Origin of the sequence: Streptomyces sp. NPDC012769, assembly GCF_042901205.1 — a bacterium.
Classification (GTDB): Bacteria; Actinomycetota; Actinomycetes; order Streptomycetales; family Streptomycetaceae; genus Streptomyces.
Genome location: NZ_JBIBCP010000005.1, coordinates 308,105 through 365,334, shown reverse-complemented (window position 1 = coordinate 365,334; position 57,230 = coordinate 308,105). Strand labels below are relative to the sequence as shown.

Below are 57,230 nucleotides of genomic sequence, written 5' to 3'. Positions count from 1 at the left end.
GCCTTCTCGGCGAAGGGGTACGCCTTCCAGACCGCGGCCATCACGCCGGTGATCCTGCTCCTGTCCGACCTGCTCAACCACCAGGGCTTCCACCTGGTCCTGCCGCGCCTGTACGACTCGCTGATCGGCTGCGGCATCGCGCTGGTCGCCGGCTATCTGCTGTGGCCGGAGTCCTGGCACACCCGGGTCGCGGACCGGCTCGCCGACGCGGTCGCGGACACCGCCGCGTACGTCCGTCTCGCCTTCGCCCCGGAAGCGGGCGACGGCAACGGCAACGGCAACGGCGAGCCGGCCCGCGACCCGGCCGTCCGGCACCGGGCCCGCCGCAAGCTGTACCGGGACATGTCGACCGTGCGGTCGGAGTTCCAGCGGGCCCTGACCGAGCCGCCGCCCGCCGGCGACCTGGCCGCCGCCTGGTGGCCGCTGGCCATCGCCGTGGAGCGGATCGTGGACGCGACGACCGCCGCCCGGATCCGCGTCGACCACGGCGCCCCGCCGCCCGACCCGGCCGAGGTCGCCGCCGTGGAGCGCCAGTTGCGGGAGCTCGCCGAGGGGCTGCGCTCCAGCGACGTCCTGGTGGAGGTGCGGGCGGACCTCGGCGGGGACGAGGAGGGAGTGCTCGCCGCCCTGCGCCAGGAGGTACGGGCGGCACGCGCCATCGCGACCCCCGGCCACGACCGGGACCCGAGCCACCAGGACCCCGCCACGGGCCAGGGCCGGGACCAGGGCCGGGACCGGGGCGGGGACCGGGGCCAGGACCCCGCCCCGGAACGGCGACCGGAGCCGTAAACCTCTCCAAAGGGGCGTACCGGAGCCCTTACCGGCGGTTGCGGAACCCAACCCTCCCACCGCCGTTACCGGATCCCACGTGTACGACTACGATGCGCTCGAATTCACCGTGATCCACGCCCCTCCCCCTGGCCACAAACGGCCTGGTGGCACGGTCACTTCACCCTGCGTCGTCCCTCCCCCCTCCTCCCCCGCCTCCTCGCCCTCCCCACACCCCCCACCCCTCCCGCGCCCCGAGGACACCGCCATGCGCACTACCCCCGGCAGAGGTCTCCAGCCCAACGCCCTCGGCACCTTCGACACCATCGTGATGGCCGTGGCGGGCAGCGCTCCCGCGTACTCGCTCGCCGCCACCACCGCCGTCCTCTTCGGCGCGGTCGGACTCGCCGGACCCGCGGCGCTGCTGTACTGCGCGATACCGATGCTCGGCATCGTCCTCGCCTACGCCCGCCTCGGGCGCATCGACGTCAACGCCGGCGCCGGCTACTCCTGGGTGGGCCGCACCCTCCACCCGTTCCTCGGCTTCCTCTCCGGCTGGGCCCTGGTCTTCGCCGCCACCGTCTTCATGGTCGCGGGCTCGCTGCCCGCCGGCTCCCTCACGCTCTCCCTCTTCGACCCGGAGCTCGCCGAGAACACGGCGCTGGCCTGCGCGGTCGGCGCCGGCTGGTTCCTGATGATGCTGCTCGTCGTCCTCGGCGGCGCGCGCCTCACCGTACGGGCCCAACTCCTCATGTCGGGCGTGGAGATGGTCATCCTGGTCGTCTTCGTGCTGGCCGCGCTGCTGCACCGCGGGCACGCCACCGCCTTCGACTGGTCGTGGTTCGGCCTCGGCCACTTCGGCGGCGCGCCCGGCTTCGCGTCCGGCGCGCTGATCGCCGCCTTCTACTACTGGGGCTGGGACGTCACCAGCAACCTCAGCGAGGAGACCCGCGACAGCCGCCGCACCGCCGGGCTCGCCGCCCTCGTCGGCATCGGCGTGGTCTTCCTCCTCTTCGAGGCGTTCACCGTCGCCGTCAACGTGCTGCTGACCGCCGAGCAGATCGAGCGGGGCGGCGCGAACGTGCTCGCCGTGCTCGGGCAGGAGATCTGGCCGGGCGCCGGCGGCAAGCTGCTGGTCCTGGCGGTGCTGCTGTCGACCGTCGCCACTCTGGAGACCACCCTCATCCAGGTCACCCGCTCGCTCTTCGCCATGGGCCGTGACCGCACCCTGCCGGCCGCGCTCGGCACCGTCCACCGCCGCTGGAACACCCCGTGGGTGGCGGTCGTGGTCGTCGGCGCCGCCGCCCTCGTCATGTTCGCGGCCTCCGCCGCCGCCGGCTCGGTCGAGCAGGTCCTCGGCGACGCGGTGAGCGCGATCGGGCTGCAGATCGCGTTCTACTACGCCCTCGCGGGGATCGCCGCCGTCGTCGCGTACAAGGGTCTGCTGCTGTCCTCCGTACGGGACTTCGTCCTGGGCGGGGTGTGGCCGCTGCTCGGCTCGGCGTTCATGCTGTGGGCGTTCGTCGAGTCGCTCGGCGAGCTCACCACGGCCTCGCTGGCGATCGGTCTGGGCGGGCTGGCCGCCGGGGTCGTCCCGATGCTCGTGTACTGGCGCAAGGGCAGCGCCTACTACCGGCCGGCCCGGCTCGACGCGGCCCGGGTGCTGGCCGCCGCGGAGTCCTTCGCCTCACCCGACTCGCCGCGCGCGCGGCGGGTGGACCAGTCACCGGCGACCGACTTCTGACTCCGCCCCTTGGACTTTTCGCTCACCCCCGACCCTCCGCTCACCCCCGCACTCACACCGCACCCGAGGGAGGTACCCGGATGGCCGCGCTGCGCCGCCCGTCCCGCCCGACTCGTTCCACCCGCTCCACCCGCTCCACCCGTGCCACCCGACAGGGCCGGTTCACGCCGGACTTCGACCCGGACTTCGGCGACCGGGCGCTCACCGAGGCCCGGCACGACATGGTCATCGGCCGCTGGCAGGGCGTACGGGACCTGCTGGAGGCGACCGGCGACGACTGGCGGCTCCGCACCCACCGGCTGCGGCTGCTCTCGCACGCCGCCGCGGGCAGCTCCACCGTCGAGGCGTGGCGGGCGGCCGAGCCGGGCAACCCGGACGCGGCGGTGCTGCGGGCGGCGACCGAGGTGGTACGGGTCTTCGACGCGGCCATCGCGGCCGGCCGGGGCGCCGCGCTCGACCGGGGCAGGATCGACGCCTCCGTCGACGCCTGTCTCGCCGCGGCCGCCGCCGCGCCCGCCGACCCCATGCCGTGGGTGTCCCTGCTGTCGGTCGCCCGGCTGTACGAGGGCGGGGTGCCGCGCCGCCAACTGCGGCACTGGTTCGACGAGTTGCGGCGCCGCGACCCGTACAACACCGAAGGTCACACGCAGGTGCTGCGCTACTGGTCGGCCCGGTGGCACGGCACCCACGGGGCGATGTACGACTTCGCGCGCGACGCGGCGGGCGTGGCGCCGCCCGGCTCCGCGCTGCCGATCCTGGTGCAGATCGCACGGGTCGAGGAATACCGCTACATCGCGGACGGCGCGCTGGGCCGGGGCCCGGTGCGCGGCTTCGACCAGCACTGGAAGCACGAGCTCGCGGTGACCGAGCTGCGCCGCACCCACGCCCGCTGGATCGGCGGCCGGGAGGCGGGTTCGCCGGTGCGCCCGGAGGAGGTGGCGGAGCTCAACTACCTCGCCCACGCAGCCTGCTACGCCGGACAGGCGGAAGTGGCGCGGGAGGTGCTGGGTCTGCTCGGGGCGCGGGCGGCGTGGGTGCCGTGGGTGTACACGGGGGCGCCGGAGGAGCAGTTCACCCGGTTCAGGGAGGGACTGGGAGGGGGGCTGGACTGACGGCCACCCCCGCTCACCGTGATCGGGGGTGGCCGTCGGGTCAGGGGACGGGAGTGGGGGCGGGGCTGACGCACCCACCCCCAGTCCCGGCATCCGCGTCAGACGCCGATGTCGCGGCCGTCGGCGCGCCAGACCGACACGACGGCGGGACGGACGATCTTCCCCGGCCCGTCGGGCCAGACGGAGGCAGGCTTCTCGACGGAGGCGCCGTCGAGCTCGCCCGGGTGCTGGACGGCGACGACGACCCGACGGTCCTGGATGATCGGTCCGCAGGTCTCGGCGCCGCGCGGCACGGTCAGGAACTGCTTGAGCTCACCGCGACGCTCGCCGTGGGTGGCGACGCCGAACAGGCCGTCGTGCGAGCCGAGCTGGTTGCCGTCGGTGGAGATCCACAGGTTGCCGTGCGGGTCGAAGGCCACGTTGTCCGGGCAGGAGATGGGGCTGACCTTCTCCTTCGGGAAGCCGGCGAAGTAGGTGGCCGGGTCGTTCGGGTCACCGGCGACGAGGAAGAGGCGCCAGGCGAAGCCGTCGCTCGCCGGGTCGTCCCAGTGCTCGGCGAGCTCCAGGACCTGGCCGTGCTTGTTCAGGTTGCGCGGGTTGGCCTCGTCGGCGCCCGGGTTGGTGCCCTTGCCGCGGTTGGAGTTGTTGGTGAGGGCGACGTAGACGCGGCCGGTGCGCGGGGACGGCTCGACGTCCTCGGGGCGGTCCATCTTGGTGGCGCCGACCTTGTCACCGGCGAGACGGGTGAAGACGAACACCTCCTCGGCGGTCATGCCGGGCACGTGCGAGACGGCCTCGTCCGGGCCGGCCGTGGCGAGCGGGATCCAGCTGCCGGAGCCGTCGAACTCGGCGTCGTTCGGGAGCTTGCCGGTGCCGTCGATGTCGGCCGGGGAGTCGCCGGTGAGCTTGGCGACGTACAGGGTGCCCTCGTCGAGGAGGGTGAGGTTGTGCTCCCGGGCCTTGCGGGAGGCGCCCTTCATCATCCGCTTCGAGGAGACGAACTTGTAGAAGTAGTCGAAGCGCTCGTCGTCGCCCATGTAGACGACGGGGCGGCCGTCGGCGGTCAGGCGCGGCTGCGCGGCCTCGTGCTTGAAGCGGCCGAGCGCGGTGCGCTTCCTGGGCGTGGAGTCGGGGTCGTACGGGTCGAGCTCGACGACCCAGCCGAAGCGGTGGACCTCGTTGGGCTCCTGCTTCAGGTCGAAGCGCTTGTCGAACCGCTCCCACTTGCGCTCGGAGGCACCGGTGCCGACGCCGTACCGCTTGTCGGTCGCGCTCGAGCCGTTGGCGAAGTACTGGTTGAAGTTCTCCTCGCCGTGGAGGGTGGTGCCCCACGGGGTGGTGCCGCCGGCGCAGTTGTTGAGCGTGCCGAGGACGGTACGCCCGGCCGGGTCGGCGGAGGTCTTCACGAGCGCGCCGCCGGCGGCCGGGCCGGTCAGCTCGAACTCGCTGGTGGTGTGCAGGCGCCGGTTGAGGTGGTGGCGGGTGACGGGCGTGAGGCGGCCGCTGCGGTGCTCCTCCTGGACCACCACGACGGACAGGCCGTGCGCGGCCCAGGCGATCTCGACCTGCTCGCGGGTCGGGTTCTCGGCGTCGTAGCCGCGGAACATCAGGACCTCGTCGGTGTACTCGTGGTTGGCCACGAGCACCTGACGGTGCGGCTCGCCGCGCAGCGGGAGCAGGGAGAGGAAGTCGTTGTTGTAGCCGAACTGCCCGGCCTGGGCGCGCGCGGTCTGGTTCTCCGCGTCGAAGGCCGGCGCGCCGCGCAGGATGGGCTCGCCCCAGCGGATGACGACGTTCTGGGAGTAACCGGCGGGCACGGTGACCTGGTCGGCGGTGTTGGGCGCGACGGCCTCGAAGCGGAGGCCGCGGGCGCCGGAGGCCTTGGACGCGGGCTTCGTCCCGGTCCCGGGCCGGTGCGCGCCGTGCGCCTCGGCGGCGGGCGCGTTGCCGAGCACGACGGCCCCGCCCGCGGCGGAGGCGACGGTCACGACGGCGGCGGCCCGCATGACGGAACGGCGCGAGAGCGCCCCGGCTATGACGTCGCCGACGTACTCGTTGTCACTGGTGTTGGGCACCTCCTGGAAACAGGCGTCCCCGCACCGGAACCGGCAGGTCATGGCGGAACGACCGCCTCCGTGTGAGTGGTTGCTCAGCATCGGCAGCAGTTTGCGCACTTCGTCCTCCATGGCTTCGGCTTTCGTCCGGCGGCGACGTTATGTGCGCACATCTGCACGGTGGCGGCGATGGAGTGAACGCGCGATGAATGCACGGCGTCCGGGGGCGCCCGGGTCGTAGGGCGGAGGGAGGGTGGCCGCTAACCTTACGTGTCCGCCCTGGCCAGGGATGAAGGACGCATACGCACCCAACTCATGCGAAGGGGTTCTCCCGTGGGTATTCGGAGTTTGCTGCGCAAGGTATTCGGCCGCGACCGCGCGAACATCGCCGAACCGGACGTTCCGGCAACCTCCGTCCCGCCCCAGGCAGATGCCCCGGCGCCGGAATCCAGGGCGACCGAGACGGTCACGGCCGGGGCGACGGCGGGAACGGCGGGAGCGGCGGGAGCGGCGTCTACGGAGTCGCCGGAGGCCCCGGCGGAGACCCGCGCCGGGACGGCCCCGAAGACCGCGGCGCCCACCGCGCCCACCGCGCCCACCACCGAGTCGTCCGAGGCGTCCGAGACGGCAGCCGAGCGCGCGGCGGCGGACCTGGTGGCGGCGGCCTTCGACAACCCGAAGATCCCGCCGGCCCGACGGGCGTCGTCGCCGGCGGAGCCGGGCGAGGCGGCCGAGGACGCAGAGGCAGGGACGGCCCCTGCGGCTGCGGCGAAGACCGAGGCCAAGCCCGCCGACAAGCAGACGACCGTCGCAGGCGACGCGGCGGAGGCCGAGACGGCCCCGGTGGCTGTGACGAAGGGCGAGGCCAAGCCCGCCGACGAGCAGACGACCGTCCCGGGCGGCGCGGCGGAGGCAGCAGAGACGGACCCCGCGGGTGCGGCGAAGGCCGAGGAGGCGGAGGAGGCGGAGGCGGAGCCGACGTCCGCCGCTGCGACGGAGACCAGCGCCGTGGCCGAGGAGCCGGCGGCCGCCACCGCTGACAAGGAGACCGCGTCGGCCGAGGCGCCCCGCGCGGCGCAGGAGGTGGCCCCGACCACCACCGCAGACGACGAGCCCGCGAGTGCGGCGAAGGCCGAGGAGGCGGAGGAGGCGGAGCCGACGTCCGCCGCTGCGACGGAGACCAGCGCCGTGCCCGAGGAGCCGGAGGCCAGCGGCGCGGCCAGGGAACCGGCGACCGCTACCGCCGACGAGGAGACCGCGCCGGCGACCCCCCAGAGCGCCGTCGTAGAGGCAGACGCCGACGCGTCCCCGGAGGACGCCGGTGACACGCCGCAGGCAGCCGCGGACGCCACCGCGCCGGAGGGCACCGCCCCGGCGCAGCCGGCAGCTGAGACGCCCGCGCAGGCGGAGGCGGCCCGCGACGCCGCCACGACCCCCGACGACACCTCCACGCAGGCCACCGCTGCCGTTACGGCCGACGACACCGCGGCGGCGCCGGAGGCGGAGCCCGTCGAGGCGAGCGCCGACGAGTCGGCCACGCAGCCGGAGGCGGAGGCGGAGTCCGCCCCGCAGGCCGTACCGGCCGAGACCGAGACCAAGACCCCGGAGGGGGACGCGGACGCGGTCGTCGCCGACGAGCCGGCCGCCCAGGCCCCCGCGGAGGCCACGGAGCCGGAGTCGACCGAGGCCGAACAGCCGGCCGCCGAGGCGCCGGTCGCCGTCGAGGCCGACGCGAACACCCCGGCGGAGCCGTCGGCCCACGCCGAGCCCGGGCCGGAGGCCGAGGCCACGGACTCCGCCCGCCCCGCGCTGACCCTCGCCCGGCTGAAGGCCGACGCGCCGCACCTCACCGACGCCTACAAGGCGGCCGGCACCGTACTCAAGAAGCAGGGGCTCACGGGGGCGCGGGCGGCCGTGTACCTCGTGGTCGACCGGTCGGGGTCGATGCGGCCGTACTTCAAGGACGGTTCCGTGCAGCGGCTCGCCGAGCAGACCGTGGCGCTCGCCGCGCACCTGTCGGAGGACGCCGCCGTGACCGCCGTCTTCTTCTCCACGGACATCGACGGCACCGCCGAGCTCCGGCCCGCCACCACCACCCCCGACCGCGTCGAGACGATCAACGCGACCCTCGGCCGGATGGGCCGCACCAACTACCACCGCGCGGTCGAGGAGGTCCTCGCCCTGCACGAGAAGTCCGCGGACCCGGCCCTCCCCGCCCTCGTCGTCTTCCAGACGGACGGCGCTCCGGAGTCGAAGACGGCCGCGACGCAGGCGCTGACGGAGGCCGCGGACCGCCCGTACGCGACGCACTGGCGCTTCACGGTGTGGGGCGAGGAGGACACCAAGGCCTTCGACTACCTCCGTAAGCTCGCCACTCCTCGTACGGGTGTCCACTTCGCGGGCCCGGCCCCGGTCGAGACCCCGCACGCCGCGTTCTACCGGGGCCTGCTCGCCGACTGGTCCCTCTGACCGCACCGGGCGACCACGCCCGGCCGAACCCGGGCCTCGGCGGGCAGACCGCCGGGGCCCGGGTTTTAACCGTGTGAGGACAGCTCTCCCCGGCCGTTAAAATTCGCACCATGGCGGCCACTGGATCAGAGAAGCAGGGAACGACGGCGTACTACGTCTCGACCCCCATCTACTACGTCAACGACGCTCCTCACCTGGGCCACGCCTACACGACCGTCGCAGGCGACGTGCTCACCCGCTGGCACCGCCAGCGGGGCGAGAAGGTGTGGTACCTCACCGGCACGGACGAGCACGGTCAGAAGATCATGCGCACCGCGGAGGCGAACGGCGTCACTCCGCAGGAGTGGTGCGACAAGCTCGTCGAGGAGGCCTGGAAGCCCCTCTGGGAGCACCTGAACATCGCGAACGACGACTTCATCCGCACCACCCAGAAGCGTCACACCGACCGCGTCCAGGAGTTCGTGCAGGACCTGTACGACAAGGGCGAGATCTACAAGGGCGGCTACGAGGGCCCGTACTGCGTGGGCTGCGAGGAGTACAAGCTCCCCGGCGACCTCATCGAGGCGGAGGACGGCACGAAGCTGTGCGCCGTCCACAAGAAGCCGGTGGAGATCCTCAAGGAGGAGAACTACTTCTTCAAGCTCTCCGCCTACGGCCCGAAGCTGCTGGAGTTCTACGAGGCGAACCCGGGCTTCATCCAGCCGGAGTCGGCCCGCAACGAGGTCGTGAACTTCGTCAAGCAGGGCCTCGACGACCTGTCGATCTCCCGCTCGACCTTCGACTGGGGCGTCCCGGTCCCGTGGGACGACAAGCACGTCATCTACGTGTGGATCGACGCGCTCCTGAACTACGCGACGGCGGTCGGCTACGGCTCGGACCAGGCGAAGTTCGACGAGACCTTCCCGGCGAACGTCCACCTCATCGGCAAGGACATCCTCCGCTTCCACGCGGTGATCTGGCCGGCGATGCTGATGGCGCAGGGCCTGCCGGTCCCCGGCCGGGTCGCGGCGAACGGCTGGCTGATGGTCGGCGGCGAGAAGATGTCGAAGTCGAACCTGACCGGCATCAAGCCGCAGGACCTGACCTCGCACTTCGGCGTGGACGCGTACCGCTGGTACTTCCTGCGGGCGATCGCGTTCGGCCAGGACGGCTCCTTCTCGTGGGAGGACTTCTCCGCCCGCTACACCTCCGAGCTGGCCAACGACTACGGCAACCTCGCCTCCCGCGTGGCGGCGATGGTCGGCAAGTACTTCGGCGGCGAGCTGCCGGCGTCGACGGCCGACGGCGACGCGGAGAAGGCGATCCAGGAGGGCCTGGCGAAGGCCGTCGCGGTCGCCGACCAGAAGATCGGCGAGGAGCTGGACTTCCAGGCCGGCATCCTGGCGATCTTCGACTTCGTGAAGCAGGTCAACGGCTACATCACGGAGCAGGAGCCCTGGAAGGTCGCGAAGGACGAGTCGGAGGAGGGCCGGGCCCGCCTGGCGACCATCCTCTACACGGCCGCCGAGTCCCTCCGCGCGGTCGCGGTCCTGCTGAACCCGGTCATGCCGGAGACCTCCCAGAAGCTCTGGGACTCCCTGGGCGCCGAGCCCGCCCTGGGCGCCCTCGCCACCCAGCCCGTCCAGTCCGCCGCCACCTGGGGCAAGCTCCCCGCCGGCGCCACGATCACCAAGGGCGCGGTCCTCTTCCCGCGCCTGGAGGACCCGAAGAAGGACTGACGCCGGGGCCCTCCCGCACGCACGAAACGAAGGCCGCCGCTCCGCCCGGGGACGGCGGCCTTCGCCGTCCCCGGCGACATGACAGACAAGCGACCCGTCGTTGCGACCGGAAACTCCGCCCTGCCAGCATCGTCAGTTCACGCATCCGCGGGGGAGCGGGGGGACGTGCGTGGGGGGTGGGTGAGCGATGAGTGGGAACGATCCGGATCTCCAGGCGTCCGACGACGCACTGGCAAAGATCGCGAAGGGTATCGACAAGGCGCACGCGGAGCTCAAGGACCTGTCGACCGGCCAGTCGGCCGTCACGGGCCGGGGCTTCTCGAAGCTGTCACTGACCGGGGTGCAGCTGGGACATCAGGGGCTGGCCGAACAGCTGCAGACGTTCTGCGAGCGGTGGGGCTGGGGAGTGCGCGACCTCATGCAGAAGGCGAACGCCTTCACGGCGGCGCTGGGGCTGTCCGCCGGCGCCTTCGGCGAGCAGGAACGCTACGTCAAGGACACGTTCAAGATCGTCATGAACGCGGGCAACGGCAACCCCCACCTCTCCGAGGACGAGGTCAAGGGCAAGAGCTGGGACGAGCTCGAGCGGCAGTCCCCGTTCGACGGCGCCGACTGGAGTCCGGAGTCCTTCTCGCAGGCGCAGGGCGAGGTGGAACAGACCTGGCGCGACACCGCGTACGACGTCCGGGACGGAGCGCTCGGAACGTTCCGCCTCGCACAGGAGCCGAACCAGGGGGATCGCTGACCCATGCCGGACTGGGGAGGGCTGTTCGACAAGGGCGCCGACGCCGTCGGCGACGGCATCGACTGGGGCAAGCGCAGGATCGGCGAAGGCGTCGACGCGGCGACGGACGTGGCCGGCGACGGCCTGGAACGCGTGGGCGCCGAGGGCTGGGCGGACAAGGTCGAGGACTGGGGTGACGGGGCCGCGTCCTCCCTCGGGGCGGGGGTGAGCGAGGCCCGGCTCGGGCAGACCGACGACCCGGACGAGCTGATCCACGGCAAGCCCGGGGACATCACCGCCACGGTGACGGACCTCCGTGACTTCCAGTCGGCCTTCGACAGCGTCGGCAAGGGCCTGAAGGGGCTGGACTCCGACCGCTGGAAGGGCGAGGCCGCACGGGCCTTCCAGGAAGAGTTCGGGGCGCTGCCGCCCGACTGGCTGCGCGCGGCGGACGCCTTCGGCGCCGCGGCCGCTGCCCTGGAGGCGTACGCGCACACGGTGACCTGGGCCCAGGGCAAGGCACGCGAGGCGATCGAGCTCTACAGGGAGGGCGACGACGCGTCGCGGGCGGCCGCCGCCGCGTACGAGAAGCAGTACGACGCCTACCGGGCCGCCTTCCACAGCGACCGTCCGCTTCCGGAACCCGCTCCCTCCACCGACCCGGGTGACGCCCACCGCGCCCGTGCCCGCGACCTGCTCGCCGACGCCCGGCGTCAGCGCGACGAGGCCGCCGAACGCGCGCATGCGGCCCTCGCCTCCGCTCTGGCCCACGCCCCGTCGGAGCCGTCCGCCGCGGACCGCCTCGGCATGGGCCTCAAGGACCACGCACTAGGCACGGGCACGGAGCTGCTCCATGTCGCGGGCGGCGTCACGAAGGGCGTCGTCGGCCTCTCGAACTACCTCCGCGCGACCAACCCGCTGGACCCGTACAACGTGACGCACCCGGCCGAGTTCTACCAGAACGTCACCATGACACTGGCCGGTCTCGCCTCCAGTGCGGCCCACCCGGACCGTGCCCTGAAGAACGCGTGGGAGACGGCGAAGGGCGACCCGAGCGAGTTCGTGGGCCGCCTGATACCGGAGCTTCTCGGCACGAAGGGCGCGGGCGGTCTCAAGAGCCTCACCCGGCTGAACAACGCCGACGGGCCTCCCGCCGGCGGCGGCAAGGGGACGGCCCGCGCCCAGCAGTCGGAGGCCCCGGACCCCACCTCGCGTCAGGGGAACGACAAGAAGGAGTGCAACGACCCCGTCGACATGGCCACCGGCCGGGTCACCCTCCCCCAGACGGACCTGGCTCTGCCCGGGGCCCTGCCGCTGGTCCTCGGCCGGTACTTCGAGTCGTCCTTCCGCGCGGGCCGCTGGTTCGGTCCCCGGTGGGCGAGCACGCTCGACCAGCGCCTGGAGATCGACGCCCAGGGCGTGGTGCAGCTGTGCGAGGACGGCAGCATCCTGGCCTACCCGCATCCGGCACCCGGTGTGCCGGTGCGCCCGACGCACGGCATCCGCCGCTGGGCACTGGACCGCAGCCCCGCAGGCGACACGTACACCGTGACCGACCCGGAGACGGGCGTCGTCCGCCGTTTCGCGACCACCGCCGAGGGGGACGAGGCCGTCCTCGTCCAGATCGACGACCGCAACGGCAACTGGATCACCTTCGGTTACGACGCGGAGGGCGCCCCCACGGAGGTCGTCCACCACGGCGGGTACCGGCTCCGCCTGACCACGGACGGATCCCGGGTCACGGCCCTGTACCTGGCCACGGAAGGGTCCCGGGGCACGCCGCTGCACCCGGACGAGCAGGAGATCCGCCGCTACGACTACACCGACGGCCACCTGACCTCCGTCGCCGACTCCGCCGGCCGGCCGCTGTGCTTCGGCTACGACGAGCAGGGCCGGATCACGTCGTGGACCGACAGCAACGGCCACCGCTACGACTACGTCTACGACGAGCGCGACCGCTGTGTCTTCCAGTCGGGCCGGGACGGCGTCCTGGCCGGCCGCTTCACCTGGGGCGACGGCGAGACGACCTTCACGGACGCCCTCGGCCGCACGACCCGCTTCCAGGTGGACGACCGCGCCAGGATCACCGCCGAGACCGGCCCCGACGGAGCGGTCACCCGCTTCACGCACGACGCCCGGGGCCGGCTGCTCTCCCGCACGGACCCGCTGGGCCACACCACCGTGTTCGCCTATGACGAGGAGGGCCGGCTCACCTCCGTCACCCGCCCCGACGGCCGGACCATGTCGGCGGAGTACGACGCCCTCGGCCTTCCGGTCCGGGTGCGGCGGGCGGACGGCACGACGATCCGGCAGACGTACGACGAGCGGGGCAACCGGACGTCGGTGACGTCTCCCTCGGGCGGGCGCACCGTGTTCTCGTACGACGACCGGGGACGCCTCACGGCCGTCACGGACCCGCTGGGCGCCGTCACCCGCGTCCGCACGGACGAGCGGGGCCTGCCGGTCGCGGTCACCGACCCGCTGGGAGCGACGACGACGTACGAGCGCGACGCCTTCGGCCGTACGGTCCGGATCAGGGACGCGGTGGGCGCGGAGACCCGGCTGGAGTGGACGCCCGAGGGCCGCCTCACCCGCCGGACCCACCCGGACGGGGCCGTCGAGTCCTGGACGTACGACGGCGAGGGCAACTGCCTCACCCACACGGACCCCGTCGGCGGCACCACGGCCTACACGTACGGGGCTTTCGACGTCCTCGCCTCCCGCACCGACCCGGACGGGACCCACTACTCCTTCGACCACGACGCGGCGCTGCAACTGACCCGGGTCACCAACCCGCAGGGACTCACGTGGGAGTACACCTACGACCCCGCGGGCCGCCTGGCCGCCGAGACGGACTTCGACGCGCGGACACTGACCTACGCGTACGACGCGGCGGGCCGTCTGGTGAGTCGTACGAACGCGCTCGGCCGGCCGGTGACCTTCGAGCGGAACGAGCTCGGTCAGGTCGTCCGCAAGGACGTGGACGGCACGGCCACGACGTACGAGTACGACGTCTTCGACGAGCTGGCGGCCGCGGTGAGCCCGGACGTGACGCTCACCCGACTGCGCGACCGCTACGGCCGGCTCCTCACGGAGACCGTCAACGGCCGCGCCCTTACCTTCTCTTACGACTCTGTGGGGCGCCGGACGGGTCGTACGACGCCGGGCGGCGCGGTCAGCGCGTGGTCGTACGACGCGGCCGGCCGCCGCACCGAGCTCACCACATCAGGCCGGACGCTGTCGTTCACCCACGATGCCGTGGGCCGCGAAACCGCCCGCGTCGTCGGCGACTTCGCCACCCTCACGTCCGCCTTCGACGAGGTGGGCCGGCTGACCGCGCACGAGGTCACGAGCTGGGGCCGCCGCGTCCAGCACCGCGCGTACCACTACCGGGCCGACGGGAACCTGACCGGCATCGACGACCAGCTCGCCGGCCCGCGCCGCTTCGACCTGGACGCGGCGGGCCGGGTGACCGCCGTGCACGCCGGCCGCTGGACGGAGCGGTACGCGTACGACGAGGCCGGCAACCAGACGCGGGCCGAGTGGCCCCGCGAACCGGAAGCGACGGGCCCCCGCTCGTACACCGGCACCCGCATCACCCGGGCGGGCTCGATCCGCTACGAGCACGACGCGCAGGGCCGGGTCACCCTCCGCCGGAAGCCCCGCCTGTCGAAGAAGCCGGACACATGGCGCTACACCTGGGACGCGGAAGACCGCCTGACGTCGGTCACCACTCCCGACGGCACGGAGTGGCGGTACGTCTACGACCCCTTGGGCCGCCGCATCGCCAAGCACTCTGAGACGGAGACCGTCCACTTCACCTGGGACGGCACCACGCTGTGCGAGCAGTCCACCGAGACCCTCACCCTCACCTGGGACCACGACGGCCTGCGCCCCCTGACCCAGACGGAGCACCGCCGCGACACCGACGAGACCCGCTTCTTCGCCATCGTCACCGACCTGATCGGCACCCCCACCGAACTCGTCGACGAGTCGGGCACCCTGGCCTGGCGCGCCCGCAGCACCCTCTGGGGCACCACGGCCTGGACCCGCGACGCCACGGCCTACACCCCGCTGCGCTTCCCGGGCCAGTACTTCGACCCGGAGTCCGGCCTCCACTACAACTACTTCCGCTACTACGACCCGGCGTCGGCGCGGTACCTGAGCCAGGACCCCCTGGGCCTGACCCCGGCCCCGAACCCCACGACGTACGTCGACAATCCGCACACGTGGGCGGACCCTCTGGGGTTGTCGCCCGAGGGATGCCCGAACAGACGCGGCCCTTTCGACTTCAGGCAACCCAACCCCGCCTTCCCGCCGGACGAAGCAGCAACGGAGGCCATGCGCCGCGCCCCCAGAGGCGGGAGCATAGACTGTTCAGAAATCGCCGAAAGGGTACTCGAAGGCTCCTCAGGAAACGGCAAGATAATCAATTTCACAACCCACGGTGACGGTTGGGTAAGAATTCCACAGGCAATGGGATCCAGGGTCGAAGAATACCGATACCATGACGTATACACAGACGGCAGATATGTCTACGATCCCGAAATGAGCGACAACCCGATTCCCTACGGGGACTATGATCGGGCCATCAGGCTCATGAACCCCGGAAAGAAATTGATCGTCACTGACGGCGGCTACGCTGGACCGCTCTGGTGACGAGGAGGTCGGCTCAACCCATGTCAGAACGCAGCCGTCTGATCGGCGAGACCCTGAACCGTCTGGGAACCCTTCAATGGATTCGTCTCAGCGGCGGAAAGCACCCGGTCTACGGTTACTACCAGGTTCCCTTTCTCGGGGTCAGGTTCGAGATCGCTCGCCGGGAGCACCTTCGACTCATCGAGCGAGCCGTGCGCGACACACCGACCAGTGAGGGCTGGATAATCGATGCGTCGCGCCGGAATTGGCTCCTGGCCCCCTCGGCCATTCTCGAGGGAGGCGACAACCCCGCCGCATCTCCCGGCTTCGACGAGAGCGTCGAGTCGGCCATGCTGGACCAGGATTTCTGTATCCGGGCGTTGGCCGACTTCGATGCGATTATCCGAACGCTGCGGGACCTCATCGCAGAATCGGAGAACTCCGGCGGCTGAGCACGACCACCATGCCGGGCAAACACACCCCTGCTGGAGCAGGACTGATGCCCCGCACCTCCGCTCTACGCTCGGCGCGCTCGGCGCCACCCACGACGAGGCGCTGCTCGACGAAACCCTTGCCGCCCTCGGCGGACCAGGCTCTGCGTGGGGAGCTGGCGGCGCTGCTGCCCGTGTCCGAGGCGGAGTTGGGGGTCGTGCGGCCGGCCGACCGGGTCGCCGTGGCGCTCAGCAGGGACCGGCTGCTCTCCGCCGTCGGTGATCTCTGGTACCCGGGGGCGGACGACCTCGTCATCGTCCACCGCAGTGGCGACCACACGCTCGTGGTCGTCCTCGACCACGAGGAGCGCCTGATGGCCGCCCGCCTCGCCCCGCCCCCGCCCGCGTGACCTCGCTCCTCGTCGACGCCGAAGGCATCCACCGGGTCTACGGCGGGCGTCCGCCCGCGCTCGCGTCCGTCCGGCTGCACGCGGTGTCGATGGACGGCTTCGGGGTCGACCCGGTCCTCCTCGGTCGGGCCGGCTCCGGGGTGGAGCTGGACGTCCGGTCGGACGTGGTGCGACTGCGTGCGGTCGCGGAGATCGCGCACCTCACACGGATCTCCGCCTACGCGTCCGTCGGGTGAAGCAGCACGGCGAGGGGCCCGGAACCGTACGGGTACGGTTCCGGGCCCCTCGAGCAGACGTCAGGCGGGTCAGCCGCGCGCCGCGTCCGGGTGGACGGACTCGGTCACCGGGCGGGCGCCCTCGACGACCTTGGTCTCGGCCGGCTTGCGCAGGGCGATGTGGAGCTCCTTCAGGCGGGACTCGTCCAGCTCCGTCGGCGCGCCCATCATCAGGTCCTGGGCGTTGCCGTTGAGCGGGAAGGCGATGGTCTCGCGGATGTTGGGCTCGTCGGCGAGGAGCATCACGATGCGGTCGACGCCCGGGGCGATGCCGCCGTGCGGGGGGGCGCCGAAGCGGAAGGCGCGGAGCATGCCCGCGAACTCCTGCTCCACGGTGTCGCGGTCGTAACCGGCGATCTCGAAGGCCCGCAGCATGATCTCGGGCTCGTGGTTCCGGATCGCGCCGGAGGACAGCTCCACGCCGTTGCAGACGATGTCGTACTGCCAGGCGAGGATGTCCAGCGGGTCCTTCTCCTCCAGGTCCTTCATGCCGCCCTGCGGCATCGAGAAGGGGTTGTGGGAGAAGTCGATCTTGCCGGTCTCCTCGTCCTTCTCGTACATCGGGAAGTCGACGATCCAGCAGAAGCGGAACACGCCCTCCTCGAAGTGGCCGGCCCGCTTGGCGGCCTCCACGCGGACGGCGCCCATGATCTTGGAGACCTCGTCGAAGTCGCCCGCGCCGAAGAAGATGGCGTGGCCGGGCTTCAGGCCGAGGCGCTCGACGAGGGCCTTGACGTTGTCCTCGGTGAGGAACTTGGCGATCGGGCCGGTGAGCGCGTTCTCCTCGCCGACGCGGACCCAGGCCAGGCCCTTCGCGCCCTGCTCGACCGCGAAGTCGCCCATCGAGTCGAAGAACTTGCGCGGCTGGTCGCCCGTGTCCGGCACCGCGAGGGCGCGCACGTGCTTGCCGGCGAAGGCCTTGAACTCGGAGCCCTCGAAGACGTCGGTGACGTCGACGAGCTCCAGCTTGGCGCGCAGGTCCGGCTTGTCGGAGCCGTACTTGAGCATCGCCTCGCGGAACGGGATCCGCGGGAAGGGGGAGGTGACCTCGCGGCCGCCGCCGAACTCGGTGAAGAGTTCGGTCATCAGCTTCTCGATCGGCTGGAAGACGTCCTCCTGCTCGACGAAGCTCATCTCGACGTCGAGCTGGTAGAACTCGCCCGGCGAGCGGTCGGCGCGGGCGTCCTCGTCGCGGAAGCAGGGCGCGATCTGGAAGTAGCGGTCGAAGCCCGAGATCATCAGCAGCTGCTTGAACTGCTGCGGGGCCTGCGGCAGCGCGTAGAACTTGCCCGGGTTGAGGCGGGACGGGACGACGAAGTCACGGGCGCCCTCGGGGGAGGTCGCGGTGAGGATCGGGGTCGCCATCTCGTTGAAGCCGAGGGCCACCATCTTCTCGCGGATCGCGGCGATCACGGCCGAGCGCAGCATGATGTTGCGGTGCATGCGCTCGCGGCGCAGGTCGAGGAAGCGGTACTCGAGCCGCCGCTCCTCGTTGACGCCGTCGTCGGTGTTGATGGTGAAGGGGATCTGCTGGGCCGCGCCGAGCACCTCGACCTCGGCGGCCTCGATCTCGATCTCGCCGGTGGCGAGGTCGGGGTTGACGTTCTCGGCGCCACGGGAGACGACCTTGCCGTCGACGCGGACGACGGTCTCCTTGGTCAGCTTGTCGAGGACCTCGGCCGCCGGCGTGCCGGGGCGGGCGACGAGCTGGGTGATGCCGTAGTGGTCGCGCAGATCGATGAAGAGGATGCCGCCCAGGTCGCGCCGATTGTGCAGCCAGCCGCTCAGCCGGACGTCGGTGCCGACGTCAGAGGCGCGGAGCTCGCCGCAGGTGTGGGACCTGTACCGATGCATCGTCGTTCATCCAGTCTTCGGGATCAGGGGTGGGGCTGGATGTATCCAGCCGCCCCAGCCTACCGGGACACCCAAGATCGCGATTCGAATACTCTCGGTGGCGACCTGCTGTCCGATATTCATAAAGTGGGGCAATGCGCACCGAGGACGTCCTGGCCGCGATCGCGACCGGCCTGTGGCGCTGGGACAACGCGTCCGGGATCGTCACGCTCGACGCCGAGGCGGCCCGGCTCCTCGGGCTGCCCGCCGAACCCGTGCGGCTCACCGAGGCGGCGGTGCGGTCCCGCTTTCATCCCGTCGACTGGAACGAGATCGACGGCGTGGTCAACCTCGCCGTCGCCGAGGGCACCCTCGCCGAGGCCCGGCTGCGGATCATGGACGGCCAGGGCCGGGTGATCCGAACCGTACGAAGCAGATCGAAGCCGCTGATCGAGGGCAACGACTACCAGCTCGTCGGCACCCTCCAGGAGGTCGCCGAGCCGCAGCCCGGCACCGCCGCCCGCACCCCCATCACGGGCGACTGGCGCCGCTCCCGCGAGGCGTTCCTCCTCGACGCCGGCCGGGCGCTCGCCGAGGCGCGGTCGACGGCGGAGGTGCTGCGGGTCGCGGCGTCGCTGTCGATGCCGGGGTTCTCGCCGGACGGGCTCGCCGTCTTCGGGATGTCGGGCGACCGGCTCACGGTCATCGGTCACCACGGGCACGGCGACGGCGACGAGGGCCCGTTCACGTCGATGACCCTGGACACCGACTACCCGGCGGCCGAGGTGGTGCGGACCGGGCGGGCGCTCTATCTGCCGACCCCGGAGGAGTACGCCCGCCGCTTCCCGATGACCTGGCCGCTGGCGCAGCGCTTCGGCCGCCGCTCCTGGGCCTTCGTCCCGCTGGTCGTCGCCGGCCGGACGATGGGCGCGTGGATGGCCGCGTTCAAGCATCCGGTGGCGTTCACGCCCGACGAGCGGTCGGTCCTGACGACGGTGGCGCGGATGCTGGCGCAGGCGTTGGCCCGCGCCGGGGTCGCGGAGTCGGAGCGGGAGCTGTCGCTGGGGCTCCAGCGCACGATGATGCCGGTGCTCGGCCCCGGCATCCCGGGGATCCGGGTGGCCGCGCGGTACGTCCCCACGGGCGGCGGTCTCCAGGTGGGCGGCGACTGGTACGACATGATCCGGCTGCCCGGCGGTGCGGGCGCCGGCCGGATCGCCCTGGTCATCGGCGATGTGCAGGGGCACGACGTCCGGGCGGCCGGGCTGATGGGACAGCTGCGGATCGCGCTCCGCGCGTACGCCTCCGAGGGGCACCGGCCGGACGCGGTGCTCTCCCGCGCCTCCCGTTTCCTGCACGGGGTCAACGACGGCGCCGACGGGGGCGGCCACGGGAGCGCCGGAGCGGAGGAGGACGGCGGCGGGCCCCGGTTCGCGACCTGCCTCTACCTGGAGGTCGACCTGGGGACCGGCACGGTGGAGATCGCCCGGGCCGGGCATCCCGATCCGGCGGTACGGATGACCGACGGAACGGTTCTGCTGAGGCCCACGGCCGGCGGACTGCCCCTCGGCATCGACCCGGACAGCGACTACCCCACCACCCGCCTCACCCTCGAACCCGGCGAGACCCTGATGATCTGCACCGACGGCCTCCTGGAGACCGGCGGCCACGACCTGGACAGCGGCTGGGAGCGCGTCAGGAAGCTCCTGGAGTCGGACGACGGCGAGGACCTGGAGGCGCTGGCCGACCGGCTCGTGGAGGCCGTCCACGGGCCCGGCTCCCACCACACCACAGGGCCGCTCGCCGACCGCCGCGAGGACGACATCGCCGTCCTGCTGCTCTCCCGCCAGGGCACCGCCGTACGGGAGGCCCCGCGCCGCACGATGATGACCGTCGCCCAGGCCGAGCCGGAACGTATCGCCGCCGCCCGCGAGCAGGTGCGCCAGCTCCTGCACGACTGGTCGGACGCCGAGCAGGTCGACTCGGCGGTTCTGATGGTCTCCGAGATGGTCACCAACGTCCTGGTCCACACGGACGGCGACGCCCTGCTCGTGGCCGAGGTGGTGTGCCTGGAGGACGCCCGCCGGCTACGGGTCGAGGTGGCCGACACCAGCGACGACCTGCCGCACAAGCGGCACCCCGGCGAGATGGCGTCCAGCGGGCGCGGGCTGCTGCTGATGGAGATGCTGGCGCACACGTGGGGCGTGGACCCGCGGGGCGAGGGCAAGGCGATCTGGTTCGAGCTGCACGAGCCGCCGTCGGAGGGCGGGTGCTGCGCCTGACGGGGAGCGGGTGCTGCGCGTGACGGTGGCGCGGTGCCTCTGCCGTGCCGGGCCTCTGACGCACGGTCTGCCGTGCCGGGCCTCTCACGCACGGGCCCTCTGCCGTGCCGGGCCTCTCACGCACGGGTCCTCTGCCGTGCCGGGCCTCTCACGCACGGGTCCTCTGCCGTGCCGGGCCTCTCACGCACGGGTCCTCTGCCGTGCCGGGCCTCTGACGGACGGGTCCTCTGCCGTGCCGGGTCTGCCGAGCGGGGCCCCTGCGCGGGGCGCAGACTGGTGGAGTACGGCCGCCGGGGGGACCACGGAGTTCGACATGGATATCCACAAGGTCGGCAGCGACACCACCGTCCTGGCAGACAGCCTGGAGGTCCCGGGCGTCGGCCACATCCCCGCCAACGCCTACGTCCTCACGGCCCGTGAGCCGGTCGTCGTCGACACCGGGCTCTCCCTCTCCGACCGCGACTTCGTCCCGGCGGTCGGCTCGGTCGTCGACCCGGCCGACATCCTCTGGATCTGGCTCACCCACCCCGACCGCGACCACACCGGCGGCATCTTCGACCTGCTCGTCGCGGCGCCCCGGGCGCGCGTCGTGACCACGTTCATCGGTGCCGGGATCATGAGCACCGAGCGGCCCCTCCCCATGGACCGGCTGTACTTCCTCAACCCCGGCCAGTCCCTCGACGTCGGCGACCGCGAGCTGCGCGCCTTCCGGCCGCCGCTGTTCGACAACCCGGCGACCGTCGGCTTCTACGACGACAGGACGCGGATCTGCTTCAGCTCCGACTGCTTCGGCGGCCCGATGCCGACCGCCGAACTCGCCGAGAGCGGGCACGCCAACGACCTCAAGCCGGAGGACCTGCGGGCCACGCAGCTGCTGTGGGCGACGCTGGACAGTCCCTGGGTGCACGTCGTCGACCCGGCGAAGTACCGGGCGACGATCGAGCCGTTGCGCGCGATGGACCCGGAGATCGTGCTGTGCACGCACCTGCCCCCGGCGGTACGGATGACCACCCGCATGATCGAGACGATCACGATGGCCCCGGACTCGGACCCGTTCGTGGGCCCCGACCAGGCGGCGCTGGAACAGATGCTGAAGTCCTTCGAACCGGGCGGCGCCCCGGCGGCGGCCACCTAGGGCCGGCTCCGCGGAACAGGTCCCTCCCCGCCCGAGTCGCCGTACCGCTCGCGCAGCACGCCGATCACCCCGAAGAACGCGGCCGTCAGCGGTACGGCGAGCAGCATGCCCAGGATCCCGGCGACGGAAGCCCCTGCGGTGATCGCCAGCATGACCACCGCCGGGTGCATCTGCACGGTGCGGCTCTGGACCATGGGCTGGAGGACGTTGCCCTCGATGACCTGGACGGCGAGGACGACGCCGAGCACCCACAGCGCGATGACGAAGCCCCGGTCGGCGAGCGCGACGAGCACGGCGACCGCGCCGGAGAGGAAGGCGCCGAGGTACGGGATGTACGCGGTCACGAACACCAGCGCGGCGAGCCCCACCGCCCCCGGCACCTTCAGGACCAGCAGCCCGACGCCGATGAGGACCGCGTCGACGAGCGCGACGAAGGTCGTGCCCCGCATGAAGCCCTCCACGCCCTCGTAGGCGCGCCGCCCCATGGCCTCCACCGTGTCGCCGGTGGAGCGGGGGGCGAGCGAGCGCAGGACCTCGGCGGCCCGGTCGGAGTCGCGCAGGAAGAAGAAGATGAGGAGCAGGGCGAGGAGGGCGGTGGCGGCCGTCTGGCCGACCACGCTGAGCCCGGAGATCACCCCGGAGGCGGCGGTGCCGCCGAACTTCTCCAGGAGCTGCCGGGAGTTCTTGGCGAGGTCGTCGAGGGAGGTGCCGGCCGCGCCGAAGTGCTCGGCGATGTCGGCGGCGGCCTGTCGCAGCGAGGCGATGATCTGGTCGCCGGTCTCGATGAGCGCGGCGACGACGATGTACGTGGCGCCGCCGACGACCGCGAGGACGGCGACCACCGTGAGCCCGGCGGCGAGCGAGCGGTGCACGCCCGCGCGGACCAGGCGGCGGTGGAGCGGGCCGAGCAGCGCGGTGCCGAGGAGGGCGAGCAGGGCGGGGGTGACGGCCGTCTTGAAGACCACGCAGAGCCAGACGAGGACGGCCGCGACCCCGGCGACGAGCAGCGCGACGGCACACCAGGCGGCGGTGCGGCGGGCACCCTCGGGAAGCAGCGGTCGGTCCATGGCCACCCGTCCACCGGACCACGCCCCCCGCCCGCCGTCGCGCGCTGGACGCCGTACGGGTCGCGCTGGGCGCCGTACGGGTGACGCGCCGTCAGGGGCGGGGGCTGCTGCGAACTACTCGCCCATGCCGTGCACCGCCGGGATCGTCCCCAGGCGGCCCGCCTGGAAGTCCTCGAAGGCCTGGCGGAGTTCGGCCTGGGTGTTCATGACGAACGGGCCGTAGTGCGCCATCGGCTCGCGGATCGGCCGCCCGCCGAGGAGGACGACCTCCAGGTCCGGGGTGTTGCCGTCCTGCTTCTCGTCGGCGCGGACGGTGAGCCTGCCGCCCTTGCCGAAGACGGCGGTCTGGCCCGTGTGGACCGGGCGCCGCTCCTCGCCGACCGTGCCGCGTCCGGCCAGCACGTACGCGAGGCCGTTGAAATCCTCGCGCCACGGCAGCGCGATCTCGGCGCCGGGCCGCAGGGTGGCGTGGATCATCGTGATGGGGGTGTGGGTGATGCCCGGGCCCTGGTGGCCGTCGAGCTCGCCGGCGATGACGCGCAGCAGCGCGCCGCCGTCGGGCGAGGTCAGCAGCTGGACCTGGCCGCCGCGGATGTCCTGGTAGCGCGGGGCCATCATCTTGTCGGAGGCGGGCAGGTTGACCCACAGCTGGAGGCCGTGGAAGAGACCGCCGCTGACGACGAGGTGCTCCGGCGGGGCCTCGATGTGGAGGAGGCCGGCGCCGGCGGTCATCCACTGGGTGTCGCCGTTGGTGATGGTGCCGCCACCGCCGTTGGAGTCCTGGTGGTCGAAGACGCCGTCGATGATGTAGGTGACGGTCTCGAAGCCGCGGTGCGGGTGCCAGGGCGTGCCCTTGGGCTCGCCGGGGGCGTACTCCACCTCGCCCATCTGGTCCATCATGATGAACGGGTCGAGGTACTGGTAGTTGATGCCGGCGAAGGCTCGGCGCACCGGGAAGCCCTCGCCCTCGAAGCCCGAGGGCGCCGTGGTCACGGCGAGCACGGGACGGGCGGCGGCGTCCGCGGGGGCGGCGACGCGGGGCAGGGTGAGCGGGTTCTCGACAGTCACGGCAGGCATGACGGACCTCCTAGTGCGACCTTGTACGTCCACTTTAGTTGAACGATGAACTTCCTGCCACCCGGAACGCGGAACGCCCGGGAGGAATTCCTCCCGGGCGCTCTCCAGGCCGAGTCACGAGCCCCGCTCAGCCGTACATGCGGCGCATCGCGTAGTCGACCATCTGCTCCACGGCCTTGGCGTCGAAGACCATCCGGTGGTCGCCCTCCATGTCGAGGACGAAGCCGTAGCCGGTCGGCAGCAGGTCGATCACCTCGGCGCCGGTGATCACGAAGTACTTGGACTCCTTGCCCGCGTAGCGCCGCAGCTCCTTGAGCGAGGTGAACATGGGGATCACCGGCTGCTGGGTGTTGTGCAGGGCCAGGAAGCCGGGGTTGTCGCCGCGCGGGCAGTAGACCTTCGAGGTCGCGAAGATCTGCTGGAAGTCCTCGGCGGCGAGCGTCCCGGTCGTGAAGGCCCGCACCGCGTCCGCGAGCGAGGGCGGCGACGGCTCGGGGTACAGCGGCGCCTGCTGCTGCCCGTACCCGCCGCCCGGCATGCCCTGCATGCCCGGCTGCCCCTGCTGCGCATAGGGCTGCTGCGGAGGCGGACCGTACTGCTGCTGGGCACCCGGGGTCTGCTCGTAGCCGTACATGCGGCCCAGCCTATCGACCGTCAGGGGTCGGCCGGGACCCCTCCCCGCCCGCTACTGGGGCGTGACCTCGCGCGTCAGGCGCGACGTCCAGGGGCAGTAGACGAGCCCGGGCAGGAAGGCCCCGCCCGCCTCGTCGAGGTGGTCCTCCACGTACGGGATGGTGGCGTCGCAGACCTCGATCGCGACGTCGAAGAAGTCCACCGTCTCCGGACGGAAGTGGAAGCTCCAGCGCGGGTTGTACGAGGCCTGGGACTTGGCGATCCGGCCGACGAGGTGCGGCCGGTCCGTCGTCTCGCCGTTCACGAGCGCCCGGGCGTGGGCGATCTTCGCGGGGTCGTCGAGCCGCACCACCGCCGTCTCCCGGGTGATGTCCGTGAACTCGAAGTAGGCCGGGTCCGCCGCCCCGGCCGGCGCCGAGGAGGCCGCCGTACCGGTGACCGCCATCAGCAGACCCGCCGCGAGGGCACCGAGCTTCGCGAACGAACGCCGCATCACAACACCTTCCGTGAACAAGATCGAACCGTCGAGAACGTCGATCACGGAATGTAGTGCTCCGGTTACGCGACACACGGAGGGTGCCGGGCGGGCGTCCCCTCAAGGGATGCAAGGCGGGGGCGCGGGTTGACGCACGCGATTGACGTCACAGATGTCCCGAAAGGGGTTGCCCTTATTACCGGCGGGTAGCATCATCGTAGAGAGCGTGGGCTACTCACGGGTAGCCACCGTAGACATCCTCCTCCCCGAGCCTTTACGGAGCCGTCGCCATGGGGCACTACAAGTCGAATCTCCGCGACATCGAGTTCAACCTCTTCGAGGTGCTCGGCCGCGACAAGGTGTACGGCACCGGTCCGTTCGAGGAGATGGACGTCGAGACCGCGAAGAGCATCCTCGACGAGATCCGCCGCCTCGCCGAGAACGAGCTCGCGGAGTCCTTCGCCGACGCCGACCGCAACCCGCCGGTCTTCGACCCGGAGACCAACACGGCCCCGGTCCCGGCGTCCTTCAAGAACTCCTACAACGCCTTCATGGAGTCCGAGTACTGGCGCCTCGGCATCCCCGAGGAGATCGGCGGCACCGTCTCCCCGCGCTCGCTCATCTGGGCCTACGCGGAGCTGCTGCTCGGCTCGAACCCGGCCATCTGGATGTACTCCTCCGGCCCGGCCTTCGCCGGCATCCTCTACACCGAGGGCAACGAGGCGCAGAAGAAGGTCGCCAAGATCGCCGTCGACAAGCGCTGGGGCTCCACCATGGTGCTCACCGAGCCCGACGCGGGCTCGGACGTCGGCGCCGGCCGCACCAAGGCCATCCAGCAGGAGGACGGCTCCTGGCACATCGAGGGCGTGAAGCGCTTCATCACCTCCGGTGAGCACGACATGGAGGAGAACATCCTCCACTACGTCCTCGCCCGCCCCGAGGGTGCCGGCCCCGGCACCAAGGGCCTCTCCCTCTTCCTCGTCCCGAAGTACGAGTTCGACTGGGAGACCGGCGAGCTCGGCGCCCGCAACGGCGTCTACGCCACCAACGTCGAGCACAAGATGGGTCTCAAGGCCTCCAACACGTGCGAGATGACCTTCGGCGACAAGCACCCCGCCAAGGGCTGGCTCATCGGCGACAAGCACGACGGCATCCGCCAGATGTTCCTCATCATCGAGTTCGCCCGCATGATGGTCGGCACGAAGGCGATCTCCACCCTCTCCACGGGCTACCTCAACGCCCTGGAGTACGCCAAGGAGCGCGTCCAGGGCACCGACCTGGCGAACTTCATGGACAAGACCGCCCCCAAGGTCACCATCACGCACCACCCCGACGTCCGCCGCTCGCTGATGACGCAGAAGGCGTACGCCGAGGGCATGCGCTCCCTCGTCCTCTACACCGCCACGATCCAGGACGAGATCGCGATCAAGGAGGCGGCCGGCGAGGACGCCAAGGCGCTCCACGGCCTCAACGACCTGCTCCTGCCGATCGTGAAGGGCTACGGCTCCGAGAAGGGCTACGAGCAGCTCGCCCAGTCGCTGCAGACCTTCGGCGGCTCCGGCTTCCTGCAGGAGTACCCGATCGAGCAGTACATCCGGGACGCCAAGATCGACACCCTCTACGAGGGCACCACGGCCATCCAGGGCCAGGACTTCTTCTTCCGCAAGATCGTCCGCGACCAGGGCGCGTCCCTGAACGCGCTGGCCGAGGAGATCAAGAAGTTCCTCGCGGTCGGCACCGGCGGCGACGAGCTGGCCGGCGCCCGCGACGCGCTCGCCAAGGCGGCCGTCGACCTGGAGGGCATCGTCGGCGCGATGCTGACCGACCTCACCGCCACCGGCGAGGACGTCAAGAACATCTACAAGGTCGGCCTCAACACCACCCGCCTGCTGATGGCCTCCGGCGACGTGGTCGTCGGCTACCTGCTGCTGCGCGGTGCCGCGGTCGCCGCCGAGAAGCTCGCGGCCGGCGCGTCCGGCAAGGACGTCGCCTTCTACCAGGGCAAGATCGCGGCCGCGAAGTTCTTCGCCGCCAACGTCCTGCCCGGCGTCACCGCCGAGCGCGTCCTCGCCGAGAGCGTCGACGGCTCGCTGATGGACCTGGACGAGGCCGCGTTCTAGTACCGCACAGGTACGCGACTTCGTCCGCGCGAGGAACGGCTCGCTCCCGGGGAGGGGGGCGGGCCGTTCCGGTTTTTCGTGGCTCGGTTCGCCTCCGGGGTGCTTGAGCCGGACTCACACCCCCGTACGTGCTCGCCCCGCTCGTTCCTCACGGGGCTGCGCGCGCTCGGGGCTGTTCCCCCGGCGCACCCCTTCGGCTCACTCGCCGAGGTACTCGGGGGCACCGTCGGGTTCTCGGAGGCATCGCCCGGTCCTCGGGCATCGTCAGGGGCTCCATGGGCCACCCCCGGTCCTCCGCGTCAGGGAGTGGATACCCCCCGTCCGCATGCCGAGACCTGCGTAAGGTGAACGGCATGAGTAGCGCACCCTCCCGCTTCGACCGCGGCCACACCGATGACCTCATGACCTTCCTCGCGGCCTCGCCCTCGCCGTACCACGTCGTGGCGAACACCGCGGAGCGGCTGGAGAAGGCCGGCTTCCGCAAGGTCGAGGAGACCGACGCCTGGGACGGGACGACCGGCGGGAAGTACGTGGTCCGCGGCGGTGCGATCATCGCCTGGTACGTGCCCGAGGGCGCCGCCCCGCACACCCCGTTCCGGATCGTCGGCGCCCACACCGACTCCCCGAACCTGCGGGTCAAGCCGCAGCCGGATTTCGGCCGCGAGGGCTGGCGGCAGGTCGCCGTCGAGATCTACGGCGGACCGCTGCTCAACAGCTGGCTGGACCGCGACCTGGGCCTGGCCGGCCGGCTGACCCTGCGGGACGGCAGCCACGCGCTGGTGAACGTCGACCGGCCGCTGCTGCGCGTGCCGCAGCTCGCCATCCACCTGGACCGGCAGGTCAACGAGGGCATGAAGCTGGAGCGCCAGCGCCACATGCAGCCGATCTGGGGCCTGGGCGAGGTGCGGGAGGGCGACCTGGTCGCGTTCGTCGCCGAGGAGGCGGGCGTCGACGCCGAGGACGTGGCCGGCTGGGACCTCATGGTCCACGCCGTCGAGGCCCCGGCGTACCTGGGGCGCGACCGTGAGCTGCTGGCCGGCCCGCGCATGGACAACCTCATCTCCGTGCACGCCTGCGCCGCCGCCCTGGCCGCCGTCGCCGCGCACGGCGACGACCTGCCGTACATCCCGGTCCTCGCCGCCTTCGACCACGAGGAGAACGGCTCCGAGGCCGACACCGGCGCCCACGGCCCGCTGCTCGGCACCGTCCTGGAGCGCTCGGTCTACGCCCGCGGCGGCGGTTACGAGGACAAGGCCCGCGCCCTCGCCGGCTCGGTCTGCCTGTCCTCCGACGTCGGTCACGCCGTGCACCCCAACTACAGCGAGCGCCACGACCCGACACACCACCCCCGCCCCAACGGCGGCCCGATCCTCAAGGTCAACGTCAACCAGCGCTACGCCACCGACGGCAGCGGCCGGGCCGTGTTCGCCGCCGCCTGCGAGAAGGCGGGCGTGCCGTGGCAGTCGTTCGTCTCCAACAACGACATGCCGTGCGGCACGACGATCGGCCCGATCACCGCCGCCCGCCACGGCATCTCCACCGTCGACATCGGCGTGGCCTGCCTGTCGATGCACAGCGCCCGCGAGCTCTGCGGCTCCGACGACCCGCACCACCTCGCGAACGCGCTCGTGGCCTTCCTGGAGGGCTGAGCCGGTGCCGGCCCCGGCGGAAGAGCGGCCCGCCCTCACCGCGGACCTCACCGGGGCGGCAATCCTGCGCTGGTACTGGACCCTCGCCGAGCTGACCGCGCTCGCCCGCACCATGGGGCTCGCCACCGGCGGCGGCAAGGCCGCGCTCACCGAGCGGCTCGCCGCCGCCCTCGACGGCCGCCCGCTGCCGCCCGCGCCCGCCCGTCGGCGCGCGGGCGGAGCCGGTCAGCTGACCGCGCCGGTCGACGGGGACACCGTGATCCCCGAGGGCCAGCGCTGCAGCCAGGTGCTGCGCGCCTGGTTCCGGGCCGAGCTGGGGCCGGTCTTCCACTTCGACACGTACATGCGCGCCTACATCGCGGAGAACGCCGGCCGCACCCTGCGCGACGCGGCCCGCCACTGGCGGGAGACCCGGGACGAGGCGGCCCGCCCGCAGGAGATCGGCGCCCAGTTCGAGCTCAACCGCTTCCTGCGGGACTGGCACACCGCCCACCCCGACGGCAGCCGGGCCGAGGCGCTGTCGGCCTGGCACGGCCACCGCTCACGCCCGCGCCACTGAACGGACGCGAACCGGGGCCTCAGGCCCCGGCGCCGTCCATGCCCGCCAGGATCAGCGGGAGGCGCGTGGGGGCGCCCTCGGTGATGCGGACCGGGACGCCCCAGTCCTGCTGGTGGACGTGGCAGGCTGGGTACTCGTTGTCCGGGTCGTCGTCGCAGGACGCGGCCATCGCCGAGACGTGCAGGACGCCCTCGGTGAGGGCCGGGTTCAGCTCCAGGTCCCGGAAGAGGTCCGTGCCCTTGCCCTCGCCGGAGAGCAGCAGCTCGGGCGGGGTCGAGGAGACCAGGAGCCGGGTCGAGGGGCCGTAGCGCTCGTCGAGCTTCTGGCCCTTGGGGGCCTGGAAGACCACGTCGAGGCGGAGCCGGCCCGGGGCGACCTCGGTGGCCTCGCGCCGGGTGCGGTGGGCGACCGACGCGACCTGGACGGCCTCCTCGGGCAGCCGCAGGCGGGTGAGCCGGTGCCGGGCCGACTCGACGACCACGACGTCCTCGCCGACGACGACCGCGTCGCTGGGCTCGCGCAGATCGGTGGCGAGGGTGGTGACCTCGCCGGTCGCCGGGTCGAAGCGGCGCAGCGCGTGGTTGTACGTGTCGGAGACGGCGACCGAGCCGTCGGGCAGGGCCGTCACGCCCAGCGGGTGCTGGAAGAGCGCCTGGTCGGCGGCGCCGTCGCGGTGGCCGAAGTCGAACAGGCCGGTGCCGACGGCGGTGTGGACGTGCCCGTCGGTGTCGACGAAGCGCAGGGCGCTGGTCTCCGAGTCGGCGATCCAGAGCCGGTCGTCGGTCGCGGCGAGGCCGGACGGCTGGGCGAACCAGGCCTCGGCGGCGGGCCCGTCGACCAGGCCCTCGTTGGTGGTGCCGGCGGCGACCTCGACGGTCCCGGTCTCCGGGTCGTACGTCCAGATCTGGTGGACGCCCGCCATGGCGATCCACACCTTGCCCTGCCACCAGGCGACGTCCCACGGCGAGGACAGGTCGACCTCCAGGGCGGGGCCGGAGGTGGGGGAGCCCTGCCACCACTGGCGGCCGGTGCCGGCGATCCGCTCGATCGCCCCGGTCGCCGGGTCGAACAGCTTCAGCGCGTGGTTCACGGTGTCGGCGACGACGACCGTGCCGTCGGGGAGCAGCGCGAGGCCCTGCGGCTCGCGGAACTCGCCCTCGCCGCCGATCCGCCGCACGACGGTCTCGCCGTCGGGCGCGAGCTCGACGAGCTGGTGCCGGGTGGTGTCGGAGACCAGGAGGTTCCCGGACGGCAGCAGGACCGCCTTGCCGGGGAAGCGCAGATCGGTCGCGACCGGCTCCGGCGGCACGTACGGCCCGTCGCCGCGGCGCAGCGTGCCCTTCGCCTCGTGCTCGGCCTCCAGTTCCTCGACGAGCGTGCGGATCGCGTTGGCGTGGCCCTCGCCGGCGTGCTGGGCGACGACATAGCCCTCGGGGTCGATGACGACGAGGGTCGGCCAGGCCCGTACGGCGTACTGCTTCCAGGTCGCGAGCTCCGGGTCGTCGAGGACGGGGTGGTGGACCTCGTACCGCTCGACGGCGTCGACGACGGCCTGGTGCTCGGCCTCGTGGACGAACTTGGGCGAGTGCACCCCGATGATGACGAGGGTGTCGCGGTGCTTCTCCTCCAGCTCGCGCAGCTCGTCGAGGACGTGCAGGCAGTTGATGCAGCAGAAGGTCCAGAAGTCGAGCAGAACGATCTTTCCCCTCAGATCGGTGAGGGTCAGATCGTCTCCGCCGGTGTTGAGCCAGCCGCCCTTGCCGATGAGCTCGGGGGCACGGACACGGACGCGAGCGCGCGCGGAGTCGTCGTTCATGGCTCAAGGGTGCCGCACGGTTCGGCGGACGGGTGAAAGAGGGGTCCGGGCGGGGTGGGTGACGCGTGTCCTGCCCGGGGCACGTGCGGAAGGCATGGCGAGCATGGCGTGCGGACCGATCATCCGACTTTTCGGCCGGCCCGGTCGTCCGGCCCGCCGGCCGTACGGCAGTACGCCCGACCGAGCGACAGGAGGTGCCCGTCATGCGGCTGCGGCACGCCCCGCTGTTACTGCTGCTGCTCCTGCCCTCGCTCCTGCCCGTGGCGGCGCCGCCCGCGCGGGCCGGCGGCGCCGGGGACGGCGCCCTGGAGATGACCGTCACCGTGAACACCTCCCGTACGGAGCCGGCCGTGCGGGCCGGGGCGGTGGTCGTCAAGCGCTACCACCTGGTCAACCGGGGCGAGGCCGACCTCCACCGGGTGCGGGTCACCGACCCGGGGGTGCCGGGCGGGCGGGTCAGCTGCCCGGCGCGGCCGCTCGGGGCGCTCCGGTCGGCTCAGTGCACGGCCCGCTTCCTTGCGCTGCCCGGCCGCCACACCGGCAAGGCCCGCGCGACCGGCGAGATCCCCTCCCTCGGCCGGCGCCTCACGGCGACCGCGCGCTCCGGTTACGGGGGTGTCGTCGGCGCCCTCGCCCTCACGGAGGCGGTACGGGTGACCGGCCCCGGGCAGGCCGTGGTGCGCTACACCGTCGCCAACCGGGGCAACCGGCCGGTCCACGGCATCCGGCTCACCGACCCGCCCCTCGGCGCCGTGCCGGGCGGCATCGTGTGCGGGACGCGACGGTCCGCGACCGTGCCCCGGCTGGCTCCCGGAGCATTTGCCGACTGCACGGCGACGGTACGGCGCGGGCCCGGGACCTACCGCAGTGCGGGGCTCGCCGTCGGCAGCGACCGGGTCACGACGGTGGGCGAGCGCGGCGAACGCCTCCCGGCCCCGCTCCTCACGGCCCGTGCCGCCGCCGCCTTCCGGCTGGACGCCGTGCCGCGGGCCCTCCCGACGCGACCGAACGGCGCGGCGGGACCGCAGCCTCCGGTAGGGAGCCGGCCGAGGCCGACGGGGGCGGCGGGGGCGGCCGGGCCGACGGGGGCGGCGGGAGCCATGGGTGCTTCTGGGGCTGCCGGTGCTCCCGGGGCGGCGGGGGCGGCAGGGGCTGGTGCTGCTGGAGTCACCGCCGGGGCCGGTGCCGCTGCCGGGGCGGCAGGTGCCGTCCCCGCACCGGCCGCGCCGCCCCCCGGTCCTCCCGCCGCACCGGCCGCACCACCGCCCGCCCCACCGGCAGCAGCGGCGGCGGCAGCCGCAGACGCCGCGGCGGCGGCCGCTGCCGCGCTGACCGAAGCCGCCCTCGAAGCCCTGACCGGCGGTACGGCTCCGGGCGCGGCCCCGCCGCCGGGAGCCCTGCCGCCCGGGGCCGGCCGGCCACCCGGGGCGGCGCAGCCTCCCGGTGCCGTACCGCCACCCGGTTTCGTACTGCCACCCGGTTCTGTACCGCCGGGTGCCGTGCGGCCACCCGTTCCCGCGCGGCCGCCCGCCGCCGTACTGCCACCCGTTCCCGCGCGGCCCCCCGCCGCCGTACGGCCTCCCGGCAGACAGCCGCCTCCCGCCGTCGCCGAGGTGCCGGGCGAGGCCCCCGCCGAGGTGCCGGCCGGCCGGCGTCCCGAGGCGGCGGCCGGGGAGGAAGGGATCCTGCCCCGGCTGCACCGCCGCTACCGCGAACTCCCGGAGCTCGGCATCGTCCTGACGCTGCTGCTGATCCTCATCCCCGCCGCGGTCGCCGCCGCCCTGCTCGGCTCCCGCCACCACTGAGAAAGCCGTCCGGAGATCTCATGGTCCTGCTGGAAACCCTCGTCGTCGTCTTCGCCGTCGCCGTGGTCGCCGCGCTCGCCGTGGTGGCCAAGACCAAGCTCTTCCCGCGGCGGGAGGGCGATCTGCCGCGGGAGGACGTCGCCGAGTACATCTCGATGATGGTGTCGGTCTTCTACGCGCTCGTGCTCGGCCTCTGCCTCGTCTCCGTCTGGGACAACCGCGCCACCGCCGACGACCGGGTCCAGACCGAGGCCAGCGCCCTGCACCAGACCTATCTGCTGGCCGAGGCGCTGCCCGCCGGCCAGCGGCAGCCGGTGCGGGACGCCGCCCGCGCCTACGCCGCCCACGTCGTGGACGTCGAATGGCCCAGGATGGCCGACCGCGAACCCCTCGGAACGGAGGGCTGGGTCCTGCTCGACCGGCTGCGCACCGCCGGTGAGCTCACCGGCCGCGCCACCATGGCGCAGCAGATCGCCGCCCAGGAGATGCTGGCCCAGATCGGCTACGTCGACGACGCCCGCCGCGGCCGGGAGGCGGCGGCGGCCGACCGCCTCTCCGTGATCCTGTGGACGGGCCTGATCATCGGCGGCGTCCTGACCGTGGGCTTCATGTTCCTGTTCGGCCTCGACCGCAACACCACCCATGTGATCCTCGTGATGGGCCTGTCCGGGTTCATCGCCTTCACCGTCCTGCTCATCCACCAGCTGGACGCCCCCTTCGGCCCCACCCTCGGGGTGACCGCCGACCCCTTCACCCGCTACTTCCCGCTGTGACGGGGAAGGCATTCCGCCATGAAATACCTGGTACGGGACAAGATCTTCGCGATCGGCGACGACTACTGGATCGAGGACGAGCGGGGCCGGCGGGCCATCCTGGTCGACGGCAAGGCGCTGCGGCTGCGCGACACCCTGGAGCTGAAGGCCCCCGACGGACAGGTCCTGGTCACCCTGCGGCAGAAGATGTTCAGCCTCCACGACACGATGACGATCGAGCGGGACGAACGGCCCCTGGCCACCGTCCGCCGCAAGCGGCTCTCGCTGCTGCGCAACCACTTCCGGGTCACCCTGGTCGAGGGCACCGAACTCGACGTCAGCGGGCGGATCCTGGACCGCGAGTTCACCGTCGAGTACGACGGCGAGCTCCTCGCCCACATCTCCCGCCGGTGGTTCCACGTCCGCGACACCTACGCCGTGAACGTGGTCCGCGAGGACACCGACCACGCCCTGCTCATCGCCGTCGCCGTGTGCGTGATCCGAATGGCCGAGCGGGAGCGGGAGGACTAGGGAGCGGGAGGACCAGGGGCGGCCCGGCACGTTCGCCTCAGGCCGGGGACCACACGCCGAACCACTGCTCGGCGCCGTACTCCTCGAACCGCTCGACCTCCGTGAAGCCCAGCTTCGCCGCGAGGCGCATCGCGCGTTCGTTGGCGGTCCGGGTGCACAGCACCACCGGCTCGCCGGGATGCGCGCCGGCGAACCAGTCGAGGGCCGCCGCGCACGCCTCGGCGGCGTAGCCCCGGCCCCAGGCCTCCGGCAGGAACAGATAGCCGAGCTCGGCCTCCCCGGCCTCGGGGCGGACGTGTCCCGGGCGGCCCGGGTCGCGCCGGTCGAGCGTGACCATGCCGGTCATCGCCCCGTCGAGCTCGACCACGAAGAGGCCGGTCCTGCGCCCCGGCACCTCGGGCATCGCGCGGTCGAGCTCCTCACGCGGACGGGCGCCCCCGGTGTGGGCGCCCACCTCCGGCGAGGCGAAGAGCTCGACGAACGCCGGGCGGTCCCGGGCCTCGGACTCGCGCAGCACGAGCCGTTCGGTCCTGATCGGTGCGGGCGGCCAGGCGGCGGGGCCGGACCCGGGTCCGGGTCCCGGTGCGGGTGCGGTCATGGCGGGCAACCTATCGCCCGTCCGAGTGATCCGAAAGGAGAGCCCTGGGGAGCGGCCGGGATCGGCCGTACCGGCTAGAGCGCCTTGGCCAGCGCCTGCTCCAGGTCCTCCCACAGGTCCTCGACGTGCTCGATGCCGACGGAGAGCCGGACCGTGCCCGGCGCGATGCCGGCCGCTTCGAGGGCCTGCTCGTCCAGTTGGCGGTGGGAGGTCGAGGCCGGGTGCATGACCAGGGTCTTCACATCGCCGAGCGAGACGCTGAGCGAGGCCACCCGGACCGCCTCGACGAAGACCCGGCCCGCCTCCCGCCCGCCCGCCAGGTCGAGCGAGACGACCCCGCCGCCACCCCTCGGCAGCAGCCGGGCCGCCACCTCGTGGTCCGGGTGCCCCGGGAGCGCCGGGTGACGCACGGCGGCCACCGCCGGATGGGCGGCGAGGCGCCCGGCGAGCTCGGCGGCGCTCGCGCTCTGCCGCTCGATGCGCAGCGGCAGCGTCTGCAGGCCCCGCAGGGTCAGCCAGGCGGCGAACGGGTCGGTGACCGCGCCCTGTTCGACCGCGTGGTGGCGGATCCGGCGATGCAGCTCCGCGTCCTTGAAGACGGCGACGCCGCCGAGGACGTCGGCGTGGCCGGCGAGGTACTTGGTCGCCGAGTGCACCACGACGTCCGCGCCGTACTCGATCGGCCGGCACAGCAGCGGCGAGGCGAAGGTGTTGTCGACGACGGACGGCACCCCGGCCTCGTGGGCGGCGGCGATCAGCGCGGGCAGGTCGGAGACCCGGGTGGTGGGGTTGGCGATGGTCTCCAGGTGGAGCAGCCTCGTCTCGGGGCGCAGCGCGGCGCGCACCTCGTCCGCGTCCGTTCCGGAGACGTACGTGACCTCGACGCCCCAGCGCGCGGCGAGGTCGGTGAGGAGGGCGTAGGTGCCGCCGTACAGGCAGCGCTGGGCGATGACGTGCCCGCCGGTGGAGAGCAGGCCGAGGAGCACGCTGTTGATGGCGCCCATGCCGGAGGCGTACGAGAGGGCGTCCGCGCCGCCCTCCAGGCGGGCGACGGCCATCTCCAGGGAGCGGACGGTGGGGTTGCCCATGCGGCTGTAGAGGAAGGCGTCCGGCGACCCGAAGGCCTCGGCGAGGGCGTCGGCGCTGTCGAAGGCGAAGACGTGACCCTGGTGGAGGGGCACGCCGAGCGGCCGGCTGCCGCGGATCTCCGCCTGCGGGGAGTGGACGGCGAGGGTCTCCGGACGGGTGGTGGACGAACGGGAGTGTGTGTCGGCGCTCATGACGCCCAGTCTGGGGACGGAGGGCTTGCGTCCACAGGACCAATCCCGGCAGATTGGTTTGCCGATGGATCCAATGACACCCACCGTGGGCGAGCTGGTCGCCTGGCTCGGCCGCTGGTCGGCCGGGCGGGGCCCGCTGTATCTGCTCCTGGCCGCCCGTATACGGCAGTTGATCGACGAGGGCCTGTTGCCGCCGGGAGCTCCGCTGCCGCCGGACCGGCGGCTCGCGGCCGCGCTGTCGGTGGGCCGGACGACGGTGGTCGCCGCGTACGAGACGCTCCGCCAGGAGGGCCGTCTGGTGCGCCGCCAGGGCAGCGGCACCCGGGTGGCGCCGGCCGCGCTCGCGCCGCCCGGTCCGCGGGTGACGGAGACCTCCAACCCGATGTTCCTGCATCTGCTCGACCCCACCCCCGACGACGTCATCCTGCTGAGCTGCGCCGCGCCGCCTTCGCCGCCGCGCGAGCTCGCCGAGGCGTACGCCGGTCTCGTCCTGCCGACGTCCGACCTCGGCTATCACCCGGCCGGGCTGCCGGCGCTGCGGGAGGCCGTCGCCCGGCGGTACGAGGAGCGGGGCGTGCCGACCTCGGCGGCGCAGATCCTGGTCACCACCGGTGCCCAGCAGGCGATCGGCCTGCTCACCCGGCTCCTGGTGGCGCCCGGCGACGGGGTCCTGGTGGAGGCGCCGACCTACCCGGGGGCGCTGGAGCTGTTCCGGGAGGCGGCGGCCGTGCCGTACCCGGTGGCGGTGGGTCCGGACGGCCTCGACGTGGCGGAGGCGGCGCGGCTGATGGAGCATCACCGCCCGGCGCTCGCCTATGTGGTCCCGCACCTGCACAATCCGACCGGCACGGTCCTGCCGCCGCTGCCCGGGCGGCGCCTGGTGGCCGCGGCGGAGGCGTACGGGGTCCCGCTGATCGAGGACGAGGTGCTGAGCGAGCTGGCCTTCGACGACCGCCCGGGGCCGCCGCCGCTGTCCTCGTACGGTACGGAGGTCGTCGGCGTCGGCTCGCTCAGCAAGGCGGTCTGGGGCGGCCTGCGGATCGGCTGGGTGCGCGGCCCGGCGCCGCTGGTGGCACGGCTTGCCCGGCTGAAGGCCCTGCACGATCTCGGCAGTGACGTTCCGGCGCAGCTGGTGGCGGTCCGGCTGCTCGGTTCCTTCGCCCCGCTGGTCCGGGCGCGGGTGGCGGAGCTGCGCGCCGGGCACGATCTGCTGCGGGCGGAGCTGCGGCGCCGGCTGCCCTCGTGGAGCGTCCCGCCGGCCACGGGCGGCCAGACCCTGTGGGTCGGGCTGCCGTACGGCGACGGGGTGTCCTTCGCCCAGGTCGCGCTGCGCCACGGGGTGGCGGTGCTGCCCGGCTCCACGATGGACGCGCTGGGCGGCAGCACCCGGATGCTGCGGCTGCACTTCCTGCTGCCCGGTGACGTGCTGTCGCAGGCCGTGTGCAGACTTGCGGAGGCGTGGGAGGAGTACGCGCCCGGGCCTGAGGTCCGGCCCGGATCCCGGCCCGCCGCCCTGAACGCCCTCACCGTCTGAAGGAGCCGCATCCGTGCACAGCACCGTCACGCCGTTCACCCTGCACCGCTGGCAGGAGGGCAGGAGGCCCGAGCGCCTGAACGGCTGGCGGGGCGTCTCGCCGGAGTTCGGCGAGATCACCCTGGTCGCCCCGGTGCCCCGTACGCTCCCGGAGGTCGTGGTGTCGGAGATACGCGGCGGACTGCTCCCGCCGGCCGTCTACGAGTCGCGCGGGATCCACGCCGAGAACCTCACCCTGCCCACCCTGAACCGGGCCACGCTGCGGGTAGCCGACCGCATCGTCCCCATGAGCCGCAACCGGATGGGCGCCACGCTGAACCAGCGCGCCCTGTCGCTGCGTCACGCGGGCGACACGTACCGGCTCTCGGCCCTCGACAAGCGCGGCTACGTCCTGTCCCGCGCGGCCGACGCGGAGGACCCGGGCGTCACGATCACCGTCCGCGAGAGCGGCCGGGGCAAGGGCCGGAAGCTCACCGTGCGGGCGGCCGGCCGGGCGGAGGGCGGCGACCTGTCCCTCGCGCTGATCTTCGCGGGGGTGGACCGCTCGGCCCTCACCCGCTTCGGCGCGGTGCGGGCGGGCGTCCGCCGGGCCACGGAGCTGTGGGCGGAGGCGAACGCCTAGCGGATCGGGGGGCCGGCTACAGCACCCGGTCCTTCAGGGCCGGGAACTGCTCGCGGGTGGCCGTCACCTTCGCCGGGTCGAGGGTGACGCGGAGGGTCTCCTCGGCGGGGCCGGCCTCGGCCAGGACCTCGCCCCAGGGGTCGACGACGATCGAGTGGCCGGCCTGTTCCACTCCCGCGTGGGTGCCGGCGGTGCCGCAGGCCAGCACGTAGGACTGGTTCTCGACGGCCCTGGCCCGGGCGAGCAGCGTCCAGTGGCCGAGGCGCCGGGCGGGCCAGCCGGCCGGGATCACGAAGGCCTGGGCGCCGGCGTCGACCAGGCCGCGGAAGAGCTCGGGGAAGCGCAGGTCGTAGCAGGTGGCGACGCCGACGGTGAGCCGCGGCAGGTCGACGGTGACCAGGTCGTCGCCGGCCGCCATCATCACCGCCTCGCCCTTGTCGAAGCCGAAGCGGTGGATCTTGCGGTAGCTCGCCGCGAGCTCCCCGTCGGGGGAGAAGACCAGCGAGGTGTTGTGGAGGGCGCCCGTGGCGGCCTCGACGATCGAACCGGCGTGCAGCCAGACCTCGGCGTCGCGCGCGGCGGCGGCCATCGCCTCGTAGGTGGGGCCCTTGAGCGGCTCGGCCTCGGCGACGAAGTCCTCGTAGGCGAAGGCGCCCGTGGTCCACAGCTCCGGCAGGACCACCAGGTCGGCGGCGCCGCGCTCCTCGCGGACCAGGCGGGCCACCCTCGCGCGCCGCGATTCGACCGTCTCGTCCGAATTCACCGCGATCTGGATCAGTGAGGCGCGCACACTACCACCGTCCTGGCATTCGAGCCGTCAACTCCGGCCTACGATCGTCACACGAAAGCACTGCCGGGGTGCCTTCGGGCAGCGTAACTTAGCGACCGAGCCTCCCACGAGTCATGTTTTCAGCCCGCCAGCTAGCCAGCCCGCGCACCGAAGAACCGCCGAGGGGTCCCGTGACCGTCCATCCCAGCCTCCAGAACTACGCCGACGCCTGGACCCACTCCGTGGAAGCGATAGCCGAGCTGGTGCAGCCGCTCGTCGAGGGCGAGTGGAACCGTGCCACACCGTGCCCGGGCTGGTCGGTCCGCGACATCGTCTCCCACGTCATCGGCATGGAGACGGAGATGCTGGGCGACCCGCGCCCGATCCACAGCCTGCCCCGCGACCTCTTCCACGTGCGCAGCGACTTCGCCCGCTACATGGAGATGCAGGTCGACGTGCGGCGGCACCACACCGCGCCGGAGATGACCGCCGAGCTGGAGTACGTGCTGATCCGCCGGGCCCGTCAGCTGCGCAACGAGAACCGGTCGCCCGACACCCTGATCCGCGCCCCCCTCGGCGCCGAGCAGACCCTGGAACTGGCCTACCGGATGCGCGCCTTCGACTGCTGGGTGCACGAGCAGGACCTGCGCGCCGCGCTCGGCGTCCCCGGCAATCTGGACTCCCCCGGCGCGTACATCACCCGTGACGTGCTCCTGGAGGCGCTGCCGCACGTGGTGGCCAAGGACGCCGGGGCCCCGGCGAGTTCGGCGGTCGTGTTCGACGTGAGCGGCCCGGTGGAGTTCCTGCGGACGGTGCGGGTGGACGCCGAGGGCAACGGTTCGGTCGACGGCGCGCCCTCGCTCGGGCCCGCGGTGACGCTGGCGACGGACTGGGAGACGTACGTGCGGCTGGCCTGCGGCCGGGTCCGGCCGGCCGATGTGGCCGACCGGGTGAAGACCGAGGGCGACGAGGACCTGGCACGGGCGATCCTGGACCACTTCGCGGTGACCCCGAACTAGCCCCGTACCCGGATCTCCCGCCCGGGCCGGGCCGTCACACCGGGACGTGCACGGCCTCCACGCGGCTGGCGACCAGCCGTTCCCGCTCCCGGCGGGCGGTGCGTGCCTTGAGGCGGAGGATCTGCACGACGCCGAGGGCCTCCAGGACGAAGACGGAGGAGAACGCGATCCGGTAGTCGTCGCCGGTCGCGTCGAGCAGCACGCCCACGGCGAAGAGCGTCGTCATGGAGGCCACGAAGCCGCCCATGTTGACGATGCCGGAGGCCGTGCCCTGCCGCTCGGGCGGGTTGGCGGGGCGGGCGAAGTCGAATCCGATCATGGAGGCCGGGCCGCAGGCGCCGAGGACCGCGCAGAGGGTGATCAGCAGCCACATCGGCGCCCGGTCGGCCGGGTACGCGAGCGTGGTCGCCCACAGCAGGGCGGTGACCGCGATGGTGCCGAGCGCCAGCGGGGCACGGGCGGTGTGGTGCCGGGCGATGATCTGCCCATAGACGAGCCCCACCACCATGTTGGAGAGCACGACCAGGGTCAGCAGCTCCCCGGCGGTCCCCCGGTCGAGTCCCTGGTCCTCCACCAGGAACGGCATGCCCCACAGCAGCAGGAACACCATGGCGGGGAACTGGGTGGTGAAGTGCACCCACATGCCGAGCCGGGTGCCGGGCTCCCGCCAGGACTCGGCGATCTGCCGGCGGACGAACGCGGCGCCGGCGTGCGAGGCGGGCGCGGGCTCGTGGCCCTCGGGGTGGTCCTTGAGGAACAGCAGCAGGAGCACGAGGACGAGGACGCCCGCGGCGGCGCTCCCGGCGAAGGCGGCGGTCCAGCCGACGCCGTGCAGGAGCCGGGAGAGGACGATCGTGGAGACGAGGTTTCCGGCCATGCCGACCAGTCCGGCGAGCTGCGCGACGAGCGGCCCGCGGCGGGCGGGGAACCAGCGGCTGCCGAGCCGCAGCACGCTGATGAAGGTCATCGCGTCGCCGCAGCCGAGCAGCGCGCGGGAGCCGAGCGCCATGCCGTACGTGGGGGAGAGGGCGAAGCCCAGCTGGCCGAGGGTGAACAGCAGGACGCCGATGGTCAGCACCTTCTTGGTGCCGAGCCGGTCGACCATGAGGCCGACGGGTATCTGCATTCCGGCGTAGACGAGCAGCTGGAGTATGGAGAACGTGGACAGGGCCGAGGCGTTGACGTCGAAGCGGTCGGCGGCGTCGAGTCCGGCGACGCCGAGCGAGGTCCGGAAGATGACGGCGACGAAGTAGACGGCGACGCCGACGCCCCAGACGAGGGCGGCCCGCCGCCCGCCGGGCGGGTCCCCCGGCAGGCTGACCGCCGGTCCGTATCCGTCGCGGCTCACCGCTCCTCACCCCGGACCAGCACCTTGACCCAGCTGAGGTGCTGCCGCACGCAGTGCGCGGCCCCCTCGACGTCCCCGGCCCTGATCCGCTCCAGGATCTCGGCGTGCTCGGTGATGTTCTTGGCGATCCGGTCGGGCTGCGACTGCATCACGGCGACGCCCATCCGCAGCTGCCGGTCCCGCATCTGGTCGTACAGCCGGGCCAGGATCTGGTTCCCCGCGTGCTGGACGATCTCGGCGTGGAAGCAGCGGTCGGTCACGGCGACCGCGGCGAGGTCCCCGGCCTCGGCCCGCCGCCGCTGCTCCTCCAGGAGCTCCTCGAGCCGGGCGATGAGCGCGGGCGGCGCGGGCACGGCCCGCCGGACGGCGAACTCCTCGACGAGTAGCCGGGTCTCGACGACGTCCGCGATCTCCTGCGCGGACACGGCGAGCACGAGCGCGCCCTTCTTGGGGTAGAGCTTGAGCAGCCCCTCCATCTCCAGCTTGAGCAGGGCCTCCCGCACGGGCGTCCGGGACACCCCGACGGCCTCCGCCAGCTCTCCCTCGGTGAGCAGGGTCCCGCCCTCGTAACGGCGGTCGAGCACGGCCTGCTTGACGTGCATGTAGACGCGATCGGCGGCGGGGGGCTGCCTGGTGGGGAGCTGCTTGGTGGGAGAAGGCGGGGCTGAGGGCATGCGCACAGCTTAGATACAACAGGGGTGCAACAGACAGGCCCGTCCGCATCGCGGACGGGCCTGTGCGGTCGGCTCAGTCGCTCCGAGGCGAGTCCGGCGGCATCAGATCGCTGTCGCTGACGGTGTACGTCAGCGGCGGGTAGACGAAGTCGGTCTCGTCGTTCTCGCGGCGTCGCAGCCGGTAGAACTCCCGCCGCTGCTCCTCGTCGGCCGCCGTGAGGCGCGTTCCGCCGGGGAGGTACACGTGTCCGTCGCGGTACCGGACGAGGGTCTTCGACACCCGGAAGGTCACGCCGAGCCAGGGGTTGTCCGGCGCCTTCGCGGGCGCGTCCCAGAGGATCCGGTGCCTGAGGCGCCGGTTCGCGTCGACGGAGAACGCCACGACGCCGTTGTGGGCGAGGGGGATCTCGAGGGTCTGCGCCCCGGGCCCCTTCGTCTCGAGGACCAGCTTCCTCGACTGGCCCGCCGCGGGGTCCCGATAGCAGGAGAACACGGCGACGAAGGAGTCCTCGGCCAGGTCGAGGGCCTGGTCGGAATGGCTGCCCATCGTCCGGTAGGCGTTCGTGTAGGTCTCGACGAGAGCGTTGTTGAATCCGCCCGGAAGGCCCGCGTGTTCGTGGATCAGTCGCGCCAGCCGTTCGTGCACCGGCCGGAAGGGCTGTGCAGGGCTGCCGTATCGCGTGGTGGTCCGCACGAGGGGCACGGCGCCCGTCTCGTCGATCCTGGTGAGCACGGCGCCTCGCCGGCCCTTTCCCACGTCCTCGAAACGAACCGCCGTGGAGAGCTCCGCGAAGAGATCCTCCTCGGTCGGCAGGCCGCACGAGACGATCTCGTCCGAGATCCTAGATCCGAGGGGCAACGTAGTCTCCCGCGTTCATGCTGAAGAGGAATTCCTCGCCGTAGTCGACGAAGGACGAGGTCCTGTTCTCCTCGGCGTACAGCCGGCGCAGCCGGTCCATGCCGGCCTGCGTGGGCGGCTCCAGCCTGACCGGGCCACCGGCCGTCTTGAGAAACGTGTGGCCGTTCCTGTGCACGGCTTCGGTGCTCGAACAGCGCACCACGTACCCCAGGCGGGTCGGAAGCAGCTCGGCGTCCAGTGCCGCGGGCCGGATCTCGTGCGTGTACAGGCGGTTGGTGGACAGCGGCATGAAGAACACGGAGCCGGGATGGAGGGTCAGGCTGAAGCGCGAGGGGAGTGCGGCGCCGTCATGTCCCGCGGCCGGCTCCTTGAGCCGGAAGCGGAGCGTGGTGAGCGCGCTGACGCCCTTCACGCCGAGGTCGAAGGGGTCCTCGGCCAGGGGCCGCAGATCGTCGAGCCGGTCGTAGAAGGTGCAGAAGGCCATGACGCCGTTGACGGGCATGTCCTTGGTCTTGTCGGCGTGGGAGGAGATCCTGGCCTTGGACTGTCTGCGCTCCGCCGTGGCCCGGGTGTTGTGGTAGATCTGGGCGAGCACGTGATTGAGCGGTGCCTGGCCGCGGAAGACCACGGCGGCCTCGCGGTTCAGGTCCTCGACGATCTCCGTGTCGGTCGGACGGAAGCCCTCGGTCGGTCCCGAGAGATTCGTGGAGCACCGGAGCAGGCGGAAATGCAGCTCGTCCCCGTCGCGCGTGACGGGCGTCAGATAGATGCCACTGCGATGAGCCGTTCCGGGTTTGGTGGACTCCGTCAGGGACTGGAACGCGTGCTCCGCGCGGATCCGTCCGAAGTGATCGCCACCGGGTTCGAAGAAGCGGCGGTAGTACACGCCGACGCCGTGGACGCGGAGGGGAACGCGACCGAGTCCGACCGGGGTCCATGGCGCGTCGGCATCCTCGCGGTGGCCGTGTGACCGCTCCCGGACGACGAACACCCGGGCGGCCGCCCGCAGATGATCACCACTGGTCGCGGTCGTCGCGGATATGTCGCCGCACAGGTAGACGGTCCTCCCCGCCAGGTCGGCCGCACCGGAGGCAAGGTCCTCAGGGGTGAGAACGGTCCCGAAGAAGTCCCTGATCAGGTCGTCGTCGTGCAGCGCCGGAGGCGCGACCAGGATGTTGCTCGCCTCCTCGATGCGGGCTTCCGTCAGCTCTGTCGTGTGCATCGCCTGGCAACCGCCCTTCGCGGATCGTCTGTCGGCCGCAGCCTACGGGCGAAAGCCGCGAACGCCCGGCCTGGGACGTCGCCGTCCCGGACCGGGCGTTTCACGTGAAACAACGTCGGGCGTCAGGCCCAGGTGATGAGCCTCTTCGGCTCTTCCAGGATCGCGGCGACGTCGGCCAGGAACTTGGAGCCGAGTTCGCCGTCGACCAGGCGGTGGTCGAAGGAGAGCGCCAGGGTGGTGACCTGGCGGGGCTTCACCTTGCCCTTGTGGACCCAGGGCTGGAGCTTGATCGCGCCGACCGCGAGGATCGCGGACTCGCCCGGGTTGAGGATCGGCGTACCGGTGTCGACACCGAAGACGCCGACGTTGGTGATGGTGAAGGTGCCGCCCTGCATGGCCGCCGGGGTCGTCTTGCCCTCGCGGGCGGTGGCGACCAGCTCGCTCAGGGACCGCGACAGCTCGGGCAGGGTCTGGGCGTGCGCGTCCTTGATGTTCGGCACGATCAGACCGCGCGGGGTGGCCGCGGCGATGCCCAGGTTGACGTAGTGCTTGAGCACGATCTCCTGGGCGGCCTCGTCCCAGGCCGCGTTGATCTCCGGGTTGCGCCTGACCGCGACCAGGACCGCCTTGGCGATGAGGAGCAGCGGGTTGACCCGAAGGCCGGCCATGTCCTTGTCGGACTTGAGCTCCTCGACCAGCTTCATCGTGCGCGTGATGTCGAAGGTCACGAACTCGGTGACGTGCGGCGCGGTGAAGGCCGAGCCGACCATCGCCGCCGCCGTGGCCTTCCGTACACCCTTGATGGGGACACGGGTCTCCCGGGCGTCCGCCGACAGCGCGGGAGCCGCGGCGGCCGGAGCGGGAGCCGCGGCCGGGGTCGCGGCGGGGGCCGGGGCCTCGGCGACCGGCGCGGGCGCCGGAACGGTGGGAGCCGGGGCGGCCGCCTTGTGGACGTCCTCCCGGGTGATGATCCCGTCCGGGCCGGTCGGGGTGACCGTCGCCAGGTCCACGCCGAGGTCCTTGGCGAGCTTGCGCACCGGCGGCTTGGCGAGCGGCCGGGCCGCGGTGGCGACACCGCCGTGCCCGTTGAGCTCGCCCTGGATCGCGGCCGAGGCCTGGCCGGGCACGACGGCGCCCTTGCGGGCCCGGCGCTTGGTGGAGGTCGCGGCCACGCCGTAGCCGACGAGGACCGGCTGACGGCCCTCCGGCGCGGACTCGGCGGCCGGCTCCTCGGCCTTCGCGACCGGGGCGGGGGCCTCGGCCGGGGCCTGCGCCTGGACCGGGTCGGCGGCCTCGGGGGCAGCGGCCTCGGGGGCGGCTCCGCCGCCCACGTTCACCGAGATGATGACCTCGCCGACGTCGACCGTCGTGCCCTCGGGGAAGCGCAGCTCGTGGACCGTGCCGTCGAACGGGATCGGCAGCTCCACGGCCGCCTTCGCCGTCTCGACCTCGCACACGACCTGCCCGTCGGTGACGGTGTCACCGGGCTGGACGTACCACTTGAGGATCTCGGCCTCGGTCAGGCCCTCGCCCACGTCGGGCATCTTGAATTCGCGGATCGTCACGATGCTCTCCTCAGAACGCCAGCGAGCGGTCGACGGCGTCGAGCACGCGGTCCAGACCCGGCAGGTACTCCTCCTCCAGGCGCGCCGGCGGATACGGCGCGTGGTAGCCGCCGACCCGCAGGACGGGGGCCTCCAGGTGGTAGAAGCAGCGTTCGGTGATCCGGGCGGCGATCTCCGCGCCGGAACCGAAGAAGACCGGGGCCTCGTGCACCACGACCAGCCGGCGGGTCTTCTCGACCGAGGTCTGGATGGTGTCGAAGTCGAGCGGGGAGATCGACCGCAGGTCCACGACCTCGATCGACCGGCCCTCCTCGGCGGCGACGGCCGCGGCCTCCAGGCAGGTCTTCACCATCGGGCCGTAGGCGACGAGCGTGAGGTCGGTGCCCTCACGGGCCACCCGCGCCTTGTGCAGCTCGCCGGGGATGGCCTCGGTGTCGACCTCGCCCTTGTCCCAGTAGCGGCGCTTGGGCTCGAAGAAGATGACCGGGTCGTCGCTCTGGATCGCCTGCTGGAGCATCCAGTAGGCGTCGGAGGAGTTCGCCGGGGTGACCACCTTGAGGCCGGCGACGTGCGCGAACAGCGACTCGGGCGACTCGGAGTGGTGCTCGACGGCACCGATGCCGCCGCCGTACGGGATGCGGATGACGACCGGCATCTTCACCGTGCCGAGCGAACGGGCCCGCATCTTCGCCAGCTGGGTGACGATCTGGTCGTACGCCGGGAAGACGAAGCCGTCGAACTGGATCTCCACGACCGGCCGGTAGCCGCGCAGCGCGAGGCCGATCGCGGTGCCGACGATGCCGGACTCGGCGAGCGGGGTGTCGACGACCCGGTCCTCGCCGAAGTCCTTCTGCAGCCCGTCGGTGATCCGGAAGACACCGCCGAGCTTGCCGACGTCCAGGCCCATGATGACGACCTTGGGGTCGGTCTCCAGGGCCTTGCGCAGCGACTCGTTGAGCGCCTTCGCGAGGGGAAGCTTCTGAACAGCCATGATTACTCGCCCTCTCCGCCCTCGAAGGACGCCTGGTACGCGGCGAACTGCGCGCGCTCCTCGTCGACGAGCGCGTGCCCGTCCGCGTACGTGTGGTCGAACATCGCCATGTGGTCCGGGACGGGCATGGCGCGGACGACCTCACGGACGTGCTTGCCGAGCGCCTCGCTCTCCGCCTCCAGCTCCTCGAAGAAGGCCGCGTCGGCGAGACCCTCGCGCTCCATGTACGCCTTGACGCGCTGGATCGGGTCCTTGGCCTCCCACGCCTCGCGCTCCGCGTCGCGGCGGTAGCGGGTCGGGTCGTCGGAGGTGGTGTGCGCGGCCATGCGGTAGGTGAAGGCCTCGATGAGCGTGGGGCCCTCGCCGCGGCGGGCGCGCTCCAGGGCGGAGCGGGTCACGGCGAGACAGGCCAGGACGTCGTTGCCGTCGACGCGGACACCGGGGAAGCCGAAGCCGCGGGCGCGCTGGTAGAGCGGGACGCGGGTCTGCTTCTCGATGGGCTCGGAGATGGCCCACTGGTTGTTCTGGCAGAAGAACACGACGGGGGCGTTGTAGACCGCGGAGAAGACGAACGACTCGTTGACGTCGCCCTGGCTGGAGGCGCCGTCACCGAAGTACGCGAGCACGGCCGAGTCCGCGCCGTCCTTGGCGATGCCCATGGCATAGCCGGTGGCGTGCAGGGTCTGCGAGCCGAGGACGATCGTGTAGAGGTGGAAGTTGTTGCTGCTGGGGTCCCAGCCGCCGTTGTTCACGCCGCGGAACATGCCGAGCAGATTGGTGGGGTCGACCCCACGGCACCAGGCGACACCGTGCTCGCGGTAGGTGGGGAAGACGTAGTCGTCGTCCCGCAGGGCCCGGCCGGAGCCGATCTGGGCGGCCTCCTGGCCGAGCAGCGAGGCCCACAGGCCCAGCTCGCCCTGGCGCTGCAGGGAGGTGGCCTCGGAGTCGAAGCGGCGGGTGAGGACCATGTCGCGGTAGAGGCCGCGCAGCTCCTCGGCGCTCAGGTCGATGTCGTACTCGGGGTGCTGGACGCGCTCGCCTTCGGGCGTCAGCAGCTGTACGAGCTCGGGCTCGGCCGGCGACGCGGCCTGGGCCTTCTTCGCGCTCGCGGCGCTGGTGGTGCGCTTGGCGCCGCTGCTGCGTCGCGTCGTCTTGCGCGCGGCAGTGCTCTCCACGGTCACGTGCGTGCTCCTCCGTCGGTCCGGCCCCCGGGTTCGCCGGTGAGGCCAGTGCGGCTCCGCCTTCTCCGTACCCTTCGCACGGGGTGGGTGCGACGCGGCCGGGGTGGGGCGTGACAGGTGCCCCGGCGAGCGCCGTCATAGGCACGTTACCCACAGTGCGGCATTCCTGCGAAACCCCGTTTGACCTGCGATTTTGCTTGGATTTCCAAGTAAATCGAGAAAAGCGGGATTCGCCGCTGGTCAGCGCATGGGACAGCGGCCCGACGACGTCGTCGGAACACCCGGCACGTTATCCCGGGCACCCCGGGCGCGGGAAGAGCCAATATGTGAGACTGACCGCGTGCGCGAAGAAGGAAAAATCCGGGTATTTCTGCTGGACGACCACGAAGTCGTCCGGCGCGGCGTCCACGAGCTGCTCTCCGTGGAGGACGACATCGAGGTGGTCGGCGAGGCCGGTACGGCCGCGGACGCCCTGGTCAGGATCCCCGCGACGCGTCCCGACGTGGCCGTGCTCGACGTGCGGCTGCCGGACGGCAGCGGCGTCGAGGTGTGCCGCGAGGTCCGCTCGCAGGACGACGAGATCAAATGCCTGATGCTCACCTCGTACGCGGACGACGAGGCCCTCTTCGACGCGATCATGGCCGGTGCGTCCGGCTATGTCCTGAAGGCGATCCGCGGCAACGAGCTGCTGAACGCCGTCCGTGATGTCGCGGCCGGCAAGTCGCTGCTCGACCCGGTGGCCACCGCCCGGGTCCTGGAGCGGCTGCGGGACGGCAACAACCCGAAGGGCGACGACCGGCTCGCCCACCTCACCGAGCAGGAGCGCCGGATCCTCGATCTGATCGGCGAGGGCCTGACCAACCGGGCCATCGGCGAGCGGCTCCACCTCGCCGAGAAGACCATCAAGAACTACGTCTCCAGCCTGCTGTCGAAGCTGGGCATGGAGCGGCGTTCCCAGGCCGCCGCGTATGTGGCGAGAATGCAGGCCGAGCGGCACTGACCTGCCGGTTTCCCGCCCCGATCCCGCATTTCGGGACCTACGTCCCTACCGACCGGGGCAGGGGCCCCTTTTCCGGCTCGGTGCCGTGGCGGAGAGTGGAATCCATGTCCACCGAGGAGATCCGCGCCATCGAACTCTTGACCCGCGTGTCGTACGGGCGGGTGGCCACGAGCATGCGGGCGATGCCGTTCGTCGCCCCCGCCCGTCACATCGTGGCCGACGGCGGCGTCCTGCTGCGACTCCACCGGGGACTGGGCTACCACCACGCCTGCGACGGCAGCGTCGTCGCGTACGGGGCGGACAACCTCACCTCCGGCGCCGAGAACCTCTGGTCCGTCCAGTTCACCGGCACCGCCGAGATCGTCGAGCCGACCCGGGACCAGCTGTCCGCCTTCGGCCCCGGCCCCCGCTCGGTGGACGGCGAGCCCTTCGACCCGGTCTACATGCGCGTCGAGCCCCAGTTCGTCACCGTGCACACCCTGGACTACGCAACCGTCGAGCAGTCGGCCGGCGGCCTCCCCCAGGAGCCTGGCTCCTGGGGGCGACACCTCCATCACGTTGCGTGATCTAACATCTGGCGAGTGCCGCGCTCATCTGTACTACAGGCTGCTCACCCTGCCGCTCCCCCGGCCCGCCGCCCCGCCGCCCCCCAGGCCCCTCCCGTCGGCGCCCTGCTGCGGCGCTACGCCTACGCGGGCGAGCCGCTGTCCTGCCAGCCGGTCGCCCAGGGCCTGCTCAACCGGGGCTACCGGCTCGCCACCACCCGCGGCGCCTACTTCCTCAAACAGCACCTGGACGCCCGCACCGCCGACCGGGACACCATCGCCCGCCAGCACCGGGCCACCCAGCGCCTGCACGCCCTCGGTCTGCCCGTCGCGCCGCCGCTGCCGGACTCCGCGGGCCGCACGGTCGCCGTCATCGGCGGCCACTGCTACGCCCTGCACCCCTGGATCGACGGCCGGCACCGCGACGGGGCCCAGCTCACCCGGGCCGGCTGCCGGCACCTGGGCACCCTCCTCGGGCACGTCCACACCTGCCTGGACCGGGTGATGGGAGCGCCGTCGCCGGACCCCGGTCATGCGCCGGACGCCGGTCACGAGAGCGCCCGCCCGGAGGACACCTTCCGGCTCATCGACGAGCTGCTGCGCCTGGTCCGCGCCCGCCGCCCGCGTGACGGCTTCGACGAGCTGGCCGAGCACCGGCTGCGGGAACGCCGGGTGCTGCTCGCCGCGCACGCCCACCGCCGGCCACCGGCCGCCGCGGCGACCGGCTGGGTGCACGGGGACTTCCACCCGCTCAACCTGCTCTACCGGGGCGCGGAGCCGGCCGCGATCGTCGACTGGGACCGCCTCGGCGTCCGCCCGCGGGCCGAGGAGGCCGTCCGGGCCGCCGCCATCTTCTTCGTACGGCCGGCCGGTGAGCTGGCCCTCGACAAGGTGCGGGCGTACGCGCGCGCCTACCGGCGCGCGGCGGGCGCGGACGGCGCCGAGCTGGCCGCCGCGGTGGACCGGGTGTGGTGGGAGCGGCTCAACGACTTCTGGACCCTGCGCTGGCGCTACCAGCTGCACGACCGAAGGGCCGATCCGCAGTTCCCCGCGGTGTCGGCCCTGGCGGTGTGGTGGACCCGTGAGTACGAGGCGGTGCGCGACGCGTTCACGGGGTGAGGGTCAGCCGGTGCCGTTGCCGGTGCCCGTGCCGCTGCCCGTCGTGGTCCCGGTGGTGGTGCCCGTCGAGGTCCCGGTGGACGTACCGGTCGAGGTGCCCGTGGTGGTGCCCGTCGAGGTCCCGGTGGACGTGCCCGTCGAGGTGCCCTCGGAGGAGCCCTCGGTGCTGCCTTCCGTGGAGCCCTCGGTCGAGCCCTCCGTGGAGCCCTCGGTCGAGCCTTCCGTGGAGCCCTCGGTGCCCGTGCCGCCGTCGGTCGTGCCCGTCGGGTCGGTCGACGGCGTCGGCTCGGTCGACGGACGGTACGGCGGCCGGGTCTTCGGCGGCCAGGTCTGCTGGTCGCCGCCGCCGGTCGAGGAGTCCGGGGTGCCGGTCTCCTTGGACGGCTCCTCGGACGGGGTCGGCGAGTCCTTCGTCGTGGACGGGGAGTCGGTGACCGCGGGCGGCTTGGTGTTGCCGCCGCCCTTCTCGCCGGCCTTGTCGAGCGCGTAGACGACACCCGCGACCATCGCGACCAGCGCGAGCGCCACGAACAGCAGCAGCTTGCCGCGGCCGCCCTTCCGGCCGCCCGCGCCCTGCGGGCCGTAGCCGCCGTCCTGCCCGTAGCCGCCGTAGCCGCCGTCGTAACCGCCGTCGTCCGGGTTCACCGGCGGCAGGATCGGCCGCGGCGAGGTCTCGTGGTGCATCGGGTGGCCCATGACGGCTGTCGCCGCCGCGCCGCCCGGCGGGGTGTGGAAGCCGTCGTGCGTCTCCACCGGTCCGGTGTTCCACATGCCGGTGTGGCCGCCCTGCTCCTGGAGCATCTGCAGCCCGTACTGGACCAGTCCGCGCATCTCCTCGGCGCTCTGGAACCGGTCGTCCGGGTCCTTGGCGAGGGAGCGCATGACCAGGCCGTCGAGCTCCGGCGGCGCCCCCTGGGCGACGTCGGACGGCGGGACGGGAGTGTCCTGGACGTGCTGGTAGACCACCGACAGCGGGGTCTCACCGGTGAAGGGGGGCCGCAGCGCCAGGAGTTCGTAGAGCAGACAGCCCGTCGCGTACAGGTCGGAGCGGTGGTCGACGGCCTTGCCGAGCGCCTGTTCGGGGGAGAGGTACTGCGGCGTGCCCATGACCATGCCGGTCTGGGTCATCGTCGACTGCGCGCCGTGCAGGGCGCGCGCGATGCCGAAGTCCATGACCTTGACGGCGCCGGAGTGCGTGATGATCACGTTCGCCGGCTTGATGTCCCGGTGCACGATGCCGTGCTGGTGGGAGTAGGCGAGCGCCTCCAGGACGCCGGAGACGATGATGAGGGCCTGCTCGGGCCCGGGCGCCTCGGCGCTGATCAGCAGGTCGCGGATGGTGCGGCCCTCGACCAGCTCCATCACGATGTACGGCACGGACTGGCCGTTCACCAGGTCCTCGCCCGAGTCGTACACGGCCACGATGGCGTGGTGGTTGAGGCCGGCGACCGACTGCGCCTCCCGCGTGAAACGGGCCTTGGAGACCGGGTCCTCGGCGAGATCGGGGCGCAGCAGCTTCACGGCGACCGTGCGCCCCAGGCGCACGTCCTCGGCCGCGAACACCTCGGCCATGCCGCCGCGGCCCAGACGGTGGGTCAGTCGGTAACGTCCGTCGCCGACGACTCCGCCGACGCCCCACGACTCGGCGGAAGCGTCCGGCACACCGCCACCTGCTCCGGATTCGGGTGCCATCAGTCCTCGCCGTCGTCTCTCGTGCCGTCTCCAGTCGTCACGCTACAGGCTCCCTACGACATCACGGTCCCCGCAGGACCGGCCGACGGACCGCCCGCCCGGCACCCGGCACATACGCCTGTGCAAATCCGATCCCGTTCCTGTCACGGTTCGGGGACACGATCTGCGCGGAGGGTCACGGATCGGGCACCGAAGTGGTGCCCGGCTTGACGTGTCACTGCCCTCGGGCAGACTTGGCCAGGAAATTCCGGATCAGCGCCGCCACGCGCGCGTAGGGGGAAGCACGAGATGAGCCAGGACGGCGCACAGGGCCGCTATGCGGGCGGTTCGGTCGCGAACGGCCGCTACCAGCTTCGCGACCTTCTCGGCGAGGGCGGCATGGCGTCGGTGTACCTGGCGTACGACAGCGCGCTCGACCGCCAGGTCGCCATCAAGACGCTGCACACCGAACTCGGTCGCGAACAGTCCTTCCGCGAACGGTTCCGCCGCGAGGCGCAGGCTGTTGCGAAGTTGTCGCACACGAACATCGTCTCGGTCTTCGACACCGGCGAGGACACCCTCGACGGCGCCGTCATGCCGTACATCGTCATGGAGTACGTGGAGGGCCAGCCGCTCGGCTCGGTGCTCGCCGCGGACATCCAGAGCCAGGGCGCGATGCCGGCCGACAAGGCGCTGAAGGTCACCGCCGACGTGCTCGCCGCCCTGGAGACCAGCCACGAGATGGGGCTGGTCCACCGGGACATCAAGCCGGGCAACGTGATGATGACCAAGCGCGGTGTGGTCAAGGTCATGGACTTCGGCATCGCCCGCGCCATGCAGTCGGGCGTCACCTCGATGACGCAGACCGGCATGGTCGTCGGCACCCCGCAGTACCTGTCGCCCGAGCAGGCCCTCGGCCGCGCGGTGGACGCCCGCTCCGACCTGTACTCGGTCGGCATCATGCTCTTCCAGCTCCTGACGGGCCGTCTGCCGTTCGACGCGGACTCGCCGCTCGCCATCGCGTACGCGCACGTCCAGGAGGAGCCGGCGCTGCCGTCCTCGGTGAACCGTTCGGTCACCCCCGCGATGGACGCCCTGGTGGCCCGCGCCCTGAAGAAGAACCCGAACGAGCGTTTCCCCAGCGCCGCCGCCATGCGCGACGAGTGCCTGCGGGTGCTCTCCGCCGGCCAGACCGGCGCGCCGGTGATCGTCGCGGGCGGTCCGGTCAACAGCGGCTCGGGCGTCGGTTCGGCGGTCTTCCCGCCGGTCGGCCAGACCCCGCCGCCGTCCGCGCACGGCATCCAGACGCCGTACCAGCCGACCCCGCAGCCCGGCCCGTACGGCGTGCCGACCCCGGCCCCGTCGTACGGCTACCCGCAGCAGGTGCCGACCCCGCCGCCGGCGTCGGTCTACCAGACCCCGGCCCCCCTGCCCACGCCCGGCCCCTACACCGTGCCGCAGCAGCAGGCCGCGCCGGTCGTCGCCGGCGGCGGTTCGTCCGCCAACGGGATGAACAAGATCCTCATCGGGGCCGTCGGGCTGCTGGCCGTGATCGGTGTGATCGTGGCCGTGTCGCTCATGGACAAGGAACCGGAAGGCGGCAACACCGCGGGCGGCGACCCGAGCACGAGCACCGCGCCCGGTCACAAGGGCCCGGACCTCACCAAGGTCATCGAGGTCAAGAAGTGCACGGAGCCGCAGGAGTCGAGCAAGGACCCGAGCAAGTTCGTGGTCCCGAACTTCACGTACAAGAACATCAAGTCCGTGAAGGAGTGCATCCAGAAGGCCGGCTGGAAGGTCGCGGCCGAGTCGTCGATCGACGAGGCCACCTACGGCCAGGGCACGGTCATCACCCAGTACCCGCGCCAGGGCACGGACATCGCCCCCGAGGACGCCGAGTTCACGTTCCAGGTGTCCACGGGCAACCCGCCGCAGCAGTAGCGCCGCCCCGGACCCGTCCGGATCATCCGGGATGCCGGGTCCGTCCCGTCATGTGACGCTGAGTTGAACAGCTCGGCGGCTCGGTACGGGAGGGGGTCACGCGGTGACTCCAGGACCACGTCCTCGTCCTCGTCCTCGTCCTCACCCGCATGCGCGTGCGTGCGCGCGGGGGTTGGCGGTCGCGTCGGTGCTCGCGTCGGCGGCGTTCGGGCTGCTCGCCTACGGGTCGGGGGCGCACGGACCGGTGGGCGACGAGCGGCTCGCGTACGCCTCGGGCGCGTACGGGCCGGGGGCGCACGGACCGGTGGTGTACGCGCCTGGCATGTACGGGCCGAGGGCGAACGGACCGGTGGTGTACGCGCCGGGCATGTACGGGCCGGGGGCGAACGGACCGGTCGTGTACGGGCCCGAGGGCGCGCCCGTCGCCTCGGAGAGCGCCGGCGCACCGGGACCGACGGCCGCCGTGCGCGGCCCCTTCGCTCCGCCCCCCGCCACGACCGCCCCGCGCCCGGGCCCGGCCGCCTCCCGCCCGGCCACGGCGACCGCGACCCGCTCCCCCGCGGCTCCCGCACCGGCACAGGCACCGAGCGGTTCCGCCACCAGCAGACCCACCCGGTCACCGTCGCCCTCCGCTGCCTCCTCCGCTTCCGCGCCCCCTGTGTCCGGGCCGTCGGGGCCGGCCGGACCGGCTGGGCCGTCCGGATCGCCCCAGGCTCCGGCGCCCAGGGACTCCGCCTCCCTCGCGGGGCGGCCGGCGGGCGAGGGCAGGGAGCGCCCCGGCCGGCCGGCCGACCCCTCCCCGTCGCCTTCCGCCACGCTCCCGGAGGACCCCGCTCGTACCAAAACGGCAACAGAGGAGGAGCCCGCCGCGGAGTCGGACGACGTGTTCGAAGCGGTACCGGAGACGGACGCCCCGGCCGCCGAGACCTCGCCCGCACAGCCACCGGCGGCCGCGAACCGCGTCGGCACCGACGCCGCCGTGGACCTCTCCGACCGGCGGATTCCCGTGCTGACGCTGGGCGTGGGGCTGGCGCTCGTCGGTCTCGGCATCGGCTTCCTCGGGGTGCGGATGCGGCGCCGCTGAGCGCCGCGCGAGGCCCCGGGTCCCTCTTGAGTCGGACCCGCGGGGTCCCTCTCAGGACGCTTGTCGGCGGCGACTTACTCGGTATACATACTCGGTATGTCCATCCGCCACGGGCTTCTGGCCCTCCTCGAACGCGGCCCGCGCTACGGCTCACAGCTCCGTACGGAGTTCGAGTCCCGCACCGGTTCCACCTGGCCGCTCAACGTGGGCCAGGTCTACACGACGCTCAGCCGGCTCGAACGCGACGGCATGGTCGTCCAGGACGGCGAGGACGAGGCCGGCCACGCGCTCTACGTGATCACCGACAGCGGTCGCGCGGAGCTGCGCAGCTGGTTCGAGAATCCCGTCGACCGCACCAGCCCGGCCCGCGATGAACTGGCCATCAAGCTGGCCATGGCCGTCGGCGCGCCCGGCGTCGACATCCGTGACGTCATCCAGTCCCAGCGCCGGCACACCGTGAAGGCCATGCAGGACTACACCCGGCTCAAGGCGCAGGCCCTCGCCGCCGTCGAGCGGAGCGGGGCCCGGGAGCGCGACGAGGTCGCCTGGCTGCTCGTCCTCGAACAGCTGATCTTCCAGACCGAGGCGGAGGCGCGCTGGCTCGACCACTGCGAGGCCCGTCTCATCCGCCTCTCGGCGACCGCCGCCTCGGCCGCGGAGGCCGCGGAGGCCGCGCCTGCACCGCCCGTGCCGTCACCAGCCGTGACGTCACCAGCTGCGCCGTCACCGCACGTGACGTCCGCCCGGAAGACGCGGCACTGACGCCGACGTCTGCCGCTCCACCACCCACACCCCAGACCCACCACCCCAGACCCACGACCCACGACCCATACCGCACGCTCGGCACCGCCGACGACCGTCCGACACACGGCCGTCCGGCACACGACCGCCCGACACACGGCCGTTCGCCGGCGTACGCCCGAGGGGGAACCATGTCCATACAGCAGCAGCCCGTGCTGCGTCTGCAGAACCTGACCCGCGTCCACGGATCGGGCGCCACCGAGGTCCACGCCCTGCGCGGCATCGACCTCGACGTCCACCCCGGCGAACTCGTCGCCGTCATGGGCCCGTCCGGCTCCGGCAAGTCGACCCTGCTCACCATCGCGGGCGGCCTCGACACCCCCACCTCCGGCCGGGTCGTCGTCGAGGGCACCGACATCACCACCGCGGGCCGCAAGGAACTCGCCGCCCTGCGCCGCCGCAGCATCGGTTACGTCTTCCAGGACTACAACCTCATCCCGGCCCTCACCGCCGCCGAGAACGTGGCCCTGCCCCGCGAACTGGACGGCGTCTCCGCCCGCAAGGCCCGCGCCGAGGCCCTCGCCGCCCTCGCCGAGATGGACCTCGGCCACCTCGCCGACCGGTTCCCCGACGAGATGTCCGGCGGCCAGCAGCAGCGCGTGGCCATCGCCCGCGCCCTGGTCGGCGACCGCCGGCTCGTCCTCGCCGACGAGCCCACCGGTGCCCTCGACTCCGAGACCGGCGAGTCCGTGCTCGCCCTGCTGCGCTCCCGCTGCGACGCCGGCGCCGCCGGCATCCTGGTCACCCACGAGCCGCGGTTCGCCGCCTGGGCCGACCGCGTCGTGTTCCTGCGGGACGGCGCCGTCGTCGACCAGACCGTACGCAGCGAGGCCGACTCGCTCCTGACCGGCCGGGCGGCCCAGCAGTGACGAACTGGTTCCACTCCTGGCGGGCCGCCGTCCGCATAGCCCGCCGTGACGCCTGGCGCTCCAAGGGCCGCAGCTTCCTCGTCCTCGCCATGATCGCCCTGCCGATCCTCGGTGTGAGCGCCTTCGACCTGACGTTCCGCAGCTCCGAACTCACGCCCGCCCAGCAGCTGGAGCGCACCATAGGCGCCGCCGACGCCCGTCTCCTCGACGCGCATGTCGGCGGGATCGCCGTCCTCCAGGACCCCAAGGGCGAGCAGTACACACCGGCCGCGGACCAGGAGTCCCCGGACAAGCCCTGGCCCGAGGGCGACACCGACGTCACCAAGGCCGTCCCGGCCGGCTCGACGGTGCTCACCGACAGCACCGGCAGCGCCAAGCTGACCACCGCGCACGGCCTGCTGCGGACCGACGTCCGCGAGCTGAAGGCCGCCGTTCCCGTCGCCCGGGGCATCATGCGGCTG

The 57,230-nt window shown here is 72.4% G+C and carries 48 protein-coding genes (2 of these 48 running past the window's edge); 29 read left to right on the top strand and 19 right to left on the bottom strand.

Annotation, left to right across the window (positions count from 1 at the left end; genetic code table 11):
• The 3 genes from ACFY7C_RS26845 to ACFY7C_RS26835 all read left to right on the top strand — a co-directional run.
• Positions 1-789: the end of an FUSC family protein gene (locus tag ACFY7C_RS26845; protein WP_389655082.1), read on the top strand. It extends 1,305 nt beyond the left edge of the window; 789 of the gene's 2,094 nt are visible here — the last part of the coding sequence; its start codon lies beyond the left edge, outside the window; the stop codon is at positions 787-789.
• A gap of 247 nt (positions 790-1,036) precedes the next feature.
• On the top strand, positions 1,037-2,512 hold the full coding sequence (locus ACFY7C_RS26840; protein ID WP_389655080.1) for an APC family permease: 1,476 nt from the start codon (positions 1,037-1,039) through the stop codon (positions 2,510-2,512).
• An 80-nt stretch (positions 2,513-2,592) separates the two neighbouring features.
• Entirely contained in the window at positions 2,593-3,624 is a 1,032-nt protein-coding gene (locus tag ACFY7C_RS26835) for a hypothetical protein (protein ID WP_389655078.1), read from the top strand.
• 98 nt (positions 3,625-3,722) lie between these two features.
• On the opposite strand, the gene ACFY7C_RS26830 is transcribed toward ACFY7C_RS26835, so the two are convergent.
• On the bottom strand, positions 3,723-5,798 hold the full coding sequence (locus tag ACFY7C_RS26830; RefSeq protein WP_389655665.1) for a PhoX family protein: 2,076 nt from the start codon (positions 5,796-5,798) through the stop codon (positions 3,723-3,725).
• A gap of 213 nt (positions 5,799-6,011) precedes the next feature.
• Here ACFY7C_RS26830 and ACFY7C_RS26825 point away from each other — a divergent pair, with 213 nt between their 5' ends.
• The 7 genes from ACFY7C_RS26825 to ACFY7C_RS26795 all read left to right on the top strand — a co-directional run bounded on the left by ACFY7C_RS26825 (position 6,012) and on the right by ACFY7C_RS26795 (position 16,304).
• Positions 6,012-8,147 carry a VWA domain-containing protein gene (locus ACFY7C_RS26825; RefSeq protein ID WP_389655076.1) on the top strand — a complete coding sequence of 712 codons (2,136 nt, stop codon included), beginning with the start codon at positions 6,012-6,014 and terminating at the stop codon, positions 8,145-8,147.
• A gap of 110 nt (positions 8,148-8,257) precedes the next feature.
• Positions 8,258-9,865, top strand: a complete 1,608-nt coding sequence (gene metG, locus ACFY7C_RS26820) for a methionine--tRNA ligase (RefSeq protein ID WP_389655074.1) — start codon at positions 8,258-8,260, stop codon at positions 9,863-9,865.
• Between the two features lie 187 nt (positions 9,866-10,052).
• Positions 10,053-10,610, top strand: a complete 558-nt coding sequence (locus ACFY7C_RS26815; RefSeq protein WP_389655072.1) for a hypothetical protein — start codon at positions 10,053-10,055, stop codon at positions 10,608-10,610.
• 3 nt (positions 10,611-10,613) lie between these two features.
• Positions 10,614-15,248, top strand: coding sequence for a putative T7SS-secreted protein (locus ACFY7C_RS26810; protein ID WP_389655070.1), 4,635 nt, complete (start codon positions 10,614-10,616; stop codon positions 15,246-15,248).
• A 20-nt stretch (positions 15,249-15,268) separates the two neighbouring features.
• Positions 15,269-15,679, top strand: a complete 411-nt coding sequence (locus tag ACFY7C_RS26805; protein WP_389655068.1) for a hypothetical protein — start codon at positions 15,269-15,271, stop codon at positions 15,677-15,679.
• 119 nt (positions 15,680-15,798) lie between these two features.
• Entirely contained in the window at positions 15,799-16,068 is a 270-nt protein-coding gene (locus ACFY7C_RS26800) for a hypothetical protein (protein WP_389655066.1), read from the top strand.
• Entirely contained in the window at positions 16,065-16,304 is a 240-nt protein-coding gene (locus tag ACFY7C_RS26795) for a hypothetical protein (protein WP_389655064.1), read from the top strand. The genes ACFY7C_RS26800 and ACFY7C_RS26795 overlap by 4 nt, the downstream gene beginning before the upstream one ends.
• 69 nt (positions 16,305-16,373) lie before the next feature.
• On the opposite strand, the gene aspS is transcribed toward ACFY7C_RS26795, so the two are convergent.
• Complete coding sequence (aspS, locus tag ACFY7C_RS26790; RefSeq protein ID WP_389655062.1) at positions 16,374-18,197, bottom strand: aspartate--tRNA ligase; 1,824 nt, start codon at positions 18,195-18,197, stop codon at positions 16,374-16,376.
• A 134-nt stretch (positions 18,198-18,331) separates the two neighbouring features.
• Between aspS and ACFY7C_RS26785 the strand changes: the two genes are divergently transcribed.
• Both ACFY7C_RS26785 and ACFY7C_RS26780 read left to right on the top strand, forming a co-directional pair.
• On the top strand, positions 18,332-20,458 hold the full coding sequence (locus ACFY7C_RS26785; protein WP_389655060.1) for a SpoIIE family protein phosphatase: 2,127 nt from the start codon (positions 18,332-18,334) through the stop codon (positions 20,456-20,458).
• A gap of 313 nt (positions 20,459-20,771) precedes the next feature.
• The gene (locus ACFY7C_RS26780) at positions 20,772-21,593 is read left to right on the top strand and encodes an MBL fold metallo-hydrolase (RefSeq protein ID WP_389655058.1); all 822 of its coding nucleotides are present in this window, start codon (positions 20,772-20,774) and stop codon (positions 21,591-21,593) included.
• Here the strand turns inward: ACFY7C_RS26780 and ACFY7C_RS26775 are convergent.
• From ACFY7C_RS26775 to ACFY7C_RS26760, 4 genes are all read right to left on the bottom strand, one after another.
• The gene (locus tag ACFY7C_RS26775) at positions 21,590-22,660 is read right to left on the bottom strand and encodes an AI-2E family transporter (RefSeq protein ID WP_389655056.1); all 1,071 of its coding nucleotides are present in this window, start codon (positions 22,658-22,660) and stop codon (positions 21,590-21,592) included. The genes ACFY7C_RS26780 and ACFY7C_RS26775 overlap by 4 nt on opposite strands.
• Before the next feature lie 114 nt (positions 22,661-22,774).
• On the bottom strand, positions 22,775-23,737 hold the full coding sequence (locus tag ACFY7C_RS26770) for a pirin family protein (protein WP_389655054.1): 963 nt from the start codon (positions 23,735-23,737) through the stop codon (positions 22,775-22,777).
• 127 nt (positions 23,738-23,864) lie between these two features.
• Entirely contained in the window at positions 23,865-24,371 is a 507-nt protein-coding gene (locus ACFY7C_RS26765) for an SseB family protein (RefSeq protein ID WP_389655052.1), read from the bottom strand.
• Positions 24,372-24,422: 51 nt separating this feature from the next.
• On the bottom strand, positions 24,423-24,863 hold the full coding sequence (locus ACFY7C_RS26760; RefSeq protein WP_389655050.1) for a calmodulin-binding protein: 441 nt from the start codon (positions 24,861-24,863) through the stop codon (positions 24,423-24,425).
• A gap of 272 nt (positions 24,864-25,135) precedes the next feature.
• Between ACFY7C_RS26760 and ACFY7C_RS26755 the strand changes: the two genes are divergently transcribed.
• From ACFY7C_RS26755 to ACFY7C_RS26745, 3 genes are all read left to right on the top strand, one after another.
• Complete coding sequence (locus ACFY7C_RS26755) at positions 25,136-26,965, top strand: acyl-CoA dehydrogenase (protein WP_389655048.1); 1,830 nt, start codon at positions 25,136-25,138, stop codon at positions 26,963-26,965.
• Positions 26,966-27,318: 353 nt separating this feature from the next.
• Positions 27,319-28,614: a M18 family aminopeptidase gene (locus ACFY7C_RS26750; protein ID WP_389655046.1), complete on the top strand. Its 1,296-nt coding sequence runs from the start codon at positions 27,319-27,321 to the stop codon at positions 28,612-28,614.
• 4 nt (positions 28,615-28,618) lie between these two features.
• On the top strand, positions 28,619-29,173 hold the full coding sequence (locus tag ACFY7C_RS26745; protein ID WP_389655044.1) for a DUF6434 domain-containing protein: 555 nt from the start codon (positions 28,619-28,621) through the stop codon (positions 29,171-29,173).
• 19 nt (positions 29,174-29,192) lie between these two features.
• On the opposite strand, the gene ACFY7C_RS26740 is transcribed toward ACFY7C_RS26745, so the two are convergent.
• Positions 29,193-30,989: an NHL domain-containing thioredoxin family protein gene (locus ACFY7C_RS26740; protein ID WP_389655042.1), complete on the bottom strand. Its 1,797-nt coding sequence runs from the start codon at positions 30,987-30,989 to the stop codon at positions 29,193-29,195.
• A 203-nt stretch (positions 30,990-31,192) separates the two neighbouring features.
• On the opposite strand from ACFY7C_RS26740, the gene ACFY7C_RS26735 reads away from it, so the two are divergent.
• From ACFY7C_RS26735 to ACFY7C_RS26725, 3 genes are read left to right on the top strand one after another with little or no spacing between them, the layout of a single operon-like run.
• Complete coding sequence (locus ACFY7C_RS26735; RefSeq protein ID WP_389655040.1) at positions 31,193-32,794, top strand: hypothetical protein; 1,602 nt, start codon at positions 31,193-31,195, stop codon at positions 32,792-32,794.
• Positions 32,795-32,814: 20 nt separating this feature from the next.
• Positions 32,815-33,567 (top strand): hypothetical protein, encoded by a 753-nt coding sequence (locus ACFY7C_RS26730; RefSeq protein WP_389655038.1) that lies wholly within the window; start codon positions 32,815-32,817, stop codon positions 33,565-33,567.
• Positions 33,568-33,585: 18 nt separating this feature from the next.
• A complete protein-coding gene (locus tag ACFY7C_RS26725) occupies positions 33,586-34,077 on the top strand; it encodes an LURP-one-related/scramblase family protein (protein ID WP_389655036.1) in 492 nt (163 codons plus the stop codon).
• 37 nt (positions 34,078-34,114) lie between these two features.
• On the opposite strand, the gene ACFY7C_RS26720 is transcribed toward ACFY7C_RS26725, so the two are convergent.
• Positions 34,115-34,675: a GNAT family N-acetyltransferase gene (locus ACFY7C_RS26720; protein ID WP_389655034.1), complete on the bottom strand. Its 561-nt coding sequence runs from the start codon at positions 34,673-34,675 to the stop codon at positions 34,115-34,117.
• 74 nt (positions 34,676-34,749) lie between these two features.
• Entirely contained in the window at positions 34,750-35,955 is a 1,206-nt protein-coding gene (locus ACFY7C_RS26715) for a trans-sulfuration enzyme family protein (RefSeq protein WP_389655032.1), read from the bottom strand.
• 73 nt (positions 35,956-36,028) lie between these two features.
• On the opposite strand from ACFY7C_RS26715, the gene ACFY7C_RS26710 reads away from it, so the two are divergent.
• Both ACFY7C_RS26710 and ACFY7C_RS26705 read left to right on the top strand, forming a co-directional pair.
• On the top strand, positions 36,029-37,489 hold the full coding sequence (locus tag ACFY7C_RS26710; protein WP_389655030.1) for a PLP-dependent aminotransferase family protein: 1,461 nt from the start codon (positions 36,029-36,031) through the stop codon (positions 37,487-37,489).
• A gap of 13 nt (positions 37,490-37,502) precedes the next feature.
• Complete coding sequence (locus ACFY7C_RS26705; protein ID WP_389655028.1) at positions 37,503-38,111, top strand: hypothetical protein; 609 nt, start codon at positions 37,503-37,505, stop codon at positions 38,109-38,111.
• A gap of 16 nt (positions 38,112-38,127) precedes the next feature.
• Here ACFY7C_RS26705 and ACFY7C_RS26700 read toward each other — a convergent pair whose 3' ends face one another.
• Positions 38,128-38,901 carry a carbon-nitrogen family hydrolase gene (locus ACFY7C_RS26700; RefSeq protein WP_389655027.1) on the bottom strand — a complete coding sequence of 258 codons (774 nt, stop codon included), beginning with the start codon at positions 38,899-38,901 and terminating at the stop codon, positions 38,128-38,130.
• 170 nt (positions 38,902-39,071) lie between these two features.
• Here ACFY7C_RS26700 and ACFY7C_RS26695 point away from each other — a divergent pair, with 170 nt between their 5' ends.
• Positions 39,072-39,899 (top strand): maleylpyruvate isomerase family mycothiol-dependent enzyme, encoded by an 828-nt coding sequence (locus ACFY7C_RS26695; RefSeq protein WP_389655025.1) that lies wholly within the window; start codon positions 39,072-39,074, stop codon positions 39,897-39,899.
• Between the two features lie 34 nt (positions 39,900-39,933).
• On the opposite strand, the gene ACFY7C_RS26690 is transcribed toward ACFY7C_RS26695, so the two are convergent.
• The 7 genes from ACFY7C_RS26690 to pdhA all read right to left on the bottom strand — a co-directional run bounded on the left by ACFY7C_RS26690 (position 39,934) and on the right by pdhA (position 47,739).
• Positions 39,934-41,247 carry a nitrate/nitrite transporter gene (locus tag ACFY7C_RS26690; RefSeq protein WP_389655023.1) on the bottom strand — a complete coding sequence of 438 codons (1,314 nt, stop codon included), beginning with the start codon at positions 41,245-41,247 and terminating at the stop codon, positions 39,934-39,936.
• Positions 41,244-41,921: a GntR family transcriptional regulator gene (locus ACFY7C_RS26685; RefSeq protein WP_389655021.1), complete on the bottom strand. Its 678-nt coding sequence runs from the start codon at positions 41,919-41,921 to the stop codon at positions 41,244-41,246. Before ACFY7C_RS26685 ends, ACFY7C_RS26690 begins: the two co-directional genes overlap by 4 nt.
• A gap of 73 nt (positions 41,922-41,994) precedes the next feature.
• Positions 41,995-42,780 carry a hypothetical protein gene (locus ACFY7C_RS26680; RefSeq protein WP_389655019.1) on the bottom strand — a complete coding sequence of 262 codons (786 nt, stop codon included), beginning with the start codon at positions 42,778-42,780 and terminating at the stop codon, positions 41,995-41,997.
• A complete protein-coding gene (locus ACFY7C_RS26675; RefSeq protein ID WP_389655017.1) occupies positions 42,764-44,002 on the bottom strand; it encodes a hypothetical protein in 1,239 nt (412 codons plus the stop codon). Before ACFY7C_RS26675 ends, ACFY7C_RS26680 begins: the two co-directional genes overlap by 17 nt.
• Before the next feature lie 122 nt (positions 44,003-44,124).
• Positions 44,125-45,546 carry a dihydrolipoamide acetyltransferase family protein gene (locus tag ACFY7C_RS26670; protein WP_389655664.1) on the bottom strand — a complete coding sequence of 474 codons (1,422 nt, stop codon included), beginning with the start codon at positions 45,544-45,546 and terminating at the stop codon, positions 44,125-44,127.
• 31 nt (positions 45,547-45,577) lie between these two features.
• A complete protein-coding gene (locus ACFY7C_RS26665; RefSeq protein ID WP_389655015.1) occupies positions 45,578-46,558 on the bottom strand; it encodes an alpha-ketoacid dehydrogenase subunit beta in 981 nt (326 codons plus the stop codon).
• Positions 46,559-46,560: 2 nt separating this feature from the next.
• Complete coding sequence (gene pdhA / locus ACFY7C_RS26660) at positions 46,561-47,739, bottom strand: pyruvate dehydrogenase (acetyl-transferring) E1 component subunit alpha (protein ID WP_389655014.1); 1,179 nt, start codon at positions 47,737-47,739, stop codon at positions 46,561-46,563.
• Between the two features lie 340 nt (positions 47,740-48,079).
• Between pdhA and ACFY7C_RS26655 the strand changes: the two genes are divergently transcribed.
• The 3 genes from ACFY7C_RS26655 to ACFY7C_RS26645 all read left to right on the top strand — a co-directional run bounded on the left by ACFY7C_RS26655 (position 48,080) and on the right by ACFY7C_RS26645 (position 50,403).
• On the top strand, positions 48,080-48,739 hold the full coding sequence (locus ACFY7C_RS26655; protein ID WP_389655012.1) for a response regulator: 660 nt from the start codon (positions 48,080-48,082) through the stop codon (positions 48,737-48,739).
• 104 nt (positions 48,740-48,843) lie between these two features.
• Positions 48,844-49,305 (top strand): pyridoxamine 5'-phosphate oxidase family protein, encoded by a 462-nt coding sequence (locus ACFY7C_RS26650; protein ID WP_389655010.1) that lies wholly within the window; start codon positions 48,844-48,846, stop codon positions 49,303-49,305.
• Positions 49,306-49,320: 15 nt separating this feature from the next.
• The gene (locus ACFY7C_RS26645; protein WP_389655008.1) at positions 49,321-50,403 is read left to right on the top strand and encodes a phosphotransferase; all 1,083 of its coding nucleotides are present in this window, start codon (positions 49,321-49,323) and stop codon (positions 50,401-50,403) included.
• A 3-nt stretch (positions 50,404-50,406) separates the two neighbouring features.
• Here the strand turns inward: ACFY7C_RS26645 and ACFY7C_RS26640 are convergent, their stop codons facing one another.
• A complete protein-coding gene (locus tag ACFY7C_RS26640) occupies positions 50,407-52,095 on the bottom strand; it encodes a protein kinase (protein ID WP_389655006.1) in 1,689 nt (562 codons plus the stop codon).
• 288 nt (positions 52,096-52,383) lie between these two features.
• Here ACFY7C_RS26640 and ACFY7C_RS26635 point away from each other — a divergent pair, with 288 nt between their 5' ends.
• Positions 52,384-54,015: a protein kinase gene (locus tag ACFY7C_RS26635; protein ID WP_389655004.1), complete on the top strand. Its 1,632-nt coding sequence runs from the start codon at positions 52,384-52,386 to the stop codon at positions 54,013-54,015.
• 219 nt (positions 54,016-54,234) lie between these two features.
• Here the strand turns inward: ACFY7C_RS26635 and ACFY7C_RS26630 are convergent, their stop codons facing one another.
• Positions 54,235-54,831, bottom strand: coding sequence for a hypothetical protein (locus ACFY7C_RS26630; protein ID WP_389655002.1), 597 nt, complete (start codon positions 54,829-54,831; stop codon positions 54,235-54,237).
• Positions 54,832-54,898: 67 nt separating this feature from the next.
• Here ACFY7C_RS26630 and ACFY7C_RS26625 point away from each other — a divergent pair, with 67 nt between their 5' ends.
• The 4 genes from ACFY7C_RS26625 to ACFY7C_RS26610 all read left to right on the top strand — a co-directional run.
• Complete coding sequence (locus ACFY7C_RS26625; RefSeq protein WP_389655000.1) at positions 54,899-55,099, top strand: hypothetical protein; 201 nt, start codon at positions 54,899-54,901, stop codon at positions 55,097-55,099.
• A 96-nt stretch (positions 55,100-55,195) separates the two neighbouring features.
• Positions 55,196-55,861: a PadR family transcriptional regulator gene (locus ACFY7C_RS26620; RefSeq protein WP_389654998.1), complete on the top strand. Its 666-nt coding sequence runs from the start codon at positions 55,196-55,198 to the stop codon at positions 55,859-55,861.
• Between the two features lie 170 nt (positions 55,862-56,031).
• A complete protein-coding gene (locus tag ACFY7C_RS26615; RefSeq protein WP_389654996.1) occupies positions 56,032-56,769 on the top strand; it encodes an ABC transporter ATP-binding protein in 738 nt (245 codons plus the stop codon).
• A protein-coding gene (locus ACFY7C_RS26610; protein WP_389654994.1) for an FtsX-like permease family protein crosses the window boundary here: on the top strand, positions 56,766-57,230 show its 5' portion. The gene runs 2,403 nt beyond the window's last position; the window shows 465 of its 2,868 coding nt (coding positions 1-465); the start codon lies at positions 56,766-56,768; its stop codon lies beyond the right edge, outside the window. The genes ACFY7C_RS26615 and ACFY7C_RS26610 overlap by 4 nt, the downstream gene beginning before the upstream one ends.

Bases quoted from the DNA above. Each gene is read 5' to 3' on its own strand.
- ACFY7C_RS26840 (WP_389655080.1), top strand. From the start codon at position 1,037: ATGCGCACTACCCCCGGCAGAGGTCTCCAGCCCAACGCCCTCGGCACC.
- ACFY7C_RS26835 (WP_389655078.1), top strand. From the start codon at position 2,593: ATGGCCGCGCTGCGCCGCCCGTCCCGCCCGACTCGTTCCACCCGCTCC.
- metG (WP_389655074.1), top strand. From the start codon at position 8,258: ATGGCGGCCACTGGATCAGAGAAGCAGGGAACGACGGCGTACTACGTC.
- ACFY7C_RS26815 (WP_389655072.1), top strand. From the start codon at position 10,053: ATGAGTGGGAACGATCCGGATCTCCAGGCGTCCGACGACGCACTGGCA.
- ACFY7C_RS26810 (WP_389655070.1), top strand. From the start codon at position 10,614: ATGCCGGACTGGGGAGGGCTGTTCGACAAGGGCGCCGACGCCGTCGGC.
- ACFY7C_RS26805 (WP_389655068.1), top strand. From the start codon at position 15,269: ATGTCAGAACGCAGCCGTCTGATCGGCGAGACCCTGAACCGTCTGGGA.
- aspS (WP_389655062.1), bottom strand. From the start codon at position 18,197: ATGCATCGGTACAGGTCCCACACCTGCGGCGAGCTCCGCGCCTCTGAC.
- ACFY7C_RS26785 (WP_389655060.1), top strand. From the start codon at position 18,332: ATGCGCACCGAGGACGTCCTGGCCGCGATCGCGACCGGCCTGTGGCGC.
- ACFY7C_RS26780 (WP_389655058.1), top strand. From the start codon at position 20,772: ATGGATATCCACAAGGTCGGCAGCGACACCACCGTCCTGGCAGACAGC.
- ACFY7C_RS26775 (WP_389655056.1), bottom strand. From the start codon at position 22,660: ATGGACCGACCGCTGCTTCCCGAGGGTGCCCGCCGCACCGCCGCCTGG.
- ACFY7C_RS26770 (WP_389655054.1), bottom strand. From the start codon at position 23,737: ATGCCTGCCGTGACTGTCGAGAACCCGCTCACCCTGCCCCGCGTCGCC.
- ACFY7C_RS26765 (WP_389655052.1), bottom strand. From the start codon at position 24,371: ATGTACGGCTACGAGCAGACCCCGGGTGCCCAGCAGCAGTACGGTCCG.
- ACFY7C_RS26760 (WP_389655050.1), bottom strand. From the start codon at position 24,863: ATGCGGCGTTCGTTCGCGAAGCTCGGTGCCCTCGCGGCGGGTCTGCTG.
- ACFY7C_RS26755 (WP_389655048.1), top strand. From the start codon at position 25,136: ATGGGGCACTACAAGTCGAATCTCCGCGACATCGAGTTCAACCTCTTC.
- ACFY7C_RS26750 (WP_389655046.1), top strand. From the start codon at position 27,319: ATGAGTAGCGCACCCTCCCGCTTCGACCGCGGCCACACCGATGACCTC.
- ACFY7C_RS26740 (WP_389655042.1), bottom strand. From the start codon at position 30,989: ATGAACGACGACTCCGCGCGCGCTCGCGTCCGTGTCCGTGCCCCCGAG.
- ACFY7C_RS26735 (WP_389655040.1), top strand. From the start codon at position 31,193: ATGCGGCTGCGGCACGCCCCGCTGTTACTGCTGCTGCTCCTGCCCTCG.
- ACFY7C_RS26730 (WP_389655038.1), top strand. From the start codon at position 32,815: ATGGTCCTGCTGGAAACCCTCGTCGTCGTCTTCGCCGTCGCCGTGGTC.
- ACFY7C_RS26725 (WP_389655036.1), top strand. From the start codon at position 33,586: ATGAAATACCTGGTACGGGACAAGATCTTCGCGATCGGCGACGACTAC.
- ACFY7C_RS26720 (WP_389655034.1), bottom strand. From the start codon at position 34,675: ATGACCGCACCCGCACCGGGACCCGGACCCGGGTCCGGCCCCGCCGCC.
- ACFY7C_RS26715 (WP_389655032.1), bottom strand. From the start codon at position 35,955: ATGAGCGCCGACACACACTCCCGTTCGTCCACCACCCGTCCGGAGACC.
- ACFY7C_RS26710 (WP_389655030.1), top strand. From the start codon at position 36,029: ATGACACCCACCGTGGGCGAGCTGGTCGCCTGGCTCGGCCGCTGGTCG.
- ACFY7C_RS26685 (WP_389655021.1), bottom strand. From the start codon at position 41,921: ATGCCCTCAGCCCCGCCTTCTCCCACCAAGCAGCTCCCCACCAGGCAG.
- ACFY7C_RS26675 (WP_389655017.1), bottom strand. From the start codon at position 44,002: ATGCACACGACAGAGCTGACGGAAGCCCGCATCGAGGAGGCGAGCAAC.
- ACFY7C_RS26670 (WP_389655664.1), bottom strand. From the start codon at position 45,546: ATGCCCGACGTGGGCGAGGGCCTGACCGAGGCCGAGATCCTCAAGTGG.
- ACFY7C_RS26665 (WP_389655015.1), bottom strand. From the start codon at position 46,558: ATGGCTGTTCAGAAGCTTCCCCTCGCGAAGGCGCTCAACGAGTCGCTG.
- ACFY7C_RS26650 (WP_389655010.1), top strand. From the start codon at position 48,844: ATGTCCACCGAGGAGATCCGCGCCATCGAACTCTTGACCCGCGTGTCG.
- ACFY7C_RS26640 (WP_389655006.1), bottom strand. From the start codon at position 52,095: ATGGCACCCGAATCCGGAGCAGGTGGCGGTGTGCCGGACGCTTCCGCC.
- ACFY7C_RS26635 (WP_389655004.1), top strand. From the start codon at position 52,384: ATGAGCCAGGACGGCGCACAGGGCCGCTATGCGGGCGGTTCGGTCGCG.
- ACFY7C_RS26620 (WP_389654998.1), top strand. From the start codon at position 55,196: ATGTCCATCCGCCACGGGCTTCTGGCCCTCCTCGAACGCGGCCCGCGC.
- ACFY7C_RS26615 (WP_389654996.1), top strand. From the start codon at position 56,032: ATGTCCATACAGCAGCAGCCCGTGCTGCGTCTGCAGAACCTGACCCGC.